The sequence below is a fragment of the Streptomyces sp. NPDC043908 genome, assembly GCF_056435525.1.
This window is the reverse complement of the sequence record NZ_JBWKEI010000028.1, coordinates 1-45,417: the sequence shown is the minus strand read 5'-3', so window position 1 is coordinate 45,417 and position 45,417 is coordinate 1. Positions and strand designations below refer to the sequence as shown.

37 protein-coding genes and 1 pseudogene are annotated in these 45,417 nt (G+C 72.9%); 20 read left to right on the top strand and 18 right to left on the bottom strand.

The annotated features are described in order from the left end of the window. The 6 genes from AC069K_RS34890 to AC069K_RS34865 form a co-directional block, all read left to right on the top strand. Nucleotides 1–377: substrate-binding domain-containing protein (locus AC069K_RS34890; protein WP_358835252.1), on the top strand; the 377-nt coding region annotated here is incomplete at its 5' end. A 198-nt stretch (nucleotides 378–575) separates the two neighbouring features. After that, nucleotides 576–1,364: an ATP-binding cassette domain-containing protein gene (locus tag AC069K_RS34885; RefSeq protein WP_190091470.1), complete on the top strand. Its 789-nt coding sequence runs from the start codon at nucleotides 576–578 to the stop codon at nucleotides 1,362–1,364. Beyond that, nucleotides 1,361–2,701, top strand: a complete 1,341-nt coding sequence (locus AC069K_RS34880) for a sugar ABC transporter permease (protein ID WP_478622763.1) — start codon at nucleotides 1,361–1,363, stop codon at nucleotides 2,699–2,701. The genes AC069K_RS34885 and AC069K_RS34880 overlap by 4 nt, the downstream gene beginning before the upstream one ends. 228 nt (nucleotides 2,702–2,929) lie before the next feature. Next, a complete protein-coding gene (dxs, locus tag AC069K_RS34875; RefSeq protein WP_365112045.1) occupies nucleotides 2,930–4,843 on the top strand; it encodes a 1-deoxy-D-xylulose-5-phosphate synthase in 1,914 nt (637 codons plus the stop codon). Nucleotides 4,844–5,015: 172 nt separating this feature from the next. Further along, nucleotides 5,016–6,491, top strand: a complete 1,476-nt coding sequence (locus AC069K_RS34870) for an amino acid permease (RefSeq protein WP_358835250.1) — start codon at nucleotides 5,016–5,018, stop codon at nucleotides 6,489–6,491. Between the two features lie 140 nt (nucleotides 6,492–6,631). Further along, nucleotides 6,632–8,101 carry a glycosyltransferase family 39 protein gene (locus tag AC069K_RS34865; RefSeq protein WP_478622767.1) on the top strand — a complete coding sequence of 490 codons (1,470 nt, stop codon included), beginning with the start codon at nucleotides 6,632–6,634 and terminating at the stop codon, nucleotides 8,099–8,101. Here AC069K_RS34865 and AC069K_RS34860 read toward each other — a convergent pair. Beyond that, nucleotides 8,068–8,472, bottom strand: coding sequence for a PIN domain-containing protein (locus AC069K_RS34860; RefSeq protein WP_365112002.1), 405 nt, complete (start codon nucleotides 8,470–8,472; stop codon nucleotides 8,068–8,070). The genes AC069K_RS34865 and AC069K_RS34860 overlap by 34 nt on opposite strands. A gap of 159 nt (nucleotides 8,473–8,631) precedes the next feature. On the opposite strand from AC069K_RS34860, the gene AC069K_RS34855 reads away from it, so the two are divergent. Next, nucleotides 8,632–9,789 (top strand): PLL family lectin, encoded by a 1,158-nt coding sequence (locus AC069K_RS34855; RefSeq protein WP_478622761.1) that lies wholly within the window; start codon nucleotides 8,632–8,634, stop codon nucleotides 9,787–9,789. Nucleotides 9,790–9,876: 87 nt separating this feature from the next. Here AC069K_RS34855 and AC069K_RS34850 read toward each other — a convergent pair whose 3' ends face one another. The 5 genes from AC069K_RS34850 to AC069K_RS34830 form a co-directional block, all read right to left on the bottom strand. Continuing rightward, nucleotides 9,877–12,006 (bottom strand): 3-hydroxyacyl-CoA dehydrogenase NAD-binding domain-containing protein, encoded by a 2,130-nt coding sequence (locus AC069K_RS34850; protein ID WP_478622759.1) that lies wholly within the window; start codon nucleotides 12,004–12,006, stop codon nucleotides 9,877–9,879. Beyond that, complete coding sequence (locus tag AC069K_RS34845; protein ID WP_467883380.1) at nucleotides 12,003–13,229, bottom strand: thiolase family protein; 1,227 nt, start codon at nucleotides 13,227–13,229, stop codon at nucleotides 12,003–12,005. The genes AC069K_RS34850 and AC069K_RS34845 overlap by 4 nt, the downstream gene beginning before the upstream one ends. Nucleotides 13,230–13,437: 208 nt before the next feature. Beyond that, nucleotides 13,438–14,721: a ribonuclease D gene (locus AC069K_RS34840; RefSeq protein WP_365112014.1), complete on the bottom strand. Its 1,284-nt coding sequence runs from the start codon at nucleotides 14,719–14,721 to the stop codon at nucleotides 13,438–13,440. Nucleotides 14,722–14,834: 113 nt separating this feature from the next. Next, nucleotides 14,835–15,497, bottom strand: coding sequence for a helix-turn-helix transcriptional regulator (locus AC069K_RS34835; RefSeq protein ID WP_067165591.1), 663 nt, complete (start codon nucleotides 15,495–15,497; stop codon nucleotides 14,835–14,837). Nucleotides 15,498–16,195: 698 nt separating this feature from the next. Then, on the bottom strand, nucleotides 16,196–16,846 hold the full coding sequence (locus AC069K_RS34830; protein ID WP_478622755.1) for a DUF3000 domain-containing protein: 651 nt from the start codon (nucleotides 16,844–16,846) through the stop codon (nucleotides 16,196–16,198). Between the two features lie 91 nt (nucleotides 16,847–16,937). Between AC069K_RS34830 and hemE the strand changes: the two genes are divergently transcribed. Then, nucleotides 16,938–18,041: a uroporphyrinogen decarboxylase gene (hemE, locus tag AC069K_RS34825; RefSeq protein ID WP_478622753.1), complete on the top strand. Its 1,104-nt coding sequence runs from the start codon at nucleotides 16,938–16,940 to the stop codon at nucleotides 18,039–18,041. Between the two features lie 178 nt (nucleotides 18,042–18,219). Here the strand turns inward: hemE and AC069K_RS34820 are convergent, their stop codons facing one another. Then, nucleotides 18,220–19,599 (bottom strand): FAD-dependent oxidoreductase, encoded by a 1,380-nt coding sequence (locus tag AC069K_RS34820; RefSeq protein WP_478622752.1) that lies wholly within the window; start codon nucleotides 19,597–19,599, stop codon nucleotides 18,220–18,222. Between the two features lie 127 nt (nucleotides 19,600–19,726). Here AC069K_RS34820 and hemG point away from each other — a divergent pair, with 127 nt between their 5' ends. Together hemG and hemQ are read left to right on the top strand one after the other, a co-directional pair. Then, nucleotides 19,727–21,166, top strand: coding sequence for a protoporphyrinogen oxidase (gene hemG, locus AC069K_RS34815; RefSeq protein WP_478622750.1), 1,440 nt, complete (start codon nucleotides 19,727–19,729; stop codon nucleotides 21,164–21,166). Nucleotides 21,167–21,170: 4 nt separating this feature from the next. Continuing rightward, nucleotides 21,171–21,884 (top strand): hydrogen peroxide-dependent heme synthase, encoded by a 714-nt coding sequence (hemQ, locus tag AC069K_RS34810; RefSeq protein ID WP_358835507.1) that lies wholly within the window; start codon nucleotides 21,171–21,173, stop codon nucleotides 21,882–21,884. A gap of 76 nt (nucleotides 21,885–21,960) precedes the next feature. Here the strand turns inward: hemQ and AC069K_RS34805 are convergent, their stop codons facing one another. The 6 genes and pseudogenes from AC069K_RS34805 to AC069K_RS34780 form a co-directional block, all read right to left on the bottom strand. After that, nucleotides 21,961–23,559, bottom strand: a complete 1,599-nt coding sequence (locus AC069K_RS34805; RefSeq protein WP_478622748.1) for an alpha/beta hydrolase — start codon at nucleotides 23,557–23,559, stop codon at nucleotides 21,961–21,963. Nucleotides 23,560–23,796: 237 nt separating this feature from the next. Continuing rightward, nucleotides 23,797–24,546 carry a TIGR04222 domain-containing membrane protein gene (locus AC069K_RS34800; RefSeq protein ID WP_365112025.1) on the bottom strand — a complete coding sequence of 250 codons (750 nt, stop codon included), beginning with the start codon at nucleotides 24,544–24,546 and terminating at the stop codon, nucleotides 23,797–23,799. Between the two features lie 74 nt (nucleotides 24,547–24,620). Beyond that, nucleotides 24,621–25,367, bottom strand: a complete 747-nt coding sequence (locus tag AC069K_RS34795; RefSeq protein WP_358835510.1) for a DUF4142 domain-containing protein — start codon at nucleotides 25,365–25,367, stop codon at nucleotides 24,621–24,623. Nucleotides 25,368–25,546: 179 nt separating this feature from the next. Beyond that, the gene (locus AC069K_RS34790; RefSeq protein ID WP_478622745.1) at nucleotides 25,547–27,235 is read right to left on the bottom strand and encodes a multinuclear nonheme iron-dependent oxidase; all 1,689 of its coding nucleotides are present in this window, start codon (nucleotides 27,233–27,235) and stop codon (nucleotides 25,547–25,549) included. 120 nt (nucleotides 27,236–27,355) lie between these two features. After that, a pseudogene (locus AC069K_RS34785) lies at nucleotides 27,356–28,000 on the bottom strand (DUF4142 domain-containing protein); the annotation flags it as partial. 104 nt (nucleotides 28,001–28,104) lie between these two features. Then, nucleotides 28,105–28,827 carry a peptidyl-tRNA hydrolase gene (locus tag AC069K_RS34780; protein WP_478622765.1) on the bottom strand — a complete coding sequence of 241 codons (723 nt, stop codon included), beginning with the start codon at nucleotides 28,825–28,827 and terminating at the stop codon, nucleotides 28,105–28,107. 85 nt (nucleotides 28,828–28,912) lie between these two features. Here AC069K_RS34780 and AC069K_RS34775 point away from each other — a divergent pair, with 85 nt between their 5' ends. Together AC069K_RS34775 and AC069K_RS34770 are read left to right on the top strand one after the other, a co-directional pair. Continuing rightward, a complete protein-coding gene (locus tag AC069K_RS34775) occupies nucleotides 28,913–29,590 on the top strand; it encodes an AIM24 family protein (RefSeq protein ID WP_358835512.1) in 678 nt (225 codons plus the stop codon). A gap of 77 nt (nucleotides 29,591–29,667) precedes the next feature. Beyond that, a complete protein-coding gene (locus tag AC069K_RS34770) occupies nucleotides 29,668–29,901 on the top strand; it encodes a hypothetical protein (RefSeq protein WP_478622743.1) in 234 nt (77 codons plus the stop codon). Nucleotides 29,902–29,919: 18 nt separating this feature from the next. Here AC069K_RS34770 and AC069K_RS34765 read toward each other — a convergent pair whose 3' ends face one another. After that, entirely contained in the window at nucleotides 29,920–30,807 is an 888-nt protein-coding gene (locus tag AC069K_RS34765) for a polysaccharide deacetylase family protein (RefSeq protein WP_478622741.1), read from the bottom strand. A 647-nt stretch (nucleotides 30,808–31,454) separates the two neighbouring features. Here AC069K_RS34765 and AC069K_RS34760 point away from each other — a divergent pair. The 4 genes from AC069K_RS34760 to AC069K_RS34745 all read left to right on the top strand — a co-directional run bounded on the left by AC069K_RS34760 (nucleotide 31,455) and on the right by AC069K_RS34745 (nucleotide 37,653). Beyond that, a complete protein-coding gene (locus tag AC069K_RS34760; RefSeq protein WP_478622739.1) occupies nucleotides 31,455–32,795 on the top strand; it encodes an MFS transporter in 1,341 nt (446 codons plus the stop codon). Then, nucleotides 32,792–34,696, top strand: a complete 1,905-nt coding sequence (locus tag AC069K_RS34755; protein ID WP_478622737.1) for a S9 family peptidase — start codon at nucleotides 32,792–32,794, stop codon at nucleotides 34,694–34,696. The genes AC069K_RS34760 and AC069K_RS34755 overlap by 4 nt, the downstream gene beginning before the upstream one ends. Before the next feature lie 196 nt (nucleotides 34,697–34,892). Further along, nucleotides 34,893–36,890 carry a RiPP maturation radical SAM C-methyltransferase gene (locus AC069K_RS34750; protein ID WP_478622735.1) on the top strand — a complete coding sequence of 666 codons (1,998 nt, stop codon included), beginning with the start codon at nucleotides 34,893–34,895 and terminating at the stop codon, nucleotides 36,888–36,890. Nucleotides 36,891–36,975: 85 nt separating this feature from the next. Further along, the gene (locus AC069K_RS34745; protein ID WP_365114427.1) at nucleotides 36,976–37,653 is read left to right on the top strand and encodes a DUF5825 family protein; all 678 of its coding nucleotides are present in this window, start codon (nucleotides 36,976–36,978) and stop codon (nucleotides 37,651–37,653) included. 14 nt (nucleotides 37,654–37,667) lie between these two features. Here AC069K_RS34745 and AC069K_RS34740 read toward each other — a convergent pair whose 3' ends face one another. From AC069K_RS34740 to zapE, 4 genes are all read right to left on the bottom strand, one after another. Continuing rightward, on the bottom strand, nucleotides 37,668–38,552 hold the full coding sequence (locus tag AC069K_RS34740; RefSeq protein WP_478622733.1) for a PPK2 family polyphosphate kinase: 885 nt from the start codon (nucleotides 38,550–38,552) through the stop codon (nucleotides 37,668–37,670). A 60-nt stretch (nucleotides 38,553–38,612) separates the two neighbouring features. Continuing rightward, nucleotides 38,613–39,989 (bottom strand): alkaline phosphatase PhoX, encoded by a 1,377-nt coding sequence (locus AC069K_RS34735; protein WP_478622732.1) that lies wholly within the window; start codon nucleotides 39,987–39,989, stop codon nucleotides 38,613–38,615. 118 nt (nucleotides 39,990–40,107) lie between these two features. After that, the gene (locus AC069K_RS34730) at nucleotides 40,108–40,533 is read right to left on the bottom strand and encodes an OsmC family protein (RefSeq protein ID WP_365114421.1); all 426 of its coding nucleotides are present in this window, start codon (nucleotides 40,531–40,533) and stop codon (nucleotides 40,108–40,110) included. A gap of 52 nt (nucleotides 40,534–40,585) precedes the next feature. After that, on the bottom strand, nucleotides 40,586–41,656 hold the full coding sequence (gene zapE / locus AC069K_RS34725; protein ID WP_478622729.1) for a cell division protein ZapE: 1,071 nt from the start codon (nucleotides 41,654–41,656) through the stop codon (nucleotides 40,586–40,588). Between the two features lie 36 nt (nucleotides 41,657–41,692). Here zapE and AC069K_RS34720 point away from each other — a divergent pair, with 36 nt between their 5' ends. The 4 genes from AC069K_RS34720 to msrB all read left to right on the top strand — a co-directional run bounded on the left by AC069K_RS34720 (nucleotide 41,693) and on the right by msrB (nucleotide 45,017). Next, nucleotides 41,693–42,457, top strand: coding sequence for a pyrimidine reductase family protein (locus AC069K_RS34720; RefSeq protein ID WP_365114417.1), 765 nt, complete (start codon nucleotides 41,693–41,695; stop codon nucleotides 42,455–42,457). A gap of 163 nt (nucleotides 42,458–42,620) precedes the next feature. Continuing rightward, nucleotides 42,621–43,103, top strand: coding sequence for an indole-3-glycerol phosphate synthase (locus tag AC069K_RS34715; protein ID WP_478622727.1), 483 nt, complete (start codon nucleotides 42,621–42,623; stop codon nucleotides 43,101–43,103). A gap of 98 nt (nucleotides 43,104–43,201) precedes the next feature. After that, a complete protein-coding gene (gene murC, locus AC069K_RS34710; protein ID WP_478622725.1) occupies nucleotides 43,202–44,596 on the top strand; it encodes a UDP-N-acetylmuramate--L-alanine ligase in 1,395 nt (464 codons plus the stop codon). Nucleotides 44,597–44,609: 13 nt separating this feature from the next. Continuing rightward, entirely contained in the window at nucleotides 44,610–45,017 is a 408-nt protein-coding gene (gene msrB / locus AC069K_RS34705; protein ID WP_478622723.1) for a peptide-methionine (R)-S-oxide reductase MsrB, read from the top strand. The last annotated feature ends 400 nt before the right edge of the window (nucleotides 45,018–45,417 follow it).

Below are 45,417 nucleotides of genomic sequence, written 5' to 3'. Positions count from 1 at the left end.
GCGGCATCATCACGGCCCTCAAGGCCGCCGGCCTCTCCACCCTTCCCCCGGTCACCGGCCAGGACGCCGAACTCGCCGGAGTCCAGCGCATCGTCGCGGGCGAGCAGTTCATGAGCGTCTACAAGCCGTACGTCCAGGAAGGCCCGATCGCGGCCGAGATGGCCGTCGCGCTGGCCAAGGGTGAGAAGCTGGACTCGATCGCGAAGTCCAAGGTCGACAGCCCGACCACCAAGGGCGTCCCGTCGGTGATCCTCCCGGTCGTGTCGCTGACCAAGGACAACATCAAGGACACCGTCATCAAGGACGGCATCTACAAGGTCGACGAGATCTGCACCTCGAACTACAAGGCCGCCTGCGACACGCTCGGCCTGAAGTAGTCCCCCGCCGGAACCCCGCGCACACGCTGTGCGCGGGCCCCGGCCCCCGAAGCCCCTCCGGCGCCCCGCCCTCCTTCTCAGCCCCCGCTATCGGGCGGGGCGCCGGACGGAACGCTTCTCCTCCTCGTTCTCTTCTGCTCAAACCTCCGCGCCCCCCTCCTCGGGCGCGGCATCCCCGCCGGTCAGGCGGCGAAGGAGATGGTTCACGTGTCCGCTACGCCCGTGCTGGCGTTGCGCGGGGTCTCCAAGCGGTTCGGTGCCGTTCAGGCGCTCACCGACGTAGAGCTTGAGGTCCACGCCGGTGAGGTGGTCGCCCTGGTGGGCGACAACGGAGCCGGAAAGTCCACGCTGGTCAAGACGATCGCGGGTGTGCACCCCATCGATGACGGCGTCATCGAGTGGGAGGGCCGCGGCGTACAGATCAACAAGCCGCACGACGCCCAGGCGCTCGGCATCGCGACCGTCTACCAGGACCTCGCGCTCTGCGACAACATCGACGTCGTCGGCAACCTCTACCTCGGCCGGGAGCTGCGCAAGCGCGGCATCCTCGACGAGGTCGAGATGGAGCGCCGCTCGCGCGAGCTGCTCACCACGCTCTCGATCCGCATCCCCAGCGTCCGCATCCCGATCGCGTCGCTCTCCGGCGGCCAGCGCCAGACCGTCGCCATCGCCCGCTCGATGCTCGGCGAGCCCAAGCTCGTCATCCTCGACGAGCCGACCGCGGCCCTCGGCGTCGAGCAGACCGCGCAGGTCCTCGACCTGGTCGAGCGGCTGCGCGAGCGTGGTCACGCCGTCATCCTCATCAGCCACAACATGGCCGATGTGAAGGCCGTCGCGGACAAGGTCGCCGTGCTGCGCCTGGGCCGCAACAACGGCGTCTTCGACGTCAAGACCACCTCGCAGGAAGAGATCATCTCCGCCATCACCGGCGCCACGGACAACGCCGTGACCCGCCGTGCGGCGCGCAACGCGGAGGTTCAGAAGTGAGCACCGACAAGACCTCCCCCGTGGACAAGGCCGAGGCGGCGGACCCCACCGCCCCCATCCACCTCGACAAGCCGCACGAGGCCCCCGTGGACGCCCCGCCGGCCGCGGGCGAGGCGGTCACCGCCGTCGACCCGCGCCTGCTCGTGCGCGAGCAGGGCTTCGCGGGCTACGTGTCCGAGTTCAAGCGCAAGATGAAGGCGGGCGACCTCGGGTCGCTGCCGGTCGTCGTCGGCCTGATCGTCATCATGGCGATCTTCCAGAGCCTGAACTCGAACTTCCTGACCGCCGGCAACCTCTCCGACATCTCGGTCGCCATGGTCGGCACCGGCATGATCGCCACCGGCATCGTCTTCGTGCTGCTGCTCGGCGAGATCGACCTCTCGGTCGGCTCGGTCAGCGGTGTCGCGGGCGCCACCTTCGCGGTGCTCAACGTCACCCACGGCATGGCCGAGTGGCTGGCCCTGGTCCTGGCCGTCCTCACCGGCACGGTCGCCGGCGCCATCCACGGCTTCGTGTTCGCCAGGATCGGCGTCCCCGCGTTCGCCGTGACCCTGGCCGGTCTGCTCTTCTGGAACGGCTTCATGCTCCAGATCCTGGGCAGCAACGGCACGATCAACCTGGACTCCGAGGGCCTGGTCGCCAAGCTGACCAGCTACTACTTCACCGATGTGGCGGCCGCCTACGGCCTGGCCGCGGTCGCGGTGGCGGCGTTCTTCCTCACCTCGCTCCTGGACAGCCGGCGCCGCGAGGCCGCCGGGGTGCCCTCGCGCCCGCTCAGCGAGATCGTGCTGCGCACGGTCCTGCTCGCCGTCCCGGCCGTCGGCGCCGCCGCCGTCTACAACCAGTACAAGGGCCTCCCGCTCGCGGTGGTGCTCTTCCTGGCGGTGCTGGTCCTCACCGACTTCGTGCTCCGGCGCACCGCGTACGGCCGGAAGGTCTTCGCGCTCGGCGGTTCCATCGAGGCCTCGCGCCGCGCCGGTATCAACGTCGTGATGATCCGCACCTCGATCTACGCGATCTCCGGCACCTTCGCGGCCATCGGCGGCCTCTTCCTCGCCTCGAAGATCACCGCGGCCAACCAGGGCGCGGGCAGCGGCGAGCTCCTGATGAACGCCATCGCGGCGGCCGTCATCGGCGGCACCAGCCTCTTCGGCGGCCGCGGCCGCACCTGGAACGCGCTGCTCGGTGTGCTGGTGATCACGTCGATCCAGTACGGCCTGGCCCTTCAGGGCATCGCCTCGCCGATCCAGTACATGATCACGGGTGGCGTACTGCTCGCGACCGTCGTGATCGACGCGGTGACCCGCAAGACCCAGAAGTCCGCCGGTCGCGCCTGACCGGCGCCCCGCATCCCCTCCCGCCCCTTGCGGGGCAACGGGGGAGACCACCGACGGACCACGGACGTGCCCGGCGCCCCTCGCGGCGCCGGGCACAGCCGTGCGCGGGCGCGGATGTCAGCCATTCGAGTGACGTCGAACGCACCGCCCGATGACCGCCGTCGCGGACGGAACATTAGACTCGGCCAAATCGGCATGCTCGACCAGCACGGATGCAAGGAGGCACGGGTGCCGCTGCTTACCCGTATCAGGGGACCGCGCGATCTCGACCGGCTCAGCCCGGAGCAGCTGGACCAGCTGGCCGCTGAGATCCGGACCTTTCTCGTGGACGCGGTCTCCAAGACCGGCGGGCACCTCGGACCCAACCTGGGTGTCGTGGAGCTCACCATCGCTCTGCACCGCGTCTTCGAGTCGCCCAAGGACAAGGTCCTGTGGGACACCGGCCACCAGAGCTATGTGCACAAGCTGCTCACCGGCCGCCAGGACTTCTCCAAGCTGAAGATGAAGGGCGGGCTCTCGGGCTACCCGGCCCGCGCCGAGTCCGAGCACGACTTCATCGAGAACAGTCACGCCTCCACCGTGCTGGGCTGGGCCGACGGCCTGGCCAAGGCGAACGAGGTCCTCAAGCGGGATGACCACGTCGTCGCGGTCATCGGCGACGGCGCGCTCACCGGCGGTATGGCCTGGGAGGCGCTGAACAACATCGCCGCCGCCAAGGACCGCCCGCTGGTCATCGTCGTCAACGACAACGAGCGCTCCTACGCGCCGACCATCGGCGGCCTCGCCAACCACCTGGCGACCCTGCGCACCACCGACGGCTACGAGCGGTTCCTGGCCAAGGGCAAGGACCTCCTGGAGCGCACCCCGGTCGTCGGCAGGCCGCTCTACGAGACGCTGCACGGCGCCAAGAAGGGGCTGAAGGACTTCATCGCCCCCCAGGGCATGTTCGAGGACCTGGGCCTGAAGTACGTCGGCCCGATCGACGGCCACGACATCGAGGCGCTGGAGTCGGCGCTGACGCGCGCCAAGCGCTTCGGCGGCCCGGTCATCGTGCACTGCCTCACCGAGAAGGGCCGCGGCTACCAGCCCGCCCTCGCGGACGAGGCCGACCGCTTCCACGCCGTCGGCAAGATCCACCCGGACACCGGTCTGCCGGTCTCCACCTCGGGTCTCGACTGGACCTCGGTCTTCGGCGAGGAGATGGTCAAGCTCGGCCGGGAGCGCGAGGACATCGTCGCGATCACCGCGGCCATGCTCCAGCCGGTCGGCCTCGACAAGTTCGCCAAGGCCTTCCCCGAGCGGGTCTACGACGTGGGCATCGCCGAGCAGCACGCCGCGGTCTCCGCGGCGGGCCTGGCCACCGGCGGCCTCCACCCGGTCTTCGCCGTCTACGCCACCTTCCTCAACCGCGCCTTCGACCAGGTCCTGATGGACGTGGCCCTGCACAAGTGCGGAGTGACGTTCGTCCTGGACCGGGCCGGGGTCACCGGCACCGACGGCGCCTCCCACAACGGCATGTGGGACATGTCGATCCTCCAGGTCGTCCCCGACCTCAGGATCGCGGCCCCGCGCGACGCCGACCAGGTGCGCGCGCAACTGCGCGAGGCCGTGGAGGTCGAGGACGCCCCGACCGTGGTGCGCTTCTCCAAGGGCGCGGTCGGCCCCGCCGTCCAGGCGGTCGGCCGGGTCGGCGGCATGGACGTGCTGCGCGAGGCGGGCGCGGAGCGCCCCGACGTGCTCCTGGTCTCGGTCGGCGCGCTCGCCCCGATGTGCCTGGAGATCGCCGACCTGCTCGACGCCCAGGGCATCTCGACGACCGTGGTCGACCCGCGCTGGGTCAAGCCCGTCGACGAGGCGATGGCCCCGCTCGCCGAGACCCACCGGGTCGTCGTCACCGTAGAGGACAACAGCCGCGTCGGCGGGGTCGGCTCGGCCGTCGCCCAGGCGCTGCGCGACGCGGGCGTGGACGTGCCGCTGCGCGACTTCGGCATCCCGCCGCGCTTCCTCGACCACGCCTCCCGCAAGGAGGTCATGGCCGAGATCGGGCTGACCGCGCCGGACATCGCGCGCCAGGTCACCGGGCTGGTCGCCAAGCTCGCCGGCCTGGAGAGCGCGAGCGCCGTGGAGCCCGCGCGCGACTGACGCCTTCCGCACGCGGCCGCCGCGGCGCCGCGCACCGGTCAACGGGCCGGTTCGATCGCCCTGTACGGGTGGTTGAACCGGCCCAATCGCGTGAATTACGGCCGCCGCCCGGTACCCGTACCGCTCCACGTCCCGATCATGGCGGGGACATGAGCTAGCGGAGGTGCACAAGGTGGCTGGTACCGGTCTGTTTCGGACCAAATCAATTGAGAAGTCCATCGCGGACACGGAGGAACCGGAGCACGCACTCAAGAAGTCGCTGTCGGTACTGGATCTGACGGTCTTCGGTGTCGGTGTCATCATCGGCACCGGCATCTTCGTCCTCACCGGAAAGGTCGCCAAGGAGAACGCGGGACCCGCGGTCGCCCTCGCGTTCGTGGCGGCCGGTGTCGTCTGCGCGCTGGCGGCGCTGTGCTACGCCGAGTTCGCCTCCACGGTCCCGGTGGCCGGGTCCGCGTACACGTTCTCGTACGCCTCGCTCGGCGAGCTGCCCGCCTGGACCATCGGGTGGGACCTGGTCCTGGAGTTCGCCCTCGGCACCGCCGTGGTCGCCGTCGGCTGGTCGGGGTACGTCCGCTCGCTGATGGACAACGCGGGCTGGCACCTGCCGGACGCGCTGGCCGGGCGCGAGGGCGCGCACGGCTTCGGCTTCGACATCCTCGCCGCCGCCCTCGTCCTGGTGCTGACCGCCATCCTGGTCTTCGGCATGAAGCTTTCCGCGCGCGTCACCTCGGTCGTCGTGGCCATCAAGGTCACCGTCGTCCTGATCGTGATCATCGCGGGCGCGTTCTTCATCAAGTCCGACAACTACAAGCCGTTCGTCCCCAAGGCGCAGCCGCAGGAGGCGGGGGGCAACCTCCAGGCGCCGCTGATCGAGCTGATGTCGGGGTACGCGCCCACCAACTTCGGCGTGATGGGCATCTTCACCGCCGCGTCCGTCGTCTTCTTCGCCTTCATCGGCTTCGACATCGTGGCGACGGCCGCCGAGGAGACCAAGAACCCGCAGCGGGACATGCCGCGCGGCATCCTCGGCTCGCTCTTCATCTGCACCGCGCTGTACGTCGCCGTCTCCATCGTCGTCACCGGTATGCAGCACTACAGCCGGCTCTCCATCGACGCCCCGCTCGCGGACGCCTTCAAGGCCACCGGGCACCCCTTCTACGCGGGCGTCATCAGCTTCGGCGCCGCCGTCGGCCTCACCACGGTCTGCATGATCCTGCTGCTCGGCCAGACCCGGGTGTTCTTCGCGATGAGCCGGGACGGGCTGCTGCCCCGCTTCTTCTCCCGCGTCCACCCCCGCTACCGCACCCCGCACCGCCCGACCATCCTGCTCGGCGTGATCATCGCCGTCCTCGCGGGCTTCACCAGCCTCAGCGAGCTGGCCGAACTGGTCAACATCGGCACCCTCTTCGCCTTCGTCGTCGTCGCGATCAGCGTGATCATCCTGCGGCGCACCCGGCCCGATCTGCACCGCGCCTTCCGCACCCCGCTGGTGCCCTGGGTGCCGATCCTGTCGGTGGCGGCCTCGCTGTGGCTGATGCTCAACCTGCCCGCGGAGACCTGGCTGCGGTTCGGGATCTGGATGGTGATCGGCTTCGTCGTCTACTTCCTGTACGGGCGCTCCCACAGCCGTATCAACGCAGAGTGACGGCTGCCGGTTCCCGGAGTTGATCGCCCGGCCCCGTATGTCCCGCTTCGGCCGGAACTGCGGGGCCGGATAGCGTGCATCCCGTGCACCGTACGCCCACCGGCCCCCTCGCCCCGTCACACTCCGTACGTACGTCACGGGTGCCGCGGCCGCGTGCGGAGCCGGTGCCCGGGCGCCGCGCCGGGTACTGGACGCGGCTGCTGCCCGCCCTCGCCGCCCTGGCCGTACTGACCCGGCTGCCCTCCTTCCGGCACTCCCTGTGGAACCCCGACGAGGGCTACCTCGCCGTCCAGGCCCGCCAGCTCGCCGCCGGGGGAGCGCTGTACGACACGGTCGTCGACCGCAAGCCGCCGCTGCTGCCCTGGCTGTACGAGGCCGCCTTCGCGCTGTTCGGCGACGCCTCGCTGGGCCCCCTGCGGATCGCGGCGGTCGGCGCCCAACTGCTCACCGCCGTCCTGCTCGCCTCCACCGCCCGCCGCCGCTGGGGCGACCGGGCGGGCCGGGTCGCGGGCGTGCTCCATCTGCTCGTCTCCATCGGCCTCAACCCCGAGGACACCCAGGCGGCCACCTTCGAGGTCTTCATGCTGCCGTTCACGGTCGCGGCCGTGCGCTGCGCCGACCGGGGCCAGTGGGCCCGCGCCGGGCTGGCCGTCGCCGGGGCCTTCCTCACCAAGCAGACCGGCGGCGCGGCCCTCGTCCCCGTCCTCTGGCTGCTGTGGCGCACGGCCTCTGCGCGCCGCGCCGCCCTGCTGCGCACCGGCGCGGGACTGTGCGGCCCGGTCCTGCTCGGCGCGCTCCTCACCGGCCCGGCCGGGTTCCTGTTCTGGACCGTCACCGGCTCCGGCGCCTACGCCTCCTTCACCGGCTCCGAACTCCACGTCCTGGCCCGGGGACTGGCCAACACCGCGCTGCTCGCCCTCGCCTGCGCCGGGCTGGTCCCGCCGGTGGTGCGGGTGCTGCGGATCGCCCGCACCGGCGCCGCCGACGTCTGGCTGTGGCTCGCCTCCTCGGCCGGGGCCGTCCTCACCGGCTTCCACTTCTTCGGCCACTACTACCTCCAGCTCGTCCCGCCGCTGGTGCTGCTGGCCGCCGCCGCCCTCCAGATCCTCCCGCCGCGGCGCCTGACGGCCGCGCTCCTCGCCTCCGCCTGCGCCTGCGCGCTCTTCCTGGCCTGGGGCCTGCTCGCCCCGCGCCCCGAACTGGCCCACGCCGAGCGCCTGGCCGCGGCCGTACGGGCGCGCTCGGCGCCGGACGAGCCGGTCCTGGTGTGGGGGATACACCCCGAGACGTACTGGCTCGCGCGCCGCGCCCCCGCCACCCGTTATCTGACCGCCGGGCTGCTCACCAACTACAGCGGCGGCCGCGACGGCCCCCAGGTGGGCGAGCGGTACGGCGTGGAGGGCTCCTGGCGCGTCTTCCGCGCCGAGCTGGCCGTCCGGCCGCCGGTGCTGATCGTCGACGACTCCCGGGGCGAGCCGTACGCCCCCGACCGCCTCCCCAGTCTGCGCCGGCTGCTGGCGGCCCACTACGAGCCGCTCGCCGGGACGGTCGACGGGGCCGTGCTGTACGTACGCGCTCAGTCCGCGCCGTCCGCCTCCCCGGCGGGCTGACGCACCGCCCGCGGGCCCACGCAGCGCGCCCCGTGCGCCTCCACCCGGCGGCGCAGCTCGCGGTCGGCCGTCACCACCAGGCAGGGGCGGTCCGGGGCGCGCCCGGCGGCCAGCTCCACGATCCGGTCGTCACCGCTGCCGGGCGCCGACTCCACCCGTACGCCCGCCACCGGCTCCACCCCGCGGGCCGCGCCCTCGACCACCAGGACCAGGTCGACGGGGCCCGGATGACCCGGCAGACCGCTCTCGGCGTAGCCCGCCAGACGGTCCCGCAGCCGCTCCGCCGCTCCGCGCCGGTCGCGCCACCAGCCGTCCGGAACCGAGCCCACCACATTGGCCGCGTCCACGATCACCAGCGAGGTCGTACCCATCCCGGCAGGGTGCCACGGAGCGGGGGAAAATCGCACGTCGGACCGGGGAAATCCGGTGAAATCCGGGCTGCGGGGCGAGTGTTATTGTCGCTGGGTCTCATGGTGTGTCGCATCCGGCCGCTCATCGCGGATCTGGTAGGGAAAGGTGGTCGGTGAGCCATGGCGTTCAAGCCTGCGCGTACCTCGAAGGGGCAGGCCGGCCCGGAGCGCGAGACGCCCGCCGCCGCCCCCGTCACCTCGCCCGGCCCCGTCCCGGCCCCCGCCCTGCCCGACGGCTCCCCGGCCGTCACCGGCTGGCTGCTGCGCGGCAAGGACGGCCGGCTGACCGCGTACGCGCCGGCCGCGGGCGGTGTGCTCCGCTGGACCGAGACGCGCCCCGGCGGCCCCGAGTGGAGCGGCCCCGAACTGGTCGCCCCGGCGGCCGGACTCGACCCGCGCCTGACCGTCGCCCAGGGCGCCGACGGCTATGTCCACCTGGTCGCGCTGCGCCGCACCACGACGCCCGCGGGCGAGACCAGGACGGACGTCGTCCACGCCATCCAGTACCAGTCGGGCCGCCCGGTCAAGGACTGGTATCCGCTCGGCACCCCCTACCGCGACCAGGACAAGGCCGCCGCGGTCGGCCACCCGGCCGCCGTCGTCGACTCCGCCGACAACCTGTGGGTCTTCCTCCGCAACGCCGGGGGCGGGCTCTGCGCCCGCGGCCAGCTGTCCTCCGGCAAGTGGGGCAACTGGAAGGACCTCAAGGGCTCCGGCTCGTACGGGACGGTCTGCGCGAGCACGGCCGACGAGGGCCTCATCGAGGTACTGGCCCCGGCCCGGCGCGGGGTGATGCGCTGGAGGCGCAGCCCCGGCGCCAACGAGTTCGAGCAGGTGCCCGACCTCAAGCTCCAGGTGGCGGACGGGTCGGTGAGCGCCCGGCACACCGGCGAGGGCCGGATCACCTTCTTCTGGCGCGAGTCCGAGGACGGCGAGGTCCGGGCCTTCCGCGAGGACCTCCCGGCCGCCGCGCTGGGCGGCGCCTCCAACGGCCCGGTCGCCGTACTGCGCACCCCCGTCGACGGCCACGACTGCACGCTGATGGCCCAGCGCGGCCCCGACGGCCGCCCGGCGCTCGCCGCCTACCCCACGGAGGCCGAGTCGGCCGGCGCGGTGTGGGCCTCCACGGGCGAGGTGTGCGCCGGGGTGCCGGCGCTCGCCATCGACGCCGAGGGGCGGGTCGTCCTCGCCGCCTTCGGCACCGACGGACGGCTGCGCGTCACCCGGCAGAAGACCACCGAGCCGGGCCTTGCCCTGGAGCCCTGGACGGCCGTCTGACGCCCCGTCGGCCCGTCGGCCGACCCGGAACACGCCAGGAGGCCCCCCGCGTCCGCGGGGGGCCTCCTGTGCGCTGTGCGCGGGGCGTTACGCCGGGACGCTCGCCACGCCCTGGGCGAGGAACGTCTTGCCGTTCACCCGCTCCGAGACGCCCTCACGGTCCAGGTACGGCGTGATGCCGCCCAGGTGGAAGGGCCAGCCGGCGCCGGTGATGAGGCAGAGGTCGATGTCCTGGGCCTCGGCCACGACACCCTCCTGAAGCATCAGACCGATCTCCTGCGCCACCGCGTCCAGGACGCGGTCGCGGGTCTGCTCCTCGGTGAGGACCGAGTCGCCCTGCTTGAGCAGCGCCACGACCTCGGGGTCCAGCTCCGGCTTGCCGGAATCGTAGACGTAGAAGCCGCGCTTGCCCGCCTTGACGACCGCCGCGAGGTTCGGGGAGACCGTGAAGCGGTCCGGGAAGGCGCGGTTGAGCGTCTCCGAGACGTGCAGACCGATGGCCGGTCCCACCAGCTCCAGCAGGACCAGCGGCGACATCGGCAGACCCAGCGGCTCGACCGCCTTCTCGGCGACCTCGACCGGGGTGCCCTCGTCGATGACGTTCTGGATCTCGCCCATGAAGCGGGTCAGGATGCGGTTGACGACGAACGCCGGGGCGTCCTTCACCAGGACCGCGGTCTTCTTCAGCTTCTTGGCGACACCGAACGCCGTGGCCAGCGCCGCGTCGTCGGTCTGCTCGCCGCGCACGATCTCCAGGAGCGGGAGGATCGCGACGGGGTTGAAGAAGTGGAAACCGACGACCCGCTCGGGGTGCTTCAGCTTCGACGCCATCTCCGAGACCGAAAGCGAGGAGGTGTTGGTGGCGAGGATCGCGTGCGCCGGGGCGACCGCCTCGACCTCCGCGAACACCTGCTGCTTGACGCCGATCTCCTCGAAGACCGCCTCGATGATGAAGTCGGCGTCGGAGAAGCCCTCGGCCTTGTCCAGCACACCGGAGACCAGGCCCTTGAGGCGGTTGGCCTTGTCCTGGTTGATACGGGACTTGGCGAGCAGCTTGTCGATCTCGGCGTGGACGTAGCCCACACCCTTGTCGACGCGCTCCTGGTCGATGTCGGTCAGGACGACCGGCACCTCAAGGCGGCGCAGGAACAGCAGCGCGAGCTGCGAGGCCATCAGGCCCGCGCCCACCACGCCGACCTTGGTGACCGGACGCGCGAGCGACTTGTCGGGCGCGCCCGCCGGACGCTTGGCGCGCTTCTGCACCAGGTTGAAGGCGTAGATGCCGGAGCGGAGCTCGCCGCCCATGATCAGGTCGGCGAGCGCCTTTTCCTCGGCGTCGTAACCGGCCTGGAGGTCGCCGTCCTTGGCCGCCTCGATGATGTCGAGCGCGCGGTAGGCGGCCGGGGCCGCGCCGTGCACCTTGGAGTCGGCGATGAACCGGCCCTTGGCGACGGCCTGGTCCCACGCCTCGCCGCGGTCGATCTCGGGGCGCTCGACCGTGACGTCGCCCTTGAGGACGTTCGCGGTCCAGATCAGCGACTGCTCCAGGAAGTCCGCGCCCTCGAAGATCGCGTCCGCGATCCCGAGGTCGAAGACCTGCTTGCCCTTGAGCTGGCGGTTCTGGTTGAGCGAGTTCTCGATGATGACCGTGACGGCGTTCTCGGCGCCGATCAGGTTGGGGAGCAGCGTGCAGCCGCCCCAGCCCGGGACCAGACCGAGGAAGACCTCGGGCAGCGAGAAGGCCGGCAGCGCCTTGGAGACGGTGCGGTAGGTGCAGTGCAGACCGACCTCGACACCGCCGCCCATGGCCGCGCCGTTGTAGTACGCGAAGGTCGGCACGGCCAGCGCGGCGAGGCGCTTGAAGACCTCGTGGCCGCCCTTGCCGATGGCCAGCGCGTCCTCGTGCTTCTTCAGCAGCTCGACGCCCTTGAGGTCGGCGCCGACCGCGAAGATGAACGGCTTGCCGGTGACACCGACGCCGACGATGGCGCCCTCGGCCGCCTCCTTCTCCACCTGGTCGATGGCGGCGTTGAGGTTCGCCAGCGAGCCGGGGCCGAAGGTGGTCGGCTTGGTGTGGTCGAAGCCGTTGTCCAGCGTTATCAGCGCGAACCGGCCCGCGCCGAACGGCAGGTCGAGGTGGCGCACGTGCGCCGAGGTGACGACCTCGTCCGGGAACAGCTCGGCCGCACCCTTCAAAAGCTCAGCGGTGGTGCTCACTTGCTGCCTCCGGCGTCCTTGTGGTGCGGGTTCTCCCAGATGACCGTGGCGCCCATGCCGAAGCCGACGCACATGGTGGTGAGGCCGTAGCGGACCTCCGGCTGCTCCTCGAACTGGCGCGCCAGCTGCGTCATCAGGCGTACGCCGGAGGAGGCGAGCGGGTGGCCGAACGCGATGGCGCCGCCGTACTGGTTGACGCGGGCGTCGTCGTCGGCGATGCCGTAGTGGTCCAGGAACGCGAGGACCTGGACGGCGAACGCCTCGTTGATCTCGAAGAGGTTGATGTCCTCGATCGACAGACCGGCCTTGGCCAGCGCCTTCTCGGTCGCCGGGATCGGGCCGTAGCCCATGACCTCGGGCTCGACGCCCGCGAAGGCGTAGGAGACGAGGCGCATCTTGACCGGCAGGCCGTTCTCGCGCGCGAACTCCTCGGACGCGATGATCGACGCGGTGGCGCCGTCGTTGAGGCCGGCCGCGTTGCCCGCGGTGACGTTGCCGTGGACGCGGAACGGCGTCTTGAGGTTCGCCAGGCTCTCCAGCGTGGTGCCCGGGCGCATCGGCTCGTCGGCGGTGACCAGGCCCCAGCCGGTCTCGCCGACCTCGGCGTTGGTGTTGCGCACCGAGATCGGGACGAGGTCCTGCTGGATCTTCCCGTTGGCGTACGCCTTGGCCGCCTTCTCCTGCGAGCGCACGGCGTACTCGTCGGCGCGCCGCTTGGTGATGTGCGGGTAGCGGTCGTGCAGGTTCTCGGCGGTCATGCCCATGAACAGGGCCGACTCGTCGACGAGCTTCTCGCTCACGAACCGCGGGTTGGGGTCGACGCCCTCGCCCATGGGGTGGCGGCCCATGTGCTCGACACCGCCGGCGATGACGGCGTCGTAGGCGCCGAAGGCGATGGAGCCGGCGACCGAGGTCACGGCGGTCAGCGCGCCCGCGCACATGCGGTCGATGGAGTAGCCCGGCACGGACTGCGGCAGACCCGCGAGGATGCCGGCCGTACGGCCCAGGGTCAGGCCCTGGTCACCGATCTGCGTGGTCGCGGCGATGGCGACCTCGTCGATCTTCTTGGGGTCGAGGGCCGGGTTGCGGCGCAGCAGCTCCCGGATCGCCTTGACGACGAGATCGTCGGCCCGGGTCTCGTGGTAGATGCCCTTCGGGCCCGCCTTGCCGAACGGGGTGCGGACGCCGTCGACGAAGACGACGTCCCTGACGGTACGAGGCACGATGGCTCTCCTCCAGGGTGCGGGATGGCACTGCTGCGCGTGAGGCCCACGCCTGAGCGCGCGCTCACCCCGCCATGCTACTAGCGGGTAACCAAACTGCCCAGTCCCGGCGCCAGGAGCGGCGAACGTCACACTCCACCGGACCCCCACATGGCCGTACCCCCTGATGACCACGGTCGTCAGGGGGTACGGAAGCGGTTCGCGCGGCTCAGGCGTTGGCGGCCAGCGCCGCCGCGAGCAGCGGCGTCACCTGCTCGACCTGCCAGCGGCGGGCGCCGTACGCGGTCAGCGCCTCGGCCACCGCCGCCTCGGAGCGGTCGCCCGGCGGCTCCCAGCACACCCGGCGCACCGTGTCCGGGGTGATCAGGTTCTCCTGCGGCATGTTCAGCCGCTCGGCCAGCTCGGACACCGCCGCGCGGGCCGCGGAGAGGCGGGCCGCGGCGGCCGGGTCCTTGTCGGCCCAGGAGCGCGGCGGCGGGGGCCCCGCGACCTGCTGGCCGGGCTGCGGGAGGCCGGACTCCGGCAGGGCCCGGGCCCGGTCGACGGCCGCCTGCCACTGCTCCAGCTGGCGCCGCCCCATCCGGTGGCCGAACCCGGGCAGCGCCATCAGCGCCTGCACGTCGAGCGGCAGCGCCAGCGAGGCCTCGATGATCGCGGAGTCGCTGAGCACCTTGCCGGGCGAGACGTCACGGCGCTGGGCGACCTTGTCGCGGGCGGTCCACAGCTCGCGCACGGCGGCCATCTGACGGCGCCGGCGGACCTTGTGCATCCCCGAGGTGCGCCGCCAGGGCTCCTTGCGCGGCGGCGCGGGCGGGGCCGCGGCGATCGCCTCGAACTCCTGGTGGGCCCAGTCCAGCTTGCCCTGGCGGTCGAGCTCCTTCTCCAGCGCGTCCCGCAGGTCGACGAGCAGCTCCACGTCCAGGGCCGCGTACCGCAGCCAGGGCTCGGGCAGCGGCCGGGTCGACCAGTCCACCGCGGAGTGGCCCTTCTCCAGGGCGTAGCCGAGGACGCTCTCGACCATCGCGCCCAGGCCCACGCGCGGGAAGCCCGCGAGTCGGCCGGCGAGCTCGGTGTCGAAGAGCCGGGAGGGGGTCATGCCTATGTCCCGCAGGCACGGCAGGTCCTGGGTGGCGGCGTGCAGGATCCACTCGGTGTCGGCGAGGGCGTCGCCGAGCGAGGAGAGGTCGGGGCAGCCCACCGGGTCGACGAGCGCGGTGCCCGCGCCCTCGCGGCGGAGCTGCACGAGGTAGGCACGCTGGCCGTAGCGGTAGCCGGAGGCGCGCTCGGCGTCCACGGCCACGGGGCCGGTGCCGGCCGCGAACGCGGCGACGATTTCGGCGAGCGCCTCGTCGGTGGCTACGACGGGCGGAATGCCGTCACGCGGCTCCAGCAGGGGAGTCGGCTGCCCATCGACCGGGACGTCGTCGTCCGGGGGGGCGCCCCCGGTGGTTCGCAGTGCTGTCTCTGCTGCGGTCTTTTGGGCGTCGGTCACCTGTCAAGGGTACTTGTGTATACGCCGCGCCCGTCGACGGAACGTTCCGCCGACGGGCGCGCGAGGGGCGCACGGTGCCGTGTGGGGGGAGCATGCCCCCCGGGACGCCTGGGTCAGTGGATGATTCCGGTACGCAGCGCGACGGCCACCATGCCGGCTCTGTCGCCCGTGCCGAGCTTGCGCGCGATCCGGGCGAGGTGGCTCTTCACGGTCAGTGCGGAGAGCCCCATGGACACGCCGATCGCCTTGTTGGACTGGCCCTCGGCGACCAGCCGCAGCACCTCGACCTCGCGCCCGGAGAGCTCGCGGTAGCCACCCGGGTGGCTCGGGGAACCCGGGGGGCGGCGGTGCATACGGGCGGCCGCGGCGCCGATGGGGGCGGCGCCGGGGCGGGTGGGGTGGCCGATGTTCGTCCGCGTGCCGGTGACGACATAGCCCTTCACGCCGCCCGCGAGGGCGTTGCGCACGGCGCCGATGTCGTCGGCGGCCGACAGGGCCAGCCCGTTGGGCCAGCCCGCCGCGCGGGTCTCGGACAGCAGGGTGAGCCCGGAACCGTCGGGCAGATGGACGTCGGCAACGCAGATGTCGCGCGGGTTGCCGACGCGGGGACGTGCCTCCGCGATGGACGACGCCTCGATGACGTCCCGTACTCCGAGAGCCCACAGGTGGCGCGTGACCGTGGAGCGGACTCGGGGGTCGGCGACGACGACCATGGCCGTCGGCTTGTTCGGGCGGTAGGCGACCAGGCTTGCGGGCTGCTCAAGGAGAACGGACACCAGGCCTCCTGGGGGGGAAGGGTGCGGGACGGAGCCGGCTCGGGGATGAAGCCGGGGCGAACCGTGCAGATAGGGTCACTGACCTCTTCGGCAGCCTGCCCGTCCGCCTTTAGGGAATGATCACGATTTGGTGAGAAACATTTAGGGCAATTAGGACAGGCGATCGATGGGGGAGTGACAGGACGAGCCTCGTGGGACTCCACCGGGCCCCTTTCCGGGGCGCGGGGGTCTCACACCGGGCGGGTGCGCAGGCGCCGGTGGCGGCGCGGGGGCGTGACCGGGCGCGGCCACCAGGAGCGGCGAGCCCCCGAGGGGCTCGTCCCCGGCAGGTGCGTCGGCCGACGGGGGCCCGGCGCCGCGCGGGGGCGTGACAGGGCGTGGTTGCGATGCGTGGGCGCGGCGAGCTTCCGACGGCTCGCGTCCGCGCTCCTGCCCGGGGGGCGCGGCTGCCAGGCGGGGGCGCGGCGGGCTCCCGGCGGCTCGCGTCCGCGCTCCTGCCCGGCGCGTAGGTGCCGCGGCCGGAAGGGTTCGCCGGGAAGCCCGGCGCCCGAAGCCCGTGGCGCCGAAGCCTGTGGCGCCCGGTGCGGCGCGTCGTGAGGCTGGGCATTGGCTGCGTACTGGATGTACCCGGATGGTGCGACACGCGGCGAGGTGCCGCGCCGGACGCCGCCGACCGGTGAACCTTTCCGTTCGCAGCGCTAGCGGGGGTCCCGGCGCTGCGGCAGCGTGACGACACCCGCGTCGCCCGACGCGCCCGGCACCGGCGGCAGCCCGGCCACCTGGCACAGCAGATCGCACCACGCCGCGAGGTGCGCCGCCCCGTCCGGTACGCCCCCGTGCCCCTCGCGCGGGGTCCACGACGCCCGGATCTCGATCTGCGTCGCCGGCAGCCGCTGGGCGAGCCCGCCGAAGTAGTACGAGCCTGCCCGCGTCACGGTCCCGCTCGCCTCCCCGTACGACAGGCCGCGCGCCTCCAGCGCACCCGTCAGCCACGACCAGCACACCTCCGGCAGCAGCGGGTCCGCCGCCATCTCCGGCTCCAGCTCCGCCCGGACCAGCGTGACCAGGCGGAACGTCCCCTGCCAGGCGTCGTGCCCGGCCGGGTCGTGCAGCAGCACCAGCCGGCCGTCCGCGAGGTCCTGGTCGTTGTCGACGACCGCGGCCTCCAGCGCGTACGCGTGCGGCGCCAGACGCTGCGGCGGACGGGTCGGGTCGACCTCGATCTCGGGGCGCAGCCGTGCGCCCCGCAGTTCGTCGACCGCCTGGCGGAAGACGAGCGGAACGGTCCTGCCGTCCGCGCTGTCCGTGCCGTCGGCGCCATCCGAAGTTCGTCCCTGAGCGGCAGCCATGCGGGGAAGACTAGGCGGAACGGGCGCCCGGCGCCGGTAGGGACACCCGGGCCCGGCCGACGGCTTGTGGCCACGTGCGAAGATTTGGGGCGTGAACGCCAACGCACACCCCCAAGCCCTCAACTCCGCTCGGGCCGGGGAGACCCCGCTCGCGGGCCCGCCGACGCAGACGTACGACTCCGCCTTCCTGAAGGCGTGCCGCCGGGAGCCGGTTCCGCACACGCCGGTCTGGTTCATGCGGCAGGCGGGGCGCTCGCTGCCCGAGTACCTGAAGGTGCGCGAGGGCATCCCCATGCTGGAGTCGTGCATGCGGCCCGAGCTGGTCACCGAGATCACGCTCCAGCCGGTGCGCCGCCACAAGGTGGACGCGGCGATCTACTTCAGCGACATCGTGGTGCCGCTCAAGGCCATCGGCGTCGACCTCGACATCAAGCCAGGCGTCGGCCCGGTCGTCGCGGAGCCGATCCGTACGCGCGCGGACCTCGACCGGCTGCGCGACCTCACCCCTGAGGACGTGCACTACGTCACCGAGGCGATCGGCATGCTGACCGCCGAGCTCGGCGGGACGCCGCTGATCGGCTTCGCGGGCGCGCCCTTCACCCTGGCGAGCTACCTCGTGGAGGGCGGCCCGTCCCGCAACCACGAGCACACCAAGGCGCTCATGTACGGCGACCCGCAGCTGTGGGCCGACCTCCTGGACCGCCTCGCCGACATCACCGGCGCCTTCCTGAAGGTCCAGATCGAGGCGGGCGCCTCCGCGGTGCAGCTCTTCGACTCCTGGGTGGGCGCCCTCGCCCCCGCCGACTACCGCCGCTCGGTGATGCCGGCGTCCGCGAAGGTGTTCCGCGAGGTCGAGAAGTACGGCGTGCCGCGCATCCACTTCGGCGTCGGAACCGGCGAGCTCCTCGGCCTGCTGGGCGAGGCTGGGGCGGACGTCGTCGGCGTCGACTGGCGCGTCCCGCTCGACGAGGCCGCCCGCCGCGTCGGCCCCGGCAAGGCGCTCCAGGGCAACCTGGACCCCGCGGTCCTCTTCTCCACCCCCGAGGCGGTCGAGGAGAAGACCCGCGAGGTCCTGGAGGCGGCGGCGGGGCTGGAGGGCCACGTCTTCAACCTGGGCCACGGCGTCCTGCCGACGACCGACCCGGACGCGCTGACCCGCCTGGTGGACTACGTCCACACGCGGACCGCGCGCTGAGCTAGGGCGTGTTGCGAAAGTCCCGCCTGCCCCGCGACGCCCGGCACGCGCGCTCGCCGCGTTGTCGGGATCGCCCCCGTACACCCGGTACGAGGGCGACCCTCCGCCTTGCGATCGCACGCACCGGACGCCGCGGGGCCCGCCCTCCGGGCGGACGGCGCCACTTTCGCAACACGCCCTAGTTCCCCGCCGCCCGCACCGCCGAGACAGCCTTGCGGGCGGCGACCAGGACCGGGTCCCAGACCGGTGAGAACGGCGGCGCGTAGCCGAGGTCCAGGGTCACCACCTGCTCCACGGTCATCCCCGCCGTCAGCGCGACGGCCGCGATGTCGACGCGCTTGGCGGCGCCCTCGCGGCCGACGATCTGCACACCGAGGAGGCGTCCCGTACGCCGCTCGGCGAGCATCTTCACCGTCATCACGGCGGCCCCGGGGTAGTACCCCGCGCTGTTGGTGGACTCGATGGTCGCGGTCACGAACTGAAGGCCCGCCTCGCGCGCCTCGCGCTCGCGCAGCCCCGTACGGGCGATCTCCAGGTCGCAGACCTTGCTCACCGCCGTACCGACGACGCCGGGGAACGTGGCGTAGCCGCCGCCCACGCCCGAGCCGATGATCTGGCCGTGCTTGTTGGCGTGCGTGCCCAGCGCAATGTGCCGCTCGCGGCCCGAGACCAGGTCCAGGACCTCCACGCAGTCGCCCCCGGCCCAGATGTCCTGGTGGCCGCGGACCCGCATCGCCAGGTCGGTGAGCAGCCCGCCGTGCTCGCCCAGCGGCAGTCCCGCCGCCCGGGCGAGCTCCGTGCGCGGCTCCACGCCGATGCCGAGGACGACGACGTCCGCCGGGTACTCGGCGTCCGCCGTGGCCACCGCCCGCACCCGGCCGTCCGCGCCCGTGAGGATCTTGGTGACCTCGGCGCCGGTGACCGTGGTGATGCCCATCGCGTCCATCGCCTCGTGGACGAGCCGGCCCATGTCCGCGTCGAGCGTGGCCATCGGCTCCTCGCCCCGGGTCACCACCGTGACCTCGTACTTCCGGCGCAGCAGTGCCTCGGCCATCTCCACGCCGATGTAGCCCGCGCCCACGATCACCGCCCGGCGCCCGCGCGTCGCGGCCAGGGTGTCCAGGAGGGCCTGTCCGTCATCGAGGGTCTGCACCCCGTGGACGCCCGGCGCGTCGATGCCCGGCAGGTCGGGCCGGACCGGGCGGGCGCCGGTGGCGATCACGAGCTTGTCGTACGCCGTCCAGGACTCCTCGCCCGACTCCAGATCGCGGGCGCGCACCCGTCTGCCCGCCGTGTCGATCTCGACGGCCTCCGTGCGCGTGCGCAGGTCGATGCCGCGCTCGCGGTGCTCCTCGGGCGTCCGCGCGATGAGCTTGTCCCGCTCCTCCACGTCACCGCCCACCCAGTAGGGGATGCCGCAGGCCGAGTACGACGTGAAGTGGCCGCGCTCGAACACCACGATCTCCAGGTCGTCCGGCCCCCTGAGCCTGCGGGCCTGCGACGCGGCGGACATCCCCGCCGCGTCGCCCCCGATGACCACCAGTCGCTCCGCCGCCATTGCGCACCCTCTCGCTCGGTCCTCCCGCACGTGCCCTTCCTGGGGAAGATACGTGCGGGGGCGCCCCGGAATTCCCCGGCGCGGCACTCGGCGCGGGGCTGTCGGTGCCGTCTGAGAGAGTGGACGCATGGACAACTCCGCCGTCAGCGCACCGCACGTCGTCGTCGTCGGAGGCGGCATTTCCGGACTCGCCGCCGCGCACCGCCTGCTGGAGTCCGGCGCGCGCGTGACCGTCCTGGAGGCCACCGAACGCCTCGGCGGCAAGCTGTTGGCGGGCGAGATCGCGGGCGCGCGCGTGGACCTCGGCGCCGAGTCGATGCTGGCGCGCCGCCCCGAGGGCGTCGCCCTCGCGCGCGACGTCGGCCTCGGGGACCGGCTGCGGCCGCCCGCGGCGACCGCGGCGATCTGGACGCGCGGGGCGCTGCGGCCGATGCCCAAAGGCCATCTGATGGGCGTCCCGGCCGACCCCGCCTCGCTCACCGGGATCCTCTCCGCCGAGGGCCTGGCGCGCGTCGCCCAGGACCGCGAACTGCCCCCCACCGAGGTCGGGGAGGACGTCGGCGTCGGGGAGTTCGTGGCGCGCCGCGTCGGCCGCGAGGTCGTCGACCACCTGGTGGAACCGCTCCTGGGCGGGGTGTACGCGGGCGACGCCTACCGGATCTCGATGCGCGCCGCCGTGCCCCAGCTCTACGCCCTCGCGCGCGAGGGCGGCTCGCTCCTCGACGGCGTCGCCCGCGTCCAGGCGAAGGCCGCCGCCGGGCCCCGCGACGACAGCCCGGTGTTCTTGGGCCTCGACGGCGGCATGGGCACCCTGCCGCTCGCGGTCGCGGACGCCGTGCGCGCCAAGGGCGGCCTCATCCGCACGGGGGCGCCGGTGCGCTCCCTGACCCGTACGGCCGACGGCTGGCTGATCCGGACGGATTCCCCCGAGGCGCCCGCGATCGAGGCGGACGGCGTGGTCCTCGCCTCCCCCGCCCGCTCGGCGTCCGCGCTGCTCGCCGCCGAGTCCCCATCCGCCGCCGCCGAGTTGGCGGGTGTGGAGTACGCCTCGATGGCGCTGGTCACCCTGGCGTTCCGGCGCGCCGACCTGGAGCACCTGGAGCGCGGCTCCGGCTTCCTCGTCCCGTCCGTCGAGGGCCGCGCGATCAAGGCGTCCACCTTCTCCTCGTACAAGTGGCAGTGGGTCACCGACCGGGCCCCCGACCTCTTCGTGCTCCGTACCTCGATCGGGCGGTACGGCGAGGAGGAGCACCTGGAGCGCGACGACGCCGACCTGGCGGCCATGTCGCTGAAGGACCTCGGGGAGGCCGTGGGGCTCGCGGCGAGGCCCGTCGCCACCGTGGTGACGCGCTGGACCGGCGGGCTGCCGCAGTATCCGGTCGGCCACCTCGCGCGCGTGGCCCGCGTCCGCGACGCCGTGGCGAAGCTGCCCGGACTGCGGGTCTGCGGGGCCGTGTACGACGGCGTCGGCATCCCCGCGTGCGTCGCCGGCGGCCGGCGCGCCGCCGACGAGATCATCGCCACGTCGACCCTGGCGCAGAACACTCAGCGTGACGCGGGACAATAGCCTCATGAGTGCACCGGAAAAGATCCCGAACGCAGGGAAGAAGGCGAAGGACCTCAACGAGGTCATCCGCTACACGCTGTGGTCCGTCTTCAAGCTGCGCGACGTGCTGCCCGAGGACCGCGCCGGGTTCGCCGACGAGGTCCAGGAGCTGTTCGACCAGCTCGCCGCCAAGGACGTCACCGTCCGGGGCACCTACGACCTGTCCGGGCTGCGGGCCGACGCCGATCTCATGATCTGGTGGCACGCGGAGACCGCCGACGAGCTCCAGAGCGCCTACAACCTCTTCCGCCGCACCAAGCTGGGCCGCGCCCTGGAGCCGGTCTGGTCGAACATGGCGCTGCACCGCCCCGCCGAGTTCAACAAGGCGCACATCCCGGCCTTCCTCGCCGACGAGAACCCGCGCGACTACGTGTCGGTGTACCCCTTCGTGCGCAGCTACGACTGGTACCTGCTGCCCGACGAGGACCGCCGCCGGATGCTCGCCGACCACGGCAAGATGGCCCGCGGCTACCCGGACGTGCGCGCCAACACGGTCGCCTCGTTCTCGCTCGGCGACTACGAGTGGCTGCTCGCCTTCGAGGCCGACGAGCTGCACCGCATCGTCGACCTCATGCGCCATCTGCGCGCCTCCGAGGCCCGGATGCACGTCCGCGAGGAGGTCCCGTTCTACACGGGCCGCCGCAAGTCCGTCGCGGACCTGGTGGCGGGCCTGGCCTGACGGCCGCCCTCCACCTTCGTATGCCCGGTGACCGGGCCCGCCGAGACGGGCCCGGACCCACCCCTGACCCGGAAGATCAGAGAGCGGACGGCCGCTGCCCAGCCCTGGGCGCCGACCGCTCGTCCAGCGACACCGGGTTCGGCTCCGGGTGCGGCGCGCACGACGCGCGCCGCACCGGCGTCCGTCCGCTCAGCAGGTAGTCCATCAGGTACCCGTTGACGCAGGCGTTGGGACCGCCGCCGATGCCGTGCGTACCGGCGTCCTTCTCCGTCACCAGGACCGCCCCCGGCAGTCTGCGCTGGAGCTCCAGCGCCCCCTGGTACGGCGTCGCCGCGTCCCGTTCGGCCGCCAGGATCAGCGTCGGCGGCAGCTCCCCGCGGCGCACCCCGACGTCCACCGGCCGCTGCCGGGGCGCCGGCCAGTAGGCGCACGGCAGGTTCATCCAGGCGTTGTCCCACGTCTCGAACGGCGCGATCTCGGCGAGCGCGCTGTTGTCGCGGTCCCACACCGACCACTTCGTCGGCCAGGGCGCGTCGTTGCACTCGACCGCCGTGTACACCGCGTTCCCGTTCTCCTCGTCCCACGCCGCCTCCGGCCGCGGCGAGGCCTGGGCGATCAGCGGCTTGGGGTCGCCCCGGAGGTACGCCGAGAGGGCGGTCGCCCGCAGGGCCCAGTAGTCGTCGTAGTACCCGGCCTTCAGGAAGGCCGACTGGAGCTGGCCGGGGCCGACCGTGCCGCCCGCCGGCTCCTCCGCGAGCCGGGCGCGCACCTTCTCGAAGTTCTCCAGGACCTCCTCGGCCGTGGTGCCCAGGTGGTAGACGCCGTCGTGCCGGGCGACCCAGGCGCGGAAGTCCTGCCAGCGGCTCTCGAACGCCAGCGACTGGTCGAGGTTGTTGCGGTACCAGATCTGCCGCGGGTCGGGGTTGACCGCCGAGTCGAAGACCATCCGGCGCACGTGGGAGGGGAAGAGCGTCGCGTACACGGCGCCGAAGTACGTGCCGTACGACGCTCCCACGAACGTCAGCTTCCGCTCCCCGAGCGCGGCCCGCAGCACATCGAGGTCGCGCGCGTTGTTGAGGCTGGTGTAGTGCCGCAGCGCCGCGCCCGCGTGGCGCGCGCAACCCTGCGCGTACGCCTTGGCCTGCGCGATCCGCTCCAGCTTGTACGAGGGCGAGGGGTCGGTCGGGGACGGGGTGGGCGCCTTGGTGAAGTCCTTCGGGTCCTGGCAGGACAGCGGCGCGGAGCGGGCCACCCCGCGCGGGGCGTAGCCCACCAGGTCGTAGGCCCCGGCGATCCGCTTCCACTCGGGCAGGCTCGCGACCATCGGGAAGTACATGCTGGAGGCGCCCGGTCCGCCCGGGTTGTAGACCAGCGCGCCCTGCCGCTCGGCCCGTTTGCCGGTGGCCCGCACCCGGCTGACGGTGAGTTTGATCTGACGGCCCATCGGCTTGGTGTAGTCGAGCGGGACCCGGACCGTGCCGCACTGGATGCTGTCGGGGAGCATCTCCGCCTTGGCGCAGCGGCCGAAGGCGATCCCGGTCGCCGCGGCCCGCCGGGCGGCGACGGCGGTGCCGTGCGCCTCGGCGGTGCGCGGATCCACGCCGCCGGCCGGGGAGGCGGCCAGCGTGGACAGAACGAGGGAACCGAGGGTTCCGTACAGTGCTGCTGCTCTCATCTGCATCCCTTTGCGGGTCTGTCCGGCACGACAGGTGACCGGTACAAAAGGGATGATTAGCGGAGTAATTGATGAAGTAAAGCACCGATGGGCGGTGCGCCGGGGTCAAAGTCGCCCGTCAGGCCACCCGTCGGGCTGCTGGTCGGGCAGGTGCCGGGCCGTCCGCGGGATCCTCCACCCGGCCGACCACCCGGCCGACCACCCGGCCGACCACCCGGCCGTCCGCCGGGCCGGCGGTCAGGCCGCCCGGCCGCCGCGCAGGGCGGTCCGCAGCTCCGGGTCGTCGACCGCGCTCACGCCCCGTACCGCGACGGCGGTGAGCGGGTCCCCGGCCGGGTCGATCCGGCCGAGCAGCCGCTGGCCGTCGGGGGAGGCCCAGCGGGTGTGCGGGTGGACCTCGAAACGGGCGATGAAGAGGCAACCGAGGGTGAGGACCGTCGGCAGCGAGAACCAGGCAGCGATCTCCGCCTGTGTCGCGCGGTCCTGACCGGGCATCAGAAGAGCGATCGCGCCGAGGGTGAGCGTGAGCGCCGCCGCGCCGCGTACGGCCCGTACGGAGGCCGTGACGCCTGTCCTGGCCGCGTCCGGGACGGCGAGCCCGGCGGCGGCCAGCCGGTCGGCGAGGGCGTGCACCGCGTCGGCGGCGGCCGCGGCCGAGCGGATCGCCGCTATCCGGGCCTGGCCGCCCGGCCCGATGGCCCCTATCACCGACCGCTCCAGGTCGTCGCGGCCCTCCGGGTCGACGACCGTGGCCCAGCCGGTGTGCGCGAGCAGCAACCGGCGGGCGCGGTGCATGGTGACCAGGGTCAGATCGGTGACCCGTAAGGGGCCGCCCGCGAGGAAGGCCGCCTCGTACAGCGAGAGGCCGAGCTCCGGGTCCCGGGTGACCGGGCCCTGGTCGGCCGCCGCGGACGCGGCGAGGCAGAGCCGCCCGCACGAGACGGCGGACGCGAGGCACGCGGCGACCAGGAAGAGAACCCAGAACATGGCCGAGTTGTATGTGAAGCGGTGAGGCCGGCGCCATGCCTTTCCCATGATGTGGACATGGAGTTATCGGTTCGTTACGGAGTGTCGGTGGGGTTGACCCGGCTGGCGGCGGGCGGCAGCGCGAACGACGGGGTGACCGGGGCGGGGGAGGGGAGGGTGGCGCCCGGGGTGGGCGGGGGCGGTCCGCTGGGGGACGCGGTGGTGCCCGCGACGCTCTCCCGGGCCAGCGCGTCGAAGTCGACGAGGCCGGTCGCCTCCAGCATCCGGATGTGGTCGAGGACCGTGGTGTTGGCGTCGTCGGCGAGCGCGCGCACCAGCGAGTTGCGGGTGTTGGCCCGGATCTGCGCGACGAGCGAGAACACCTTCCCGTGCGCCGAACGCAGGATGTTGGCGAAGTCCTTCTCGTACGTGGTCCCGCTCTCCGAGGTCAGCGTCCGCAGCCACCCCCGCTGCTGCTCGTTGGGCTGGTCGGGGAGCTCCATCCCGAGCTGGGCCGCGACCTCGCGCACGCGCGCGTCCAGGAAGGCGTGCCCGTCGATGAGGTGGTGCCCCGCGGCGGTGACGGCGGCGCTGGGCGCCCGCTCGACGGCCTGCTGCCCGGCGGGCAGCTCCCACAGCCCGGCGAGTCTGACCCGGACGACGAAGTCCCGGTCGGCGGCCGACAGCGGCCCCCAGCGGGTGGGCACCGAGCCCGCGTTGAGGTTGGCGAGTCCGGTGCCCGAGCGGTCGGCGTAGGACCAGACGGGGTAGAGCAGGGCGGCGATGGTCGCCGTCAGGGCGATGACGACCAAGCCGGTACCGGAAAGGAATATCCGACGCATGAAAGCCTCCAAGTGCGGTGCGCACGGTAATGCGGAGGCAGGTGATCCGGGGAGTCTTTCGAGGAAAACCGTGACGGGACCGTGTGGGAGGCATCACGGGTCGGCCGAGTCCCGGACGCCGTGACGGGGCGGGTGGTACCGTGCCCGCCCCCGTCCGCGCGGCCCCTATGGGCCCCCGCCTACGCGGCCCGTACGAGCCCGCGCACGAAGCGGGCGGCCCGCCCCGGCGGCCGGGCCCCGGCCCGCTCCCGCCACCACCGTCCCAGCGGCCGGGCCACGTCGGCGTCGAGGCCGCCCGACCGGAGCAGCGACTCCACGAAGTCCAGGGCGTCGCGGCGGTAGCCGTCGCGCAGGGGGCGTCCGCGCGCGTACGCGAGGTAGGCCGGCCGGTAGGCGTCCTTGAGGATGCGGGGCAGCTCGGGCGCGACCTTGGCGACGACATCGGCCCGCTTGGCGGCGAGCGCGTGCGCCTGGACGCGCAGCCGGACGGCGTCGAAGCCGGGCGGCACCGGGGTGCCCGCGACCAGCGCGGAGAGGAGCGAGGTCTGCGCGAGGGCGAGCGACACGCGCTCCGGCCCTTCCACCTCCCCATCGGCCTGCACCGGGACGGCAGACGCTCCGCCCGAGGCGCCCCCGGTGCCGGCGGGCGGGGCGAACAGGGGCTGTGGGCCGCGCGCTTCGGCGGGGGCAGTGGCTCGGCCGCTCTCGACGTCCGCGGTGCCCTCGGCGCTGGCGGGCCGGGAGGACGACGGCCGTGGGCCGTGGCCTTCGGCGGTGGGGGGAGTGGTTCGGCCGATTTCCACGTCCGTGGTGCCCTCGGCGCCGGCGGGCGAGGCGAACAGGGGCTGTGGGCCGTGGCCTTCGGCGGCGAGGGGAGTAGCTCGGCCGCTCTTGACGTTCGCGGTCTCCTCGGCGCTCGCGGGCCGGGAGGACGACGGCCGTGGGCCGCGGCCTTCGGCGGTGGGGGGAGCCGCCCGGCCACCCCCCGCCCGCCTGCCGCCCCGCGCGGCCCCCGGCGCGTCCAGGACACGGCGGATCGCCGCCAGCTCCCCGGCCAGCTCCGCCTCCGGCGGGAACGCCTCGTCCCGCTCCAGCAGCACCCCCGGCGGCGCCACCCGCCCCACCAGCTCCGCCAGCACGCCCAGCACCTCCGCCCCCACTGGATGCGCGTGCGTGTCGTGCCACACTCCGTCCCGCTCGACGCCCCCGGCGACGTGGACGTATGCGATCGCCTCCACCGGCAGCTCCGCGAGCGCCTTCACCGGGTCCTCGCCCCGGTTCACCCGGTTCGTGTGGAGGTTCGCCACGTCGATCAGGAGCCGCACCCCCGTACGTTCCACCAGCTCCGCGAGGAACTGGCCCTCCGTCATGTCCTCGTCCGGCCAGTTCACCAGCGCCGCGATGTTCTCCAGGGCCAGCGGCACCGGGAGGCTGTCCTGGGCGATGCGGACGTTCTCGCAGAGCACCTCCAGCGCGTCCCAGGTGCGCGGCACGGGCAGCAGGTGCCCCGCCTCCAGGCGCGGTGACGCGGTGAGCGCGCCCCCGCCCCGGACGAACGCGATGTGCTCGGTGACCAGCGGAGCCGACAGCGCCTCCGCCCGGGCCGCCAGGTCGGCGAGCCGGCCCGCGTCGGGGCGGTCGGCGCCGCCCAGGCCCAGCGAGACGCCGTGCGGCACGACCGTGACCCCGCGCCGGCGCAGCCGCAGGAGCGACTCGGGGAGGTGGCCGGGGCAGAGGTTCTCCGCCACCACCTCCACCCAGTCGACGCCCGGCAGCCGCTCGACCGCGTCCGCGATCTCGGGCCGCCAGCCGATGCCGATCCCCAGTTCCAGCTTCCGCTCCCGCTCCAGCTCCAATTCCAGCTCCATGGCCGGCCTCCCCCTCGGTCCGACGCGGTCCCGGCGCGTGTGGAGTGGTCATGGCCCCGCACGGCCCGCGCCAACCCGCCGGCGCCCACCTTCAGAGCTTGATTTGAGGTTGGCTCACTTCTGCGTGGCCAGGGCGTCGTAGTCCACCATCCCCGTCGACTCCAGCATGTTGATGTGGTCGAGGACGGTCTGGTTCGCGTCCTGCGCCAGATCCCGCACCAGGGAGTTGCGGGTCGTGGCGCGGACCTTGGCGACCAGCCCGAACACCTTGCCGTGGGCGCTCCGCAGCAGGTTCGCGAACTTCACCTCGTAGTCGCGGCCCTGCGCGGCCGAAAGCTCCTTGAGCCAGCCCTGCTGCTGCTCGTTGGGCTGGTTCGGCAGCTCCATCCCGAGCTGGGCCGCGACCTCGCGCACGTGCTTGTCCAGCGCGGTGTGCCCCATGACCAGGTGGTCCCCGGTCGCCTTGATCGCCGCGCTGGGGGCCCGCTCCTGCGCCTGCTGCCCGGCCGGCAGCTCCCAGAGCCCGGCCAGCCGCACCTTCGTCACCAGTTCGCGGTCGTCGGGCGAGAGCGGCCCCCAGCGGGTCGCCACCGAGGCGCCGTCGAGGTTCGACTTGTCCGTCCCCAGCCGGTCGGCGTACGACCAGACGGGGAAGGCGAGCGCGCCGATGGTGGCGGCCAGCGCCACGATGATCAGGGCCGTTCCGTTGAAACGGCCGAGTATCCCGATTCGGTCGGTCCGGTCCGTCCGTCCGATGCGTCGCATCAACATGCCTCCCGTGCAGGCGATTTGGCGTACCGGGAGGTACGGATGGGACGGGAGTCGTGTTCAGATCATCCGGACGCGGTCACCGGCTGACCCGGACGCGGTCACCGGCCGAGCCGCGCCCGCAGCGCCGGATGGTCCGCCACCACCGTGCACGAGCCCGGCGCGATCTCCGTGAAGCCCGCGTCCCGGACCACCGGAAGCCCGCCGGAGGTGAGCGCCGCCCACGCCTCGCGCGGGGCCACCCGCACCGAGAGGGCGAAGTCCGCCTCGCGCCACGCCGTGCGCTCCGCCTCCGTCAGCTCCCACCAGGCCAGCTGGGCGCCGTGCCCGGCCTGGGCCATCGTCTTGCCCGCCGACATGTCGAGCTCCGGGTTGAGCCACAGGACCGGGGCGAGCGGGTCGGGGGCCGGCGGGCCGGACGGGTCGTCCAGGTCCGTGCCGGAGACCTGGAGCTTGAGCAGCTCCTTGGGCCAGCCGTCCAGCGGCACCGGCGGGAAGACCCGCACCTGCGCCGACTTGCCGGTGACCGTGATGCCCGGCAGCGCCGCGGCCTTGCGCCACTCCGCGCCGCGCGCCCGCCGCACCACCTTGCGGATCCTGGCGTCCTGCCAGTCCCGCACGACCCGCGCCCACTCACCCTCACCCGCGGACCGCTCGTCGGCGAGCATCACCAGGACGGCCCGGGCCGCGGTCTCCAGCGCGTCGGTGCGGGCCGGCGGGTCGGTCTTCTCGATACGGACGACCAGCGGGAGGACGTACTGGGGGGCCTCGTCGCGTACGGTCCGCTCGTCGTGGAACGGGCTCGCGGCGGGCGTCTTCGGCATCTCTTCACTGCTCACCCGGCCAGTCTGCCAGCCGCCCTTTCCCGGCTTCTTGGCGGAATGAACCCTTCCGGGACAGGATGCCCGCATGAAGAGCGATCTTTTCTCCTCGGGGCACATGGCGGAGCCGGCCACCGAGGCCGGCATGAGCCTGCAGAACGCCAAGTCCATCAAGTACGCGGTCAACGGCGAGATGCTCGCCCGCCAGGGATCGATGATCGCCTACCGCGGAAACCTCCAGTTCGAGCGGCGCGGCCAGGGCATAGGCGGCATGCTCAAGCGCGCGGTCACCGGTGAGGGGCTGCCCCTGATGGCGGTCACCGGCCAGGGCGAGGCGTGGTTCGCGCACGAGGCGCAGAACTGCTTCGTCGTCGACATCGAGCAGGGTGACGTCCTGACCGTCAACGGCCGCAACGTCCTCTGCTTCGACGCCTCCCTCTCGTACGAGATCAAGACGGTCAAGGGCTCCGGCATCGCCGGTGGCGGCCTCTTCAACAGCGTCTTCACCGGCTGGGGCCGGCTCGGTCTGGTCTGCGAGGGCAACCCGCTGGTCATCCCGGTCACCGCGCAGCAGCCGGTGTACGTCGACACCGACGCGGTCGTCGGCTGGACCGCGAACCTGAACACCTCGCTGCACCGCTCGCAGTCCATCGGTTCGATGATCCGCGGCGGCTCCGGCGAGGCCGTGCAGCTGATGCTCCAGGGCGAGGGCTACGTCATCGTCCGCCCGAGCGAGGTGACCCCGAAGAAGGCCGAACAGCACTGAGGCCCCCGCGCGGCCCGCGCCCGGCGGGCCGTCGGCGGGACGGCGCCGGCGGCCCCGGGGCGACTACGCTGATCCGTATGGACCAGGACCACGACCAGGATCAGGGCCGGGACCAGGTGCGCGGGGACGAGGACGACGCGGCGTACTGCGCCCCGGCCGCCCCCGAGCGGCCCGCCCCGGCCGACGGGCCGCCGTACGCGGAGTGCGTGCTGTGCCGCGCGCCCACCGAGTACCCGGAGTCGGTCAAGGGCATCACGCTCTGCCCGGTGTGCGAGTGGCAGGAGGCCCAGCGCACCGCCTGCTCCGGCTGACGGCCCGGCGCGCCGGGGCTAGCGCCTGGTGGACGAGCCGATGAGCTCCGAGACCTTCACGAAGCGGTAGCCGCGCCTGCGCAGCTCCGGCACGATCCGCTGGACCGCCCGGTCGGTGACGGGCGCCGCGCTGCGGGTGCAGTGCATGACCACCAGCGAGCCCGGCTTCACCCCGGCCAGCACCTGCTCGGCCACGGCGTCGGCGTCGCGCGCGAAGGCGTCTCCGCTCACCACGTCCCACTGCACCGCGGTCATCTTCAGCGGGGCCAGCGTCCGCAGCACCTGGTCGTCGAAGCAGCCGCCGGGGAAGCGGAAGTACGGCACCGCGTTGCGCACCCCCGCCTTCTTGAAGGCAGCGGCCGCCTTCTCCACGTCGGCGCGCATCCCGTCCCCGGCGACGACGGGCAGCCCGTAACAGGGGGACGTGAAGGCGTAGTGGCTGTACGAGTGGTTGGCGACCTCGAAGGCGGGGTCGGCCCCGATGGCGTGCGCCTCGGCCGGGTACTCCTCGGCCCAGCGGCCCGTCATGAACACCGTCGCCGGGACCTTCATCCGGCGCAGATCGGCGATGAGCGCGGGGTTGTCGAAGCGTTCGCCGCGCGCCGCGCGCGGCCCCTGGTCGGCGGTCATGTCGGCGTCGAAGGTGAGCGCGACGACCTTCTGACCGCCCTGGGGGGCGCGCCTGAAGACCGGGGTGAGACCGCCGGGGCCCGGCGCCAGTGTGGGCGCCTGCCGGGGGGCCGGCGCCGCGGGGGAGGCGGGCGCCGCGGAGGCGGCGGTGGACGGCCTGCTCGCCCCCGGCGCCGCCTTCGCGCCAGGGTCGACGGAAGCCGGATCGGAGCCGCAGCCCGCGAGTGCCGCTCCGATAACGGCAATCGACAGCAGCTTTCGTACAGAAATGGTCACGGGCGGAAGCTATCCGATCATTAGCTGATCGGCGGGGTGCGTCGCCGCCGGACCCCATACGTTTCCGGCCAATGAGTGAACCGGAGGGAACCGCTCCGAGACCCTCGTGCCCGGCGGGGTCCTCCGGGGCGCGCGGGCCGCCCCGGCGCGATGCCGGGGCCCGGCCGCGCGCCGTCCGCCCGCCCTTCGCCCGCCCGGTCCCCGTTCGCCGCCGGAAAAGATGAACATGCCGGTCGAGGTGCGCGATCGGGCGTGTTCGGAGCGGGTGTTCACCGCAGCGAAGCGAGCGGCGCGGGCCCGTCCCCCGGCCCCGCTCCCGGTGGACGTGGACATTCCCTTTCTGTCGTAAGGGAGTCGGCGGGCGCCTCGGCCGGCGGTGCGACCCCTACCGTGCAATCGGTTTCTTTACCGAGCCCATAGAGAGTTCAATTCCGGCCTCGGCGACATGACCCTTGTCGCTCCGGTGGGCCCGTGGTTAGGCTCCCGCTCGTTTCGAATCCTGCACACTTTCTTCGCAACCTGACCAACTGTGGGGTGGCTGTGCGCGAACCAGGGTTATCAGCCTTGGCAGCGGTGTCACCGGACGGGCCGACGCGGCCTGAACCGGCCGGCCCGAACCGGCGGCCTGCCGCGCCGGTGGGGTGCTAGTGGGCTCCGCCACGGCCACCGGCCGGGCGGCCGTCCGCGGGCCGCTGTCCCGCGACGTCCGGCTGTTCTGGTGCGCCAACGCCACCGACGCGCTCGGCACCCAGGCCTCCGGCGTCGTCCTGCCGCTGCTGCTCCTGGGCCTCGGCCACTCCGCCGCGACCGTCGGGCTCGTCGCGGGCGTCTCCACCGCGGCCGGGCTGCTCCTCGCCCCGTTCGCCGCCGTTCCCGCCGACCGGGGCGCGCGCAAACCGGTGATGCTCTGGTCCGCCGTGGTCTCGGCGCTCGCCATGGGCGGGGTCGCCGTCGCCGCCGCCACGGGCCGTCCGCCGCTCGCCCTGCTCCTCGGAGCGGTCCTGGTGGAACGTTTCTCCACGGCGGTGTACGAGGCCGCGGCCGCCGGTACCGTCGCGCTGATCGCCCCGCCCGCCGACAGCGCCCGGGTGGTGGCCGGGCTCTCGGCCGGCGACCAGGGCGCCCTGGTCCTCGGCCCTGCCCTGGGCGGCGCCCTCTACCAGGCATCCCGCGCCCTGCCCTTCGTCGCGGACGCGGTCTCGTACACGGTCACCGCGGTGTGCGTGGGCGCGCTGAAGTCGGACCTGCGGCCGGGGGACGGCGAGGCGGCGGGGACCGGACCGGCGCCGGGCCGGGGGGAGGCGCCGGGGGAGCCGGGACACGAGGATGCCACCGGCCCCCGGACCCCGGCCGGCCCCCGCCGGAACCGCCCGCGCCGCCGCCCCGCCCTCCGCGCCGAACTCGGCGCCGGGCTCGCCCTCGTCCGCACCTCGCCCTTCCTGCGGCTCGTGCTGATCTGGACGACCACCGTCAACGGCGTGATCGTCGCGCTGTACTACGGCGCCGTCTTCACCCTCCAGAAGGGCGGCCACGGAGGCGCCCCGATGGGACTCGTCCTCGCGCTCTCCGGCGCCGCCGGGCTCACCGGATCGCTCGCCGCGCCCCGCGTCGTCGGCCGGATCGGCGCGGCCCGGCTGCTGATCGGCGTCTCCTGGCTGCTCGTACCGCTCGCCGCCGCGCTCGCGACCGCCCGGGGGCCCTGGACGTACGGCGGACTCTTCGGCGTGTTCTGCCTGCTGATGCCGCTGGTCACCGTGGTGCTCCAGTCCCGGGCGATCCAGGAGACCCCGCCCGCCCTCCAGGCCCGTACCGCCGCGGTCCTCGCCACCGCCGTCGGCGGCTCGGCCGCCCTCGCGCCCGTCCTCGCGGGGGCGTGCGCCTCCCGCGCGGGCACGGCCGCCCCCGCCCTGGCGAGCGCCGCTGTGCTCACCGTGCTGGCCTGCTGGACGACGTACGTACGGATACCGGCGCGGGGAGGCGCCGTATGACCGGCCGCTACCAGGTCTACCGGGCCGCCCTGCCCGAGGTGTGCGCCGCCGATCCCGCGCGGATGGCCTTCACCGGCGACGCCGACGGCCGCTGCGAGGTGTTCACCTGGGACGCCCGGTCCGGGCGCACCCGGCAGGTCACCGACCGCCCGCACGGCACCTTCCACCACGCCGTCGACCGCGACGGACGGGTGTGGTGGTTCGACGAGGACGAACACGGCCGCGGGCACTGGCGGTTCCAGCCCTTCGAGGGCGGCCCCGACCGGCCCGGCCTGACCGGACCGCCCCCCGGCGAGCCGCGCGGGCTCGCCGTCGGCGACGACGCGACGGTCGCGATCGGCCTCGGGGACGCCCTGACCACCGCCGTCCACATCGGCCCGCGCGGCGGCCCGGCCCGCGAGGTGACGCGCGTCGACGGGCACGCCACCCTGTCCGGCATCACCCCCGACGGCCGCCTCCTCGCCCTCAGCCGCGCCGCGGGCTCGGCCCTGGCCGTGACCGTACTGTCCGGCGACGGCACCACGCGCGCGGTGCTGCCCGGCGACGGCCCGCACGGCAGACTCTGGTGCCTGGGCTTCGCCCCCGCGGGCGACCGTGCCGAACTGCTCCTCGTCCGCGAGTGCGACGACCAGTACGTACTGGCGAGTTGGCGCCCGGACGACGACGGGGGCCCCGGAACGCTCACCACCCACTCCTGGTGCGCCTTCGACACCGAGATCACCGCCCGCTGGCACCCCGACGCGGGCTCGGTCCTCGTCCGCCAGGACCGCCACGGCCGCAGCACCCTGCACCGCGCCGACCTGCGCGCCCGTACGGTCGAACGCGTGCCGACCCCGCGCGGCACCCTCCTGGACGCCGCGCCCCGCGCCGGAACCGACGTCCACTACCTCTGGACCGACACCGCGAACCCGCCCCGGCTCGCCTCCACCGCCGGGACCCCGCTGCCGCCCACGCACGGCATCACCGCCCCCGTACCCGGCGAGCACCGCGACCTGTGGACGCCCGGCCCCGACGGCCCGGTCCACAGCCTGCTCAGCCTGCCCGAGGGCCGCCGGGTGCCCGTCCCCGCGGTGTTCCTGGTGCACGGCGGGCCCGCCGACCACGACCGGGACGCCTACGACGGAGTGGTCCACTCCCTCGTCGCCTCCGGCTTCGCCGTCGTCCGCGTCAACTACCGCGGCTCCACCGGCTACGGCCCGCGCTGGCGCCGGGCCTTCGGCCAGGGCGTCGGGCTCACCCAGGTCGACGACCTCGCCGCGGTCCGCGCCGACCTGGTCGAGCGCGCGGTCGTCCGCGCCGACGCGGTCGGGCTGTGGGGCACCTCCTGGGGCGGCTACCTCGTCCTGCTCGCCCTCGGGCTGCGCCCGGACCTGTGGCAGGCGGGCGTGGCCGTGAAGCCGGTGGCCGACTGCGCCGCCGCCCACCGCACCAGCACCCCGGCGCTCCGCGCCCTGGACGAGCGGCTCTTCGGCGGCACTCCCGAGGAGGTGCCCGAGCGGTACGAGCGCAGCTCGCCCGTGCGGTACGCGGCCGCCGTGCGGGCCCCGCTCCTGGTCGTCGCCGCGACCCGGGACGCCAAGTGCCCGCCCGGCCAGGTGCGCGACTACCTGGCCGCGCTGCGCCACGCGCGCGTACCGCACGAGTCGATGTGGCTGGAGACCGGCCACGACGGCTACCAGGGCGAGCACCACGTGGCGGTCCTGCGCCGCGCCGTGCTCTTCCTCGACCGCGAGCTGCGCGGCCCCGGCCGCGCAGCCGCTCCCCAGACTCCCCGCTCGGACCGGAGCGGGGATTCCGGACGGGTCCGCACCACGGTCCCCGCCGGAACAGGCACCACCCGACACGATGAGAGGAGTTCCCATGCAGAAGGACATCATCCAGAACGACCCGCTCGCGGGTGACGAGGAGAACCGCAAGCCGAGCGTCGGCGTGACCATCAAGGTTCCGTTCCGCAACGCCGAGGACGGCGAAGAGGACTGATCCCCGCCGGCCGGTCCGGCGGTCGAGACCGCCGGACCGGCCGGTGCCGGGCCCCGAGGCTCCGGCCCGGGGCCCGGGCCCCTTTTCCTTACGTCTGGGTACCCGCGAGGAGTCGACATGCGTGTTCTGCTGGTCAATATGCCCTGGTCGCCGATCGATCTGCCGTCGCTGGCCCTGGGAATCCTCAAACGCAGCGTCGACGAACGCGTGCCGGGCGCCCGGGCCGACGTGCTGCACGCCAATCTCGAATTCACCGACTGGATCACCGAGCGCACCGCGTTCACCGCCGACGACTACGAGTACTACGCGCTCTCCTCCTATTTCATGGGCTGCGGCGACTGGGTCTTCTCCTCCGCCCTTTACGACGACCCCACCTGGCGCGACCAGGAGTTCGCGGACGCGATGAAGGGGAAGCTCCGCAAGTCCCGGCTGCGCATGTCCCAGGAACTGCACCGCGCGGTACCGGAGTTCGTGGAAATGATCGCCGAGCGGATCGTGGCGTACGGCCCCGACGTCGTCGGCTTCACCTCCACCTTCCAGCAGAACACCGCGGCCCTCGCCGCCGCCAAGCACGTCAAGCGGCTCGCCCCGCACATCGTGACCGTGATGGGCGGCGCCAACTGCGACGGCGAGCAGGGCGAGGCCGTCCACCGCAACTTCCCCTTCGTGGACCACGTCATCCGCGGTGAGGGCGAGTCGGCCTTCCCGCAGCTGCTCACCGCCATCGGCGAGGGTGCGGGCGCGGACGCGTTCGCGGCGGTGCCGGGCCTGTGCCACCGGGGCGCCGACGGCGCGAGCGTGGCGAACCCCATGGCCACCAGCCCGCTGCCGCCCGTCGCGATCCTGCCCCCCGACTACAGCGGCTACTTCGAACGGCTCGGCACCTCGGTCGCCCGCAACTGGGTCGAGCCGAAACTGGTCGTCGAGGGCGCCCGCGGCTGCTGGTGGGGCGAGAAGCACCACTGCACCTTCTGCGGGCTCAACGGCTCCTTCATGCAGTACCGCTCCAAGACCCCCGAGACCTTCTACTCGGAGATCATGGAGCTCGCCCGGCAGCACCGCGTCCTCGACATGTACCTGGTCGACAACATCCTCGACATGGGCTACCTGACCACGGTCCTGCCCCGCATCATCGAGAGCGGCTACGACCTGCGCATGCACATCGAGATCAAGGCCAACATGCGCCGCAGCCAGCTCCGTACGCTCGCCGACGCCGGACTGATCTACGTCCAGCCCGGCATCGAGAGCCTCAACAACCGCGTCCTGGACCTGATGGACAAGGGCGTCAGCGGCTGCCAGAACGTCCGTATGCTGCGCGACGGCGCCGAGACCGGGCTCTCGGTCGCCTGGAACTACCTGCACGGCTTCCCGGGCGAGACCGCCGAGGACTACGACCCGGTGATCGCCCAGATACCGGCGCTCGAACACCTCAACCCGCCGGTCGACCTGTCCGCGCGCATCGCCATCGAACGCTTCAGCCCCTACTTCAACCGCCCCGAGCTCGGCTTCGACGGTCTGCGCCCCGAGGAGCACTACCGCTTCACCTACGACCTGCCCGAGTCCGAGCTCTACGACCTCGCGTACGTCTTCGAGGCCCCGCAGCGCGGTATCGGCGAGCCCACGGTGACCGCCCTCAACGACGCGCTGGACGCCTGGAAGAAGAACCACGCGGACGCCCGCCTCACCCACGCCGACCTCGGCGACCGCATCGTCCTGGTCAGCCGGCGGCGGATGTTCGCGTGGCGCGCGATGGAGCTGACCGACCCGTTCGAGCTGATCGCCTTCCGCCTCCTCGACCAGCCGCACACGGCCGCGGCCCTCACCCGCAAGGCAGCCGCCCGGGCACGGGACGCCGCCCGCGACGAGGGCGAGGTGCAGCGCCTCCTCGACTCCTGGGTCGCGCTCGGCCTGGTCTTCACCGACGGCGGCCAGTATGTCCACATCGCGCCCTCGGCCGTGAACGAGGACCTGCTGCGCCTGGACTTCATGCGCCACGCCCACGCGGCCCTCGACGCGGCCGGACAGCCGGCGGGCCCCGACTCCGCGGGCTCCCACTCCGCGGGCTCCGGGCCGGCCCGCCCCGAGCCCGCCCGCGCCGAGCCCGCTCCCGTATGACCGCGCCGCCCGCCGACCGCGAAACCCGTATCAGCCGTAACCGCCGTAAGAGCCGGAAGACCGTACGAGCCGGAGGACCAGCCCGATGAGCACCGCCCTCACCCCGCGCACCGCGGCCCTCACCGTCACCGCCTGGCGCGACTACGACCCCGACGCCTGCGCGCTGCCCGGGATGCACCTGGGCGACCTCGAACTGACCGGCCCCGCGGGGGAGGAGGCCGACCGGCTGTGGGAGGCGGGCGTCCGCCGTGTCCGCCTCGCCGGGACGGTCGACCTCGCGGACCTGAGTGCCCCGGACGCCGCCCGGCGGGCCGTACGCGCCCTGAGCCTGGCCCGCGACCTGACGGCCCGGGCGGTCCTGGTCGAGTGGAAGCTGCGGCTCGACCCGGCCGCGGACGCCGACACCTGGAAGCTGCTGAGCCATATCCAGCCACCGCAGCGCCTGGAGGGCCCCGCCGACGCGGCCGAAGCGCTGCGCCAGTGGCGCGAGGGTCACTACCTGTGCAAGTGCCTGTGGCGCCAGGGGCCCGGTTTCGTCCAGATCCGCGACCGCCGCTGGGGCGACCTGCGCCGCTTCACCGCCGACGAGCCGGAGTACCACGAGGTGATCAGGAGCCTCGTCCACGGCGCCCCGGCCGACTCGGTCCCGCCCGCAGTCCTCGCCGACTTCCTCTCCGAGAAGCTGGTCCTGGAGGTGGGCGACCTGGCGTGGTGGCTGCCGTACCGGGTGAACCGCTGGATCCAGGAGGCGATGGCCATCTGAGGACCGCCGCCGGGTCAGGCCAGCAGCCGCGCCCGGCACTCCTCCACGTCGAAGTCGCCCTTCGGATACCGCGGGTCGAGTTCGCGCAACTGCTCCAGGAGGAGCCGGCTGACCGCCCAGTCGCGGTACCACTTGCGGTCGGCGGGCACCACGTACCAGGGCGCCTCGTCCGTCGAGCACCGCTCCAGGGCGATCTCGTACGCCTTCCGGTACGCGGGCCACCGTGCCCGCTCGTCGAGGTCGCCCGGGTTGAACTTCCAGTGCTTGTCCGGGTTGTCGAGCCGTTCGAGCAGTCGGCGCCGCTGCTGCTCGGGGCTGATGTGCAGGAAGACCTTGACCACGCTCACGCCGTCCTCCACGAGCGACTGCTCGAACCGGTTGATCTGCCCGTAGCGGCGCCCCAGCCGCCGGTGCGGGACCAGCTCGTGGACCCGGGCGATCAGCACGTCCTCGTAGTGCGAGCGGTCGAAGATGCCGATCTCGCCCGGCTGCGGCAGCGCCCGCATGATCCGCCACAGGAAGGGGTGGTTCAGCTCCTCGCGGGTGGGTGCCTTGAACGCCCTGATCCGGCAGCCGGACGGGTTGAACAGGCCGATGACGTGCTTGACCGTGCCGCCCTTGCCACTGGTGTCCATGCCCTGGAGCACCAGCAGCACCCGGCGCCGGTCGCCCGCCGTGCTCGCCGCGTACAGCCGCTCCTGGAGCCCGGCGAGCTCCTCGCCCATCCCGGCCGTCGCCGCGAGCCCCTCGGCCTTGTTCCCCGGCCCCGCCGGGAGGGCGTCGGCAGCGAAGGCGGCGAGGTCGACGGGCTTGCCGCCAGGGACGCGCAGCAGCCGGCGCAGGTCCGGCTCCGCGGGCTTCTTCCCGCCCTTGCCGCTCTTGCCGCGCTTCTTCGCCACCGCGCACCCCTTCCCGTCGGTTCCCTCGATCGTGCGACGGAACGCGACGCGGCGCGAACGCTAACGGGCGAAGGGGCCCGTCACCGCGAAGGTCGTTCCCGGCGTGTAGCAGTTGACGTACATCGTTTGCCCGTCCGGGGCGAAGGTGACCCCCGCGAACTCGCCCCATTCGGGGGAGCCGGGCTTGCCGATGTCCTGCCGCCCGCGCGCCATCGGGTACACCTTGCCGCGCCGGGTCAGTCCGAAGACGTGCTGGGCGCCGTTGCCGTCCTCGCACACCATCAGGCCGCCGTCCGGGGCGAGGCAGATGTTGTCCGGTGACTCGCCGGGCAGCCGGACGTCGGTGGCCGGGCCGAAGACGACGATCAGGGTGAGGCGGCGGTGCCTCGGGTCGTACCGCCACACCTGGCCGAAGTGGTCGGCGCCCGACCCCTCCGCCACGCGCGCGTAGCTGGAGACGAAGTAGACGCAGTCGCCGCTCCAGTAGCAGCCCTCCAGCTTCTGCGCGTGGGTGATGCCGCGCGGGCCGAAGTCCTGGAGCCGGATGGGTGTGCTGCGCGCCGACGGATCGGGCACCGGCACCCATTCGATCCCCTCGAACCGGGTCCCGGGCTCCTGGACCACGGACAGGTCGGGTACGTCCGGGACGCGCATCGCCTCCAGGGCCCCACCCGCCCGCAGGGAGCCCGTGCCGCCGAGCGGCCGGTGCGGCAGGAAGCGGTAGAAGAGCCCGAAGGGCCGGGTGAAGGCGTCCTCCGTCTCGTAGACGACACCGCGCCGCGGGTCGACGGCGATCGCCTCGTGCTGGAAGCGGCCCATCGCCGTGAGCGGTACGGCCCCGGTGCGGCGCGGGTCGGCGCCGTCGACCTCGAAGACGAAGCCGTGGTCCTTGGTGTAGCCGTTGGTGCCCGCCCGGTCCTCGGTCTCCTCGCAGGTCAGCCAGGTGTTCCAAGGGGTACGGCCGCCCGCGCAGTTGACGGCGGTGCCGCTGATGGCGACCCGCTCGGACAGCACCCGGTTGTCGCAGTCGAGCTCCAGGGCCGTACAGCCGCCCTTGCCCATCGGGTCGTACACCAGTCCCTCGACGTGCGGGACCGGGATCGCGGCGCTCACCCGGTTCTCGTGGTTGCGCACCAGCCGGACGCCACCGCGGGGCCCCGCGAACGCGGCCATGCCGTCGTGGTTGCTCGGCACCCGGCCCCCGCCGGAGCGCAGCGGGTCGCCCTCGCGGGAGAGCACCCGGTAGCGGAACCCCTCCGGCAGATCGAGCAGACCGGCCGGGTCCGGAACGAGCGGCCCGTAGCCGCGCCGGCCGACGGCGGCCGCGGCGGGGCTCCCGGCGAAGAGCTCGCCGACGGCGCCCGTGAAGGCGATCGCCACAGCCGAGGCGCCGGTGCGGGCCAGGATCTGACGTCGTGTTGCTCGTGCTTCGGACATGAGGCAACTCCCCTGTTGGCGGACAGGAAGACGTGACCCGCATGATCTATCACGCGATCAGGTGATAGGAGAACCATGCGGGCCGTGTCGCCTCAGGTGGCCGGAAAAGGCCGGTGACTCAGGCCAGCTCGGCGGTGAGCGTGATCGTCGTCCCCGTCAGCGCCTGGCTGACCGGGCAGTTCTTCTTGGCGTCCTCGGCCGCGGCGGTGAAACCCGACTCGTCAAGGCCCGGCACCTCGCCGCGCACGGTGAGGTGGATGCCGGTGATGCCCTCGCCCGGCTGGAACGTCACGTCCGCCTTGGTCTCCAGCCGGGTGGGCGGGTTGCCCGCGCCGGTCAGGGCGTGCGAGAGGGCCATGGAGAAGCAGCTGGAGTGGGCCGCCGCGATGAGCTCCTCCGGGCTGGTCTTGCCGTTGGCCTGCTCGGCGCGGGACGCCCAGCTGACCGGCTGCTCACCGATGCCGGACGAGTCGAAGGTGACGGTCCCCGAGCCCTTGAGGAGCTCGCCCTCCCAGACCGTGTGCGCCGTACGCGTGGTGGCCATGATGTTTCCCTTCTCGTGGCTGAGGGGGCGCGGGGCCCCCTGTGCGCCAAACCTACTGCTCGACAAGCCCCTTCGCGTCGCGCGCGAGGGCGGTGAGCCGGGAGATCGCCCGGAAGTACTTCTTCCGGTAGCCGCCGTTCAGCATCTCGTCACTGAAGAGCCGGTCGAAGGGCGCCCCGGACGCCAGCACCGGCACCTCACGGTCGTAGAGCCGGTCGGCCAGCACCACCAGCCGCAGCGCCGTCGACTGGTCGGGGACCGGCCGCACATCGGTGAGGCAGACCGCCTTCACCCCGTCGGTGAGCGCCCCGTACCGGCTGGGGTGGACCCGCGACAGATGGCCGAGCAGCCCGGGGAAGTCGTCGAGCGCCGCGCCCTCGGTCGCGTACGCGGCCTTGGTGACCTGCTCGTCCGAGTACGGCGCCGGGGCCTCGGGCAGCCCCCGGTGGCGGTAGTCCTCGCCGTCGATCCGCAGCGGGCGGAAGTGGGCCGACAGGCCCTGGATCTCCCGCAGGAAGTCGACCGCCGCGAACCGGCCCTCGCCCAGCTTGCCGGGCAGCGTGTTGGAGGTCGCGGCCAGCGCCACGCCCTGCTCCACCAGCTTGCCGAGCAGCGAGGACACCAGCACCGTGTCGCCCGGGTCGTCCAGCTCGAACTCGTCGATGCACAGCAGCCGGTGCCCGCTGAGGGTGCGCACGGTCTGCTGGAAGCCCAGCGCGCCGACCAGGTTCGTCAGCTCGACGAAGGTGCCGAACGCCTTCAGGGAGGGCTCGGCCGGGGTGGCGTGCCACAGGGAGGCCAGCAGATGGGTCTTGCCGACCCCGTACCCGCCGTCGAGGTAGACCCCGCGCGGGCCCGCGGGCGCGGCGGGCTTGCGGGCGAACCACTTGCGGCGCCCGCCCCCGCTCGCGTGCGCCCCGCCCAGACCGGCCGCGAAGGAGGCGAGCGCCGTGACGGCCTCGCTCTGGCTGGGCTGGTTGGGGTCCGGTACGTACGTCTCGAAGCGGACCGAGTCGAACCGCGGCGGCGGCACCATCTCGGCGACCAGACGGTCGGCGGGGACATGCGGCTCGCGGGCGCAGAGCGACAGCGGGGCCGCTTGGGTTATGGGGCTGGTCGACACAGTTCCCCACTGTAAGCGCCGTGTAAGACTGCACGGATGCGACGCCTGTTCCCTGTGACCGACCAGACACCCGCCTCCGAAGCCGGCGAGTGGTCGTTCGACGCGCTGGCCGAGGCCTACGCGTACCCCGAGACGGACGGCCCCTACCTGCGGGCCAACATGGTCTCCTCGCTGGACGGCGCGGGCCAGCACGAGGGCCGCTCCCACCCCCTCTCCTCCGACACCGACATGCGGATCTTCGGCACGCTGCGGGCGCTGGCCGATGTGGTCGTGGTGGGTGCGGAAACGGTACGCCAGGAGGGTTACCGCCCGGCCAGGGCGCGGGAGGTCTTCGCGGACCGGCGCGCGGCGGCGGGCCAGGGTCCGGCCCCGGCCATCGCGGTGGTGACGGCCAGTCTCGACCTGGATTTCGGCCTGCCCCTGTTCACCTCGCCGCTGGTCCCGACGATCGTGCTGACCGGCGCCGCGGCGCCCCCGGACCGGGTCCGCGCGGCGGAGGTGGCCGGCGCGGAGGTCGTGATCGCCGGTGACGGGCCGGGAGTGGAGCCCGGCCGGGCCGTCGAGGCGCTGGCCTCGCGCGGGATGCGGCGGATGCTCACCGAGGGCGGTCCCCGCCTGCTGGGCCAGTTCGTGGCCGCCGGAGTGCTCGACGAACTCTGTCTGACGGTGTCGCCGCTGCTGACCGCGGGCACGGCCCAGCGGATCGCCGGAGGGCCCGCGGTGAGCGCCCCGGAGCAGTTCCGGCTGGAGTCGCTGCTGGAAGAGGCCGGGTTCCTCTACACCCGTTACCGTCGGATCTGACAATCAGCGGAATTTGCCGTTCCGGTTAGCTCCGGTTGGGCACACTTACTCACGCAGACCCCGTGCGGGCACGGGGAAGGATGGTTTCCGCAGGGGCGGGTAACCACGTCGAGGCCCCGCTGCCTCGCGGGGCACCGCCGGAGTGAAGAGAAGGGCGTTTGTCGTGTTCACAAGCGTATTGATGATCGAGAAACCCCTGACCTCCGTGGACGTGGAATTCGTCACCACCCTGCACGGCGACGAGCCGGTCTCCTTCGTCGTGCTCATGCAGCCCCGCGGCGACCAGGACCGCCTCCTGCGCGCCATCGACGACGTGGCCCTCGGTGAACTCGACGAAGCCGTCCACGAGGCCGACGAACCCGAGGGCCCGGAGGCCCAGGCCCCCGCCGCCCGCGCCTTGGAGCACTCCCTTCAGTCCCTGCGCGCCGGCGGCAGCGCAGCCGTCGGCCAGCTCGTCGAGGACCACCCCCTGGACCTGCTGAAGTCCGTCGTCGACGAGGTCAAGGCCGACGAGGTCATCGTCCTGACGGCGCCCCACTACGTGGAGGAGTTCTTCCACCGCGACTGGGCCTCCCGCGCCCGCCACAAGGTCGGCGTCCCCGTCCTGAAGCTCTTCGCGCACAGCGAGGAGGCGCACAGCGAATAGGGTGATGGCTCACTGGACCGGCCGACCGGTCCAGTGCCGCCGGCCCTACCGGCCGGCACTCACTCCGTACGCCGCGCACCCCCGGGAGACACACGCAAATGGCACCCGCGATCCCCACCGCCATGGAACGGCCGCACTTCATCGGCATCGGTGGTGCCGGAATGTCGGGGATCGCGCAGATCCTGGCCCGGCGCGGCGCCAAGGTCGCGGGCAGCGACGCCAAGGAGTCCGAGACGGCCGAGGCGCTGCGGGCACTGGGCGCCACCGTCCACATCGGGCACGCCGCCGAGCACCTCGCCGCCGACGCCACCAGCGTCGTCGTCTCCAGCGCCATCCGCGCCGACAACCCCGAGCTCGTCCGCGCGGCCGAGCTCTCCGTCCCCGTCGTCCACCGTTCCGACGCGCTCGCCGCGCTCATGGGCGGCCTGCGCGCCATCGCCGTCGCCGGCACCCACGGCAAGACGACCACCACCTCGATGCTCGCCGTCGCCCTCACCGAGCTGGGCCTCGACCCCTCGTACGCGATCGGCGGCGACCTCGCGGGACCCGGCACCAACGCCCGCCACGGCGAGGGCGACATCTTCGTGGCCGAGGCGGACGAGAGCGACCGCAGCTTCCAGAAGTACGACCCCGAGGTCGCCATCGTCCTCAACGTCGAACTCGACCACCACGCCAACTACGCCTCGATGGACGAGATCTACGAGTCCTTCGAGACCTTCGTCGGCAAGGTCGTCCCCGGCGGCACCCTCGTCGTCTCCGCCGACCAGTCGGGCGCCGTCGAGCTCACCCGCCGCGTCCGCGACCTCTCCTCGCTCAAGGTCGTGACGTACGGACAGGACGAGCACGCCGACGTACGCGTCCACAGGATCACCCCGCGCGGTCTGACCAGCGAGGTCACCGTCCTGCTCGGCGGCAAGTACCTGACCTTCACCGTCTCCGTCCCCGGCCGCCACTACGCCCTCAACGCCGTGGCCGCGCTCGCCGCCGGCGTCGCCCTCGGCATCCCGGCGCACAACCTGGCCTCCGCCCTCGGCAAGTACACCGGCGTCAAGCGCCGCCTCCAGCTCAAGGGCGAGACCGCGGGCGTCCAGGTCATCGACTCCTACGCGCACCACCCGACCGAGATGACCGCGGACCTGGAGGCCATGCGCTCCGCCGCATCCGACTCCCGGCTCCTCGTCGTCTTCCAGCCCCACCTCTTCTCCCGCACCCAGGAGCTGGGCACCGAGATGGGCCGCGCGCTCGCGCTGGCCGACGCCTCGGTGGTCCTCGACATCTACCCCGCGCGCGAGGACCCGATCCCGGGCGTCACCAGCGCACTGATCATCGACGCGGCCCGGGCGGCCGGCGCCGACGTCACCACCGTCCACGACAAGACGACGGTGCCGGACGTGGTCGCGGGAATGGCCAGGCCCGGCGACCTCGTTCTCACCATGGGCGCGGGCGACGTGACGGACCTGGGCCCCCAGATCCTGGCCCGCCTGTCGAACTGAGGGAGTCCCTGCCATGGCGTACGAGGTCGAGAAGCCGGACGAGCAGTGGCGCGCGGAGCTGAGCCCCGCGGAGTACGCGGTACTGCGCCAGGCCGGCACCGAACCCGCCTTCGTGGGTGAGTACACGGACACCAAGGCGAAGGGCGTCTACTCCTGCCGGGCCTGCGGCGCGGAGCTCTTCACCTCCGAGACGAAGTTCGAGTCGCACTGCGGCTGGCCGTCGTTCTTCGACCCGAAGGACACACGAGCGGTGGAGCTCATCTCCGACCGCTCGCTCGGGATGGTCCGTACGGAGGTGCGCTGCGCCCGCTGCGGCTCGCACCTCGGCCATGTCTTCGAGGGCGAGGGCTACCCCACCCCGACCGACCAGCGGTACTGCATCAACTCCATCTCGCTGCGGCTGACGCCGGACGAGGCCTGAGAGCGAACAACGCGTGACGCGGGGACCGGCACGGTTTGACGCCGGTCCCGCAGGCGCGTAAGGTTCTTCGAGTTGTCACGGAGCCGGAACGGTTCTGCGGCAGCCGTCCGCCGCAGACTTGCGGCAACCCAACTCAGCACGACCTCCTCACCGGAATGAATTTCGGCATGCCGAATTTTATTTCGAATGGGAGTGGACGACGCGAACGGCCCGATTAGGAGCCGCCCGGGGAATCCGCTAGAGTCTGGGACGTCGGAACGGCCCAACAGCCGGAAAGACAAAACGACTTGACCTGGGAGACCGGGAATCGGACACGAAAGAGTCTGATAGAGTCGGAAACGAAGGAAGCGCCCGGAGGGCCCGGAAACGGGAACGAAGGAAGCGTCCGTACCTTGAGAAC

Excerpts from the sequence above, each read along its gene's own strand:
- AC069K_RS34805 (WP_478622748.1), bottom strand. The coding sequence starts at position 23,559 with ATGAGAGCAGCAGCACTGTACGGAACCCTCGGTTCCCTCGTTCTGTCC.
- AC069K_RS34800 (WP_365112025.1), bottom strand. The coding sequence starts at position 24,546 with ATGTTCTGGGTTCTCTTCCTGGTCGCCGCGTGCCTCGCGTCCGCCGTC.
- AC069K_RS34720 (WP_365114417.1), top strand. The coding sequence starts at position 41,693 with ATGCGACGCCTGTTCCCTGTGACCGACCAGACACCCGCCTCCGAAGCC.
- AC069K_RS34730 (WP_365114421.1), bottom strand. The coding sequence starts at position 40,533 with ATGGCCACCACGCGTACGGCGCACACGGTCTGGGAGGGCGAGCTCCTC.
- AC069K_RS34775 (WP_358835512.1), top strand. The coding sequence starts at position 28,913 with ATGAAGAGCGATCTTTTCTCCTCGGGGCACATGGCGGAGCCGGCCACC.
- hemQ (WP_358835507.1), top strand. The coding sequence starts at position 21,171 with ATGAGTGCACCGGAAAAGATCCCGAACGCAGGGAAGAAGGCGAAGGAC.
- AC069K_RS34820 (WP_478622752.1), bottom strand. The coding sequence starts at position 19,599 with ATGGCGGCGGAGCGACTGGTGGTCATCGGGGGCGACGCGGCGGGGATG.
- AC069K_RS34750 (WP_478622735.1), top strand. The coding sequence starts at position 34,893 with ATGCGTGTTCTGCTGGTCAATATGCCCTGGTCGCCGATCGATCTGCCG.
- AC069K_RS34780 (WP_478622765.1), bottom strand. The coding sequence starts at position 28,827 with ATGCCGAAGACGCCCGCCGCGAGCCCGTTCCACGACGAGCGGACCGTA.
- hemG (WP_478622750.1), top strand. The coding sequence starts at position 19,727 with ATGGACAACTCCGCCGTCAGCGCACCGCACGTCGTCGTCGTCGGAGGC.
- msrB (WP_478622723.1), top strand. The coding sequence starts at position 44,610 with ATGGCGTACGAGGTCGAGAAGCCGGACGAGCAGTGGCGCGCGGAGCTG.
- AC069K_RS34745 (WP_365114427.1), top strand. The coding sequence starts at position 36,976 with ATGAGCACCGCCCTCACCCCGCGCACCGCGGCCCTCACCGTCACCGCC.
- murC (WP_478622725.1), top strand. The coding sequence starts at position 43,202 with ATGGCACCCGCGATCCCCACCGCCATGGAACGGCCGCACTTCATCGGC.
- AC069K_RS34855 (WP_478622761.1), top strand. The coding sequence starts at position 8,632 with ATGGCGTTCAAGCCTGCGCGTACCTCGAAGGGGCAGGCCGGCCCGGAG.
- AC069K_RS34885 (WP_190091470.1), top strand. The coding sequence starts at position 576 with ATGGTTCACGTGTCCGCTACGCCCGTGCTGGCGTTGCGCGGGGTCTCC.
- AC069K_RS34755 (WP_478622737.1), top strand. The coding sequence starts at position 32,792 with ATGACCGGCCGCTACCAGGTCTACCGGGCCGCCCTGCCCGAGGTGTGC.
- AC069K_RS34830 (WP_478622755.1), bottom strand. The coding sequence starts at position 16,846 with ATGGCTGCCGCTCAGGGACGAACTTCGGATGGCGCCGACGGCACGGAC.
- AC069K_RS34790 (WP_478622745.1), bottom strand. The coding sequence starts at position 27,235 with ATGGAGCTGGAATTGGAGCTGGAGCGGGAGCGGAAGCTGGAACTGGGG.
- AC069K_RS34735 (WP_478622732.1), bottom strand. The coding sequence starts at position 39,989 with ATGTCCGAAGCACGAGCAACACGACGTCAGATCCTGGCCCGCACCGGC.
- AC069K_RS34860 (WP_365112002.1), bottom strand. The coding sequence starts at position 8,472 with ATGGGTACGACCTCGCTGGTGATCGTGGACGCGGCCAATGTGGTGGGC.
- AC069K_RS34795 (WP_358835510.1), bottom strand. The coding sequence starts at position 25,367 with ATGCGTCGGATATTCCTTTCCGGTACCGGCTTGGTCGTCATCGCCCTG.
- AC069K_RS34770 (WP_478622743.1), top strand. The coding sequence starts at position 29,668 with ATGGACCAGGACCACGACCAGGATCAGGGCCGGGACCAGGTGCGCGGG.